The 57,671-nt window shown below is 37.7% G+C and carries 49 protein-coding genes and 1 riboswitch (2 of these 50 cut by a window edge); of the genes, 18 read left to right on the top strand and 31 right to left on the bottom strand.

The window, feature by feature from the left end; genetic code table 11:
* From gyrA to AC6H0V_RS05340, 7 genes are all read right to left on the bottom strand, one after another.
* Positions 1 to 581: the 5' portion of a DNA gyrase subunit A gene (gene gyrA / locus AC6H0V_RS05370; protein WP_497562686.1), read on the bottom strand. The gene continues 2,026 nt to the left of window position 1, outside the view; the window shows 581 of its 2,607 coding nt (coding positions 1-581); its start codon is at positions 579 to 581; the stop codon falls past the left edge of the window.
* Between the two features lie 357 nt (positions 582 to 938).
* The gene (gene dnaE / locus AC6H0V_RS05365; protein ID WP_497562685.1) at positions 939 to 3,926 is read right to left on the bottom strand and encodes a DNA polymerase III subunit alpha; all 2,988 of its coding nucleotides are present in this window, start codon (positions 3,924 to 3,926) and stop codon (positions 939 to 941) included.
* Between the two features lie 396 nt (positions 3,927 to 4,322).
* Complete coding sequence (gene dinB, locus AC6H0V_RS05360) at positions 4,323 to 5,495, bottom strand: DNA polymerase IV (protein ID WP_497562684.1); 1,173 nt, start codon at positions 5,493 to 5,495, stop codon at positions 4,323 to 4,325.
* A 363-nt stretch (positions 5,496 to 5,858) separates the two neighbouring features.
* A complete protein-coding gene (gene hemF / locus AC6H0V_RS05355; protein WP_497562683.1) occupies positions 5,859 to 6,752 on the bottom strand; it encodes an oxygen-dependent coproporphyrinogen oxidase in 894 nt (297 codons plus the stop codon).
* 182 nt (positions 6,753 to 6,934) lie between these two features.
* A complete protein-coding gene (locus AC6H0V_RS05350; protein ID WP_497562682.1) occupies positions 6,935 to 8,158 on the bottom strand; it encodes an MFS transporter in 1,224 nt (407 codons plus the stop codon).
* Between the two features lie 50 nt (positions 8,159 to 8,208).
* Complete coding sequence (locus tag AC6H0V_RS05345; RefSeq protein WP_497562681.1) at positions 8,209 to 8,802, bottom strand: fasciclin domain-containing protein; 594 nt, start codon at positions 8,800 to 8,802, stop codon at positions 8,209 to 8,211.
* A gap of 63 nt (positions 8,803 to 8,865) precedes the next feature.
* Positions 8,866 to 9,177, bottom strand: coding sequence for a phosphoribosylpyrophosphate synthetase (locus AC6H0V_RS05340; RefSeq protein ID WP_497562680.1), 312 nt, complete (start codon positions 9,175 to 9,177; stop codon positions 8,866 to 8,868).
* 118 nt (positions 9,178 to 9,295) lie between these two features.
* On the opposite strand from AC6H0V_RS05340, the gene AC6H0V_RS05335 reads away from it, so the two are divergent.
* The 5 genes from AC6H0V_RS05335 to AC6H0V_RS05315 all read left to right on the top strand — a co-directional run bounded on the left by AC6H0V_RS05335 (position 9,296) and on the right by AC6H0V_RS05315 (position 13,073).
* Positions 9,296 to 9,781: a PaaI family thioesterase gene (locus AC6H0V_RS05335; RefSeq protein WP_497562679.1), complete on the top strand. Its 486-nt coding sequence runs from the start codon at positions 9,296 to 9,298 to the stop codon at positions 9,779 to 9,781.
* 10 nt (positions 9,782 to 9,791) lie between these two features.
* Positions 9,792 to 10,424 (top strand): AlbA family DNA-binding domain-containing protein, encoded by a 633-nt coding sequence (locus AC6H0V_RS05330; protein WP_497562678.1) that lies wholly within the window; start codon positions 9,792 to 9,794, stop codon positions 10,422 to 10,424.
* 44 nt (positions 10,425 to 10,468) lie between these two features.
* Positions 10,469 to 11,830, top strand: coding sequence for an MATE family efflux transporter (locus AC6H0V_RS05325; RefSeq protein ID WP_497562677.1), 1,362 nt, complete (start codon positions 10,469 to 10,471; stop codon positions 11,828 to 11,830).
* Positions 11,831 to 11,977: 147 nt separating this feature from the next.
* Complete coding sequence (locus tag AC6H0V_RS05320) at positions 11,978 to 12,343, top strand: response regulator transcription factor (protein WP_497562676.1); 366 nt, start codon at positions 11,978 to 11,980, stop codon at positions 12,341 to 12,343.
* A 103-nt stretch (positions 12,344 to 12,446) separates the two neighbouring features.
* Positions 12,447 to 13,073, top strand: a complete 627-nt coding sequence (locus tag AC6H0V_RS05315; RefSeq protein ID WP_497562675.1) for an RNA polymerase sigma factor — start codon at positions 12,447 to 12,449, stop codon at positions 13,071 to 13,073.
* A gap of 309 nt (positions 13,074 to 13,382) precedes the next feature.
* On the opposite strand, the gene dinB (AC6H0V_RS05310) is transcribed toward AC6H0V_RS05315, so the two are convergent.
* The 8 genes from dinB (AC6H0V_RS05310) to AC6H0V_RS05275 all read right to left on the bottom strand — a co-directional run bounded on the left by dinB (AC6H0V_RS05310) (position 13,383) and on the right by AC6H0V_RS05275 (position 20,591).
* Positions 13,383 to 14,486, bottom strand: coding sequence for a DNA polymerase IV (gene dinB / locus AC6H0V_RS05310; protein ID WP_497562674.1), 1,104 nt, complete (start codon positions 14,484 to 14,486; stop codon positions 13,383 to 13,385).
* A 3-nt stretch (positions 14,487 to 14,489) separates the two neighbouring features.
* Complete coding sequence (locus AC6H0V_RS05305; RefSeq protein ID WP_497562673.1) at positions 14,490 to 15,440, bottom strand: hypothetical protein; 951 nt, start codon at positions 15,438 to 15,440, stop codon at positions 14,490 to 14,492.
* Positions 15,441 to 15,460: 20 nt separating this feature from the next.
* Positions 15,461 to 16,153 carry a pseudouridine synthase gene (locus AC6H0V_RS05300; RefSeq protein WP_497562672.1) on the bottom strand — a complete coding sequence of 231 codons (693 nt, stop codon included), beginning with the start codon at positions 16,151 to 16,153 and terminating at the stop codon, positions 15,461 to 15,463.
* Positions 16,154 to 16,315: 162 nt separating this feature from the next.
* On the bottom strand, positions 16,316 to 17,218 hold the full coding sequence (locus AC6H0V_RS05295) for a histone deacetylase family protein (RefSeq protein WP_497562671.1): 903 nt from the start codon (positions 17,216 to 17,218) through the stop codon (positions 16,316 to 16,318).
* A gap of 131 nt (positions 17,219 to 17,349) precedes the next feature.
* Positions 17,350 to 18,633: a kynureninase gene (kynU, locus tag AC6H0V_RS05290; protein WP_497562670.1), complete on the bottom strand. Its 1,284-nt coding sequence runs from the start codon at positions 18,631 to 18,633 to the stop codon at positions 17,350 to 17,352.
* 154 nt (positions 18,634 to 18,787) lie between these two features.
* Positions 18,788 to 19,276 (bottom strand): pyridoxamine 5'-phosphate oxidase family protein, encoded by a 489-nt coding sequence (locus AC6H0V_RS05285; RefSeq protein WP_497562669.1) that lies wholly within the window; start codon positions 19,274 to 19,276, stop codon positions 18,788 to 18,790.
* Between the two features lie 237 nt (positions 19,277 to 19,513).
* Positions 19,514 to 20,122, bottom strand: coding sequence for a DNA-3-methyladenine glycosylase (locus AC6H0V_RS05280; RefSeq protein ID WP_497562668.1), 609 nt, complete (start codon positions 20,120 to 20,122; stop codon positions 19,514 to 19,516).
* The gene (locus AC6H0V_RS05275; RefSeq protein WP_497562667.1) at positions 20,115 to 20,591 is read right to left on the bottom strand and encodes a GAF domain-containing protein; all 477 of its coding nucleotides are present in this window, start codon (positions 20,589 to 20,591) and stop codon (positions 20,115 to 20,117) included. The genes AC6H0V_RS05280 and AC6H0V_RS05275 overlap by 8 nt, the downstream gene beginning before the upstream one ends.
* Before the next feature lie 96 nt (positions 20,592 to 20,687).
* Between AC6H0V_RS05275 and AC6H0V_RS05270 the strand changes: the two genes are divergently transcribed.
* Together AC6H0V_RS05270 and AC6H0V_RS05265 are read left to right on the top strand one after the other, a co-directional pair.
* Positions 20,688 to 22,853 (top strand): S46 family peptidase, encoded by a 2,166-nt coding sequence (locus AC6H0V_RS05270; protein ID WP_497562666.1) that lies wholly within the window; start codon positions 20,688 to 20,690, stop codon positions 22,851 to 22,853.
* A 95-nt stretch (positions 22,854 to 22,948) separates the two neighbouring features.
* Complete coding sequence (locus AC6H0V_RS05265) at positions 22,949 to 23,197, top strand: hypothetical protein (protein ID WP_497562665.1); 249 nt, start codon at positions 22,949 to 22,951, stop codon at positions 23,195 to 23,197.
* A 246-nt stretch (positions 23,198 to 23,443) separates the two neighbouring features.
* Here AC6H0V_RS05265 and AC6H0V_RS05260 read toward each other — a convergent pair whose 3' ends face one another.
* The 3 genes from AC6H0V_RS05260 to AC6H0V_RS05250 all read right to left on the bottom strand — a co-directional run bounded on the left by AC6H0V_RS05260 (position 23,444) and on the right by AC6H0V_RS05250 (position 25,509).
* Positions 23,444 to 24,148: a Dph6-related ATP pyrophosphatase gene (locus AC6H0V_RS05260; protein ID WP_497562664.1), complete on the bottom strand. Its 705-nt coding sequence runs from the start codon at positions 24,146 to 24,148 to the stop codon at positions 23,444 to 23,446.
* On the bottom strand, positions 24,141 to 24,833 hold the full coding sequence (locus AC6H0V_RS05255) for a Sir2 family NAD-dependent protein deacetylase (protein WP_497562663.1): 693 nt from the start codon (positions 24,831 to 24,833) through the stop codon (positions 24,141 to 24,143). Before AC6H0V_RS05255 ends, AC6H0V_RS05260 begins: the two co-directional genes overlap by 8 nt.
* A gap of 103 nt (positions 24,834 to 24,936) precedes the next feature.
* Positions 24,937 to 25,509, bottom strand: a complete 573-nt coding sequence (locus AC6H0V_RS05250; RefSeq protein WP_497562662.1) for a DUF6580 family putative transport protein — start codon at positions 25,507 to 25,509, stop codon at positions 24,937 to 24,939.
* A gap of 161 nt (positions 25,510 to 25,670) precedes the next feature.
* Here AC6H0V_RS05250 and AC6H0V_RS05245 point away from each other — a divergent pair, with 161 nt between their 5' ends.
* Complete coding sequence (locus AC6H0V_RS05245) at positions 25,671 to 26,924, top strand: serine hydrolase (RefSeq protein WP_497562661.1); 1,254 nt, start codon at positions 25,671 to 25,673, stop codon at positions 26,922 to 26,924.
* 167 nt (positions 26,925 to 27,091) lie between these two features.
* Here the strand turns inward: AC6H0V_RS05245 and AC6H0V_RS05240 are convergent, their stop codons facing one another.
* On the bottom strand, positions 27,092 to 28,966 hold the full coding sequence (locus tag AC6H0V_RS05240; protein ID WP_497562660.1) for a TonB-dependent receptor plug domain-containing protein: 1,875 nt from the start codon (positions 28,964 to 28,966) through the stop codon (positions 27,092 to 27,094).
* A gap of 162 nt (positions 28,967 to 29,128) precedes the next feature.
* Positions 29,129 to 29,333, bottom strand: a riboswitch (cobalamin riboswitch).
* Between the two features lie 35 nt (positions 29,334 to 29,368).
* Positions 29,369 to 30,250: a polyphosphate kinase 2 family protein gene (locus AC6H0V_RS05235; protein WP_497562659.1), complete on the bottom strand. Its 882-nt coding sequence runs from the start codon at positions 30,248 to 30,250 to the stop codon at positions 29,369 to 29,371.
* A gap of 302 nt (positions 30,251 to 30,552) precedes the next feature.
* On the opposite strand from AC6H0V_RS05235, the gene AC6H0V_RS05230 reads away from it, so the two are divergent.
* From AC6H0V_RS05230 to AC6H0V_RS05205, 6 genes are all read left to right on the top strand, one after another.
* The gene (locus tag AC6H0V_RS05230; RefSeq protein WP_497562658.1) at positions 30,553 to 33,009 is read left to right on the top strand and encodes a transglycosylase domain-containing protein; all 2,457 of its coding nucleotides are present in this window, start codon (positions 30,553 to 30,555) and stop codon (positions 33,007 to 33,009) included.
* Between the two features lie 74 nt (positions 33,010 to 33,083).
* The gene (locus AC6H0V_RS05225; protein WP_497562657.1) at positions 33,084 to 36,203 is read left to right on the top strand and encodes a basic secretory protein-like protein; all 3,120 of its coding nucleotides are present in this window, start codon (positions 33,084 to 33,086) and stop codon (positions 36,201 to 36,203) included.
* A gap of 203 nt (positions 36,204 to 36,406) precedes the next feature.
* Complete coding sequence (locus AC6H0V_RS05220; RefSeq protein ID WP_497562656.1) at positions 36,407 to 36,919, top strand: rhodanese-like domain-containing protein; 513 nt, start codon at positions 36,407 to 36,409, stop codon at positions 36,917 to 36,919.
* A 6-nt stretch (positions 36,920 to 36,925) separates the two neighbouring features.
* Positions 36,926 to 37,435 (top strand): hypothetical protein, encoded by a 510-nt coding sequence (locus AC6H0V_RS05215; protein WP_497562655.1) that lies wholly within the window; start codon positions 36,926 to 36,928, stop codon positions 37,433 to 37,435.
* Between the two features lie 10 nt (positions 37,436 to 37,445).
* Positions 37,446 to 37,826 carry a hypothetical protein gene (locus tag AC6H0V_RS05210; protein ID WP_497562654.1) on the top strand — a complete coding sequence of 127 codons (381 nt, stop codon included), beginning with the start codon at positions 37,446 to 37,448 and terminating at the stop codon, positions 37,824 to 37,826.
* Entirely contained in the window at positions 37,813 to 38,364 is a 552-nt protein-coding gene (locus AC6H0V_RS05205; protein WP_497562653.1) for an acyl carrier protein, read from the top strand. The genes AC6H0V_RS05210 and AC6H0V_RS05205 overlap by 14 nt, the downstream gene beginning before the upstream one ends.
* A 102-nt stretch (positions 38,365 to 38,466) precedes the next feature.
* Here the strand turns inward: AC6H0V_RS05205 and AC6H0V_RS05200 are convergent, their stop codons facing one another.
* Entirely contained in the window at positions 38,467 to 38,817 is a 351-nt protein-coding gene (locus AC6H0V_RS05200; protein ID WP_497562652.1) for a GIY-YIG nuclease family protein, read from the bottom strand.
* Between the two features lie 132 nt (positions 38,818 to 38,949).
* Between AC6H0V_RS05200 and AC6H0V_RS05195 the strand changes: the two genes are divergently transcribed.
* Positions 38,950 to 39,726, top strand: coding sequence for an XRE family transcriptional regulator (locus AC6H0V_RS05195; protein ID WP_497562651.1), 777 nt, complete (start codon positions 38,950 to 38,952; stop codon positions 39,724 to 39,726).
* Between the two features lie 90 nt (positions 39,727 to 39,816).
* Entirely contained in the window at positions 39,817 to 40,272 is a 456-nt protein-coding gene (locus AC6H0V_RS05190) for a DUF4890 domain-containing protein (protein WP_497562650.1), read from the top strand.
* Between the two features lie 127 nt (positions 40,273 to 40,399).
* On the opposite strand, the gene AC6H0V_RS05185 is transcribed toward AC6H0V_RS05190, so the two are convergent.
* The 10 genes from AC6H0V_RS05185 to AC6H0V_RS05140 form a co-directional block, all read right to left on the bottom strand.
* A complete protein-coding gene (locus tag AC6H0V_RS05185; RefSeq protein WP_497562649.1) occupies positions 40,400 to 41,092 on the bottom strand; it encodes a GDSL-type esterase/lipase family protein in 693 nt (230 codons plus the stop codon).
* 9 nt (positions 41,093 to 41,101) lie between these two features.
* A complete protein-coding gene (gene glpT, locus AC6H0V_RS05180) occupies positions 41,102 to 42,460 on the bottom strand; it encodes a glycerol-3-phosphate transporter (RefSeq protein ID WP_497562648.1) in 1,359 nt (452 codons plus the stop codon).
* A 12-nt stretch (positions 42,461 to 42,472) separates the two neighbouring features.
* Positions 42,473 to 44,623 (bottom strand): alpha-galactosidase, encoded by a 2,151-nt coding sequence (locus tag AC6H0V_RS05175; RefSeq protein WP_497562647.1) that lies wholly within the window; start codon positions 44,621 to 44,623, stop codon positions 42,473 to 42,475.
* Positions 44,624 to 44,632: 9 nt separating this feature from the next.
* A complete protein-coding gene (locus AC6H0V_RS05170; RefSeq protein WP_497562646.1) occupies positions 44,633 to 45,529 on the bottom strand; it encodes a glycerophosphodiester phosphodiesterase family protein in 897 nt (298 codons plus the stop codon).
* Between the two features lie 9 nt (positions 45,530 to 45,538).
* The gene (locus tag AC6H0V_RS05165) at positions 45,539 to 46,939 is read right to left on the bottom strand and encodes a calcineurin-like phosphoesterase C-terminal domain-containing protein (protein WP_497562645.1); all 1,401 of its coding nucleotides are present in this window, start codon (positions 46,937 to 46,939) and stop codon (positions 45,539 to 45,541) included.
* Between the two features lie 2 nt (positions 46,940 to 46,941).
* Positions 46,942 to 47,511, bottom strand: coding sequence for a hypothetical protein (locus AC6H0V_RS05160; RefSeq protein WP_497562644.1), 570 nt, complete (start codon positions 47,509 to 47,511; stop codon positions 46,942 to 46,944).
* Positions 47,512 to 47,939: 428 nt separating this feature from the next.
* The gene (locus AC6H0V_RS05155) at positions 47,940 to 49,475 is read right to left on the bottom strand and encodes a DUF5689 domain-containing protein (protein ID WP_497562643.1); all 1,536 of its coding nucleotides are present in this window, start codon (positions 49,473 to 49,475) and stop codon (positions 47,940 to 47,942) included.
* Positions 49,476 to 49,489: 14 nt separating this feature from the next.
* Positions 49,490 to 51,067 carry a SusD/RagB family nutrient-binding outer membrane lipoprotein gene (locus AC6H0V_RS05150; protein WP_497562642.1) on the bottom strand — a complete coding sequence of 526 codons (1,578 nt, stop codon included), beginning with the start codon at positions 51,065 to 51,067 and terminating at the stop codon, positions 49,490 to 49,492.
* Positions 51,068 to 51,103: 36 nt separating this feature from the next.
* Positions 51,104 to 54,448, bottom strand: coding sequence for a SusC/RagA family TonB-linked outer membrane protein (locus AC6H0V_RS05145; RefSeq protein WP_497562641.1), 3,345 nt, complete (start codon positions 54,446 to 54,448; stop codon positions 51,104 to 51,106).
* Positions 54,449 to 54,806: 358 nt separating this feature from the next.
* Positions 54,807 to 55,571: a DeoR/GlpR family DNA-binding transcription regulator gene (locus tag AC6H0V_RS05140; RefSeq protein WP_497563363.1), complete on the bottom strand. Its 765-nt coding sequence runs from the start codon at positions 55,569 to 55,571 to the stop codon at positions 54,807 to 54,809.
* 149 nt (positions 55,572 to 55,720) lie between these two features.
* Between AC6H0V_RS05140 and AC6H0V_RS05135 the strand changes: the two genes are divergently transcribed.
* Both AC6H0V_RS05135 and glpK read left to right on the top strand, forming a co-directional pair.
* Positions 55,721 to 57,316, top strand: a complete 1,596-nt coding sequence (locus AC6H0V_RS05135; RefSeq protein WP_497562640.1) for a glycerol-3-phosphate dehydrogenase/oxidase — start codon at positions 55,721 to 55,723, stop codon at positions 57,314 to 57,316.
* A 237-nt stretch (positions 57,317 to 57,553) separates the two neighbouring features.
* On the top strand, positions 57,554 to 57,671 hold the 5' end (the start) of the coding sequence (gene glpK / locus AC6H0V_RS05130) for a glycerol kinase GlpK (protein ID WP_497562639.1). Its footprint extends 1,373 nt past the window's final position; the window shows 118 of its 1,491 coding nt (coding positions 1-118); it begins with the start codon at positions 57,554 to 57,556; its stop codon lies off the right edge, out of view.

Below are 57,671 nucleotides of genomic sequence, written 5' to 3'. Positions count from 1 at the left end.
TCCGTGATATTGTGCGGTGCCATATTGGTTGCCATACCTACGGCAATACCAGATGAACCGTTGATCAATAGATTTGGCACCTTGGCAGGAAGAACTGTAGGTTCTTGCAATGAATCATCAAAATTCAGTTGGAAATCAACTGTATCTTTATTGATATCAGCCAACATGTCTTCAGCAATTTTCTGGAAACGAGCCTCTGTATAACGCATTGCTGCTGGAGAATCTCCGTCAATTGATCCGTAATTACCTTGTCCTTCTACCATAAGGTAACGTAAGCTCCATTCTTGGGCCATACGTACCATGGTCATATATACAGACGAATCACCATGTGGGTGATACTTACCGAGCACCTCTCCCACGATACGGGCAGATTTTTTATACGGTTTTCCACTTCCTAATCCTAGGTCTAACATGCCGTACAAAACCCGGCGATGCACTGGTTTTAATCCATCACGTACATCAGGCAATGCCCTACTTACAATAACGGACATCGAATAATCGATGTAAGCAGATTTCATCTGCTCGTCTATGTTTATTGAAATGATTTTGTCGTTCTCTTGATTTTCTAAATCTTCTGCCATAAATGTTTGTGTTCTGCGTAGAGCGTTCTGCTTTGTGCGTTTTAAACGCCATCCGCTGAGCGCTTAGCGCATGATAAATAGGTTTTACTATAACCTTGCGAATTTAGTAAAATGTGCACTAATATACACCTTAATGTGGAAAAGTTTTACGCTTGGGGAGAATGGGGATTAATCTTAGGAAAGAGCCTGTTCTAGAGTTCATGGTTCATGGTTGATGGTTGATAGATAAGGTGTTTAGGCATGTCATCAAGAATGCTGTTTTGGGGCTGATGCACATGGTTGATTTTGATGGCCAATGTGTCTATGCATCCAACCCATGAACCACGAACTATGAACCATGAACTATGAACTATCCTGCTAAACCAAAACAGGGTTGTCAATAATTGGTAATTTCGCAAATTTAACCACCTCAATGCTAGGTACGCCAAAGTCGAGAACTACTTTGCCCAAAATGAGGTAACAACCCTTACCGCGAAAAGGATAGATGGGCGAAATTAGTGGAAAATGGGTAGTATCAAAAAAGTGGCCTTCACGATCTATAAATGTGCCGAACCACATTTGCGTGTTTTTAATGGTGCGCACGGTTTTATCACAAACAAAATTACCTAGCATTTTTACGGTTTGACCCTCCAGTTGTTCGAGGTCTTTTGCTAAAACATCTCCTCGATATGTGGTCTTAAGCAGATCGAACATGCTCAAACTCAAGGGAAAACCTAATAGTTCTAGTTCCTGATAGGCATCCTCCACTAGATGATTTTCCAAATCCGGAAGCTGGTAAGGTTTTGTTGGGATATGGAACAATTCCTTATCTGCTATGATTTTGGTCTTGATGCCGAGGTAGTTGTGCACGTCCCATAATAATTCTTTTTTGCTTTTACCAGTAAAGCGCAATGCATTTATTTTGATCAGGATAATTGCTTGTTGTAGTGAAAGATAGGTACGTTTAATTAAATCTTCGAGGTCGATATAATTTCCATTCTGTTTACGTTCCTTAGGGATAGAATCGATTAGTCTGTTTTCAAGTCCCTGGATGCCAATTAGTCCTAAATAAACCTGATCATCTTCAATAGTAACTACGTCATTACTGTTATTTACACAAGGTAGCTGCACTTTTGCACCAGTTTGCTGCAAAGCATGTACATACACCCATCTTTGGTAAAAACCGCCATAATTATTGAGTACCGCTACCATAAATTCCATAGGGTAGTATGTTTTTAGAAACAAACTCTGATAGCTTTCTACGGCAAAACTTGCCGAATGGGCTTTTGAGAAACTATATCCCGCAAAGCTCGAAACCTGTCGCCATACTTCTTTGGTAACCGTTTCATCCCTTCCCATAGCTTTGGCACGATCGAAAAAACGTTGTACCAACTTATCAAACTCTATTTTTGCCCGGTATTTTCCACTCATTCCTCTTCGAAGGATGTCAGCATCTGCCATATCTAAATCAGCATAATGATGGCAGATTTTAATCACATCTTCTTGATACACCATTATACCAAATGTTTCTTCAAGTTGTTCTTTCATTACGGGATGTAAATATTTAACATCTTTTGTATTATGGTAACTTTGGATGTACATTTTCATCATCCCTGAACTTGCCACACCTGGGCGTATGATCGAGCTTGCCGCAACCAAAGTGAGGTAGTTTTCGCATTTTAGTTTTTTAAGTAATTGGCGCATGGCTGGCGATTCGATATAAAAACAGCCAATTGGTGTGCCCGCTCTTAGTTGGGAATTTAGCTTGGGGTCATCTTTAAATGATTTAAAATCATGGATATCTACCCGCTCGTTTTTATTGGATAGCACCAACTGGACAGCCTCTCTGATATGCCCAATTCCACGCTGACTTAGAATATCATATTTATCCAGCCCAATCAATTCAGCTTCATACATATCCCATTGTACGGTGGGCATCCCTTTGGGAGGGAGATCTAAAGCGGTATAATAGGTTAAGGGCTCCTCGCTAATTAAAATACCACCAGCATGTATAGAACGCTGATTTGGCATTCCTCTCATGATATCATTGATAGCCATTATTTTGGTAAAAGTGGGATTATTTTTATGAACATGATCTTTAGCGGGATCCGTAAAATCATCAATCTCACTTTTGGGCAAACCCATCACCTTGCCGATTTCCCTAATTACTGCCCTATCTTTAAATGTACTCATGGTACCTAACAACGCCGTATTTCCGCTTTGATACCGTTTAAATATGTAATCCTGTACATCTTCCCGTTCATCCCAACTAAAATCAATGTCGAAGTCTGGTGGAGAACTGCGTTTATGGTTCAAAAAACGCTCGAAGTACAAATCTAGATCAATGGGGTCTACATCGGTTATTTTTAAGCAATAAGCAACGATGCTATTTGCGCCGGATCCTCTACCTACGTGATAGTAACCTTTGCGCATGGCATAACTAATCACGTCCCAAGTAATTAAGAAATAAGCACAGAAATCAAGTTCTGCAATCACTTTGAGCTCTTTTTTTATTCTTAACAGAGCTTCTTTATTGTTTTTTCCGTAGCGATAAGTGGCCCCTCCTTCTGCTAGTTTTGTTAATAATAAAAGATCATCTGCGGCATTGCCTGTAAAATACCGTTTGTTCTTTTTACCAAAGGTGTACTCGTCCATACAACAGCCGTCCAATAGTATTTCGGTATTTGAAACGATAAACCCATGGGTTTTAAATTTTTCCTTTAACTCTTTTTCTGAAATCAAGACCTCATTCTCTTTACAATAATCCTCATCGGTGAGTTTGCCCAATAATGTACTTAATCCGATAGCCCTTAGGTATTTATGAAAGCGGTGTGAAAGTTTATCTTTAACCGTTACAGGATGCCAAACTAATAGCTTCTCTTTAATTGCTGTTAATGATTTTCCAGCAATTGTGTTCAATTCATCGGCACGAATTCCTAAATATTCATTTTCCCTTAACACCCGTTTGCTTACGTAGGGATATAGTATAAAAGCGTTGCTAAGCAATGGGGGTTCGTCTGGCAAGGGCTGTGCATTTAGATTATGGAAGGTTAAAAAATCATTTAGTTCTTTCATTCCCTCCTTATTTCGGGCAATGCCGACGTATAAGAGTTGATTATTTCTTCTAAATTCTATTCCGATGATAGGTTTAATGTAATAGGCTGTCTTAATGATATTGCCATCATCATCTATTTGGTCTACCCCCTCTGCTCTACAAAGTCTGATAAATTCCATACAGCCGGTAGAATTATTGATGTCGGTAAGCACTAATTGCCTCACGCCCATTGCACGGGCCTGTGCGATAATGGTTTTGATATCCATAGTGCCATAACGGAGACTGTATTGGGAGTGAACGTTGAGAAACATGATAGGCTGTGAGTGTTAGGTGGTTGGCGTGGGCGTTAAGCGTAGGTGTTAAGCGTGGGGCGAGTATTTAACCACAGATAAGAAGGATGAACATGGATTGGAATTAAAAACAACCATATAAGAAATTTAAGAAAATATAAGGTGGTGAGTGAGCATGGGGCATGGAGCCGGAGTATCGAACCAATTTAAAAATCTGTGTCCATCTGTGGTTAAAAACCAGTGAACCAGGGCAACTAACCACAGATAGGAAGGATGAACACGGATCGGAATTAAAAAACAACCATATAAGAAATTAAGAAAATATAAGGTGGTGAGTGAGCACGGGGCATGGAGCATGGGCATCGACCAATATATATTGGAAAAATCGGTTTCCATCTGTGGTTAAAAAACAAAGAACTAATGGACCAATTTATCTCTCGGGGGCATAACTGCGGCCAATCTGATTGTATCCACGCCATATCGGGAGCGCATCTTATCCATACTTTGGTATAGATTATAGATTTTTTCGGAAGGACCGTATAAACCAATCTGCTCATGACCACTAACCAAATGCGATAATTTTACCCCTACTAATCTTAGTAGCATCCGTTTTTGGTACACCCTATCAAATAAATCCTTTGCTTTGGCAATGAGCGTCGAATCTAAAGAAGTATAAGGAATTTTTGCTTGTTGGGTAACGGTTTCGAAATTGGCATAGCGGATGGTTACCGTAATACAGGCCGTAAGCTTATGTTTCTGCCGCAGCTCAAAAGCCAATTTGGTGATCATATCAGTAATGATAATTTTCATCCCAGCAATATCCATGCTATCGCTATCAAAAGTGCTTTGTTTACCAATAGATTTCTGCTCCCGATAAGGCACTACGGGCGAATGGTCTATCCCATTGGCCTTTTGCCATAAACTTAATCCGTTTTGTCCCAAGATCTTAAACATGAGCTCTTGTGGAATTTGGGTGAGTGTGTGGATCTTCCTTACTCCCATTTCACTGAGTTTAATAAAAGTGGAATCGCCAAGTCCGGGAATTTTTTTAATAGAAAGCGGATCCAAAAATGGTTGTACCTGGAACCTCTCTATTTGCATTTCACCATCGGGCTTACACTCGTTGGTTACCATTTTAGACACCGTTTTATTGATCGAAAGACCAAAGGAAATCGGTAAACCAATCTGGTCTAAAACGGATTTGCGCAACTCATGAGCAAACTTCATGCAACCAAAAAACTTATCCATCCCCGTCATATCTATATAATGTTCATCTATACTAGCCTTCTCCAATACAGGGACCTTTTCTTGCAAAAGCTCAGTTATTTCAAGTGATTTTTTGCTATAGTCTTCCATGCTGCCTTTTACGAAAACGGCATGCGGACAAAGCTGACGGGCCATTCTGCTCGGCATGGCCGAATGAATCCCATATTTACGGGCCTCATAACTACAGGATGCCACCACCCCCCTATCGCTCATACCACCAATTATTACCGGCTTGCCCGCTAAAGAAGGATCTTTTTGAATCTCTACAGATACAAAAAAAGCATCCTGATCCATATGTATGATATGTTTGTTGGTTAACTCCATAAATTGATAAGCAAATATAATACTAATATTATTAGTAATTATAAATAAGTTATCAAGAAATTAAACTAAAGATGTTAGTAAAATTTATGAACCTGAGATTGTTGAATTGTTGAATTGTTGTATTGTTGAATTGTTGTATTGGTGTATTGTTAAGATACGTAGTAGATCCCCAAACTGTTAACTGTAAACCGCAAACTGGTAGCTTTTTGGCGATGCAATCGCGGTTCTCGGGCATCCTCGTTGCAAACGAGGACGAGTTGAGGGGATCTTGGAATGGTATAGTGTTGGATTGTTGTATTTTAAAAGTTAAATGCGTAAAGATTGCAAACTGTAAAAGGCCAGCTGCTAACTGTAAACTGGTAATTAAGCCCACTCTACCCCTTTTTTTAGGAGTTTTTGTGTAGTTTCTTCTTCACTATTGGGCAGGATTTGTGGATTATAGCTCCATTTTGCTGTAGGAGGCAAACTCATCAGAATACTTTCAATTCGTCCGTTGGTTTCTAGGCCGAATTTAGTACCAGCATCATATACGAGGTTAAACTCAGCATATCGGCTACGGCGCAAATTTTGCCATTCTTTATGCTGATCGGTGTAGGATTGATCACGATTACGATCGATCAATTCGGTGTAGGCAGGAAGAAAGGTATTACCAACTGCAAGCGAGAAATCCAGAATCTGGTCAAAAGTTAATCCTGCATTTTCTGGTTTTAAACGATCATAAAATATACCGCCTACACCCCTAGTTTCGTCCCGGTGCTTGATAAAAAAGTAATCATCGGCATTTGCCTTAAACTTGAGATAAAAAGAAGGGTCAAATTTATCGCAGGTTTGCTTTAGGCAATGATGAAAAAACCTAGCATCGGTTGGGATTACATAATGTGGCGTTAAATCAATGCCCCCGCCAAACCACCGGGTTTGTTCGTCCATTTCGAAATACCTGATATTCATATGAACAATGGGCACAAAAGGATTCTCTGGGTGCATTACGATTGAAACACCGGTAGCAAAAAACTCGTCACTTTCTACTTTAAATGCTTTTTTAATCGCCTCTGGCAACTTACCATGTACGGCAGAAAAGTTTACCCCTCCTTTTTCGATCACGTTTCCATGCTGCATCACCCGCGTTCTGCCCCCTCCACCACCATCACGCTGCCAAAGTTCTTCCACAAAAGAAGCTTTACCATCCGCCTCGGCTAAACCCTTACAAATGCTATCCTGAATGTACTGATATGCTTTGGCTACTTCGTCTTTGAACATTGGAGTGGAGTTAGCCCGATAGCTATCGGGATTAGTTTACCCCATAAAGGTAAGGCTAAGCAAAGATTTAAGGTGTATGAATGGGTAGAAAGTACATTTTGATGACCGAAACGCGTTAGGCGTTGTGCGTATAGCGTTAGCGGTGTCGGTTTTGTCTCGCTTAGCGCTAAGCGCCATGCGCTCTACTCCTCAACGTAATCCAGATCTTTGGTAAAGGTTTCTTTAAGCTGACTTAAGGCAACCAGTGAAATGACGATACATACAAAACCAACAATCATAGCACTTTGTAAGATACCTATCTGCGGCTTTAACATTTTAAAGAAATAAGTAATCGCTACCAAAGAACCACGAATAAAATTAGGTACAGTTGTAGTAACCGTTGCTCTTAGATTTGTGCCGAACTGCTCTGAGGCAATGGTTACAAAAGTAGCCCAATAACCAGATGCAAAGCCCAAAAACAAACTCAGCCAAATAAAAGTTAATGGGGTTAATCCTTTAGCATACAAATAAACAACGATGGAAACAGCGGTCATCACTAAAAAGATGAGCATTACTTTTTTCCTTGATTTTAATTGTTGGCATAAAAAACCAGCAACAATATCCCCTAAAGATATTCCAATATAACAGTACATAATGCCTTGAACAGCATTTAAGGTGTCTGTTGCTCCAAGCGCAATCCCAAATTCTTTACAAAAAGTAATCAGAATACCAACTACGAACCAAAGCGGCAGCCCAATCAAGATACAACAAATGTATTTCTTAAAGCGTTTACGGTTATTAAATAGCATCCAAATATTGCCGCGTTTAACAGTTGTTTCTTTAATTTCTTTGAACATTCCGGATTCGGCCAGTCCAACACGTAACATTAACAGTAAGAGCCCCATTCCGCCACCGATAAAATAACTGGTTTGCCAGGGCAAACTTCCCCCGATCAATGCCGCGGCTACAGCGCCAAGCAGGCCAATCCCTGCTACGATCATGGTTCCATACCCCCTTTTTTCTTTGCTCATGGTTTCTGACACCAAAGTAATGCCAGCACCTAATTCTCCCGCTAAACCAACACCAGCAACAAACCTTATTAGGGTGTACTGGGTTACGGTGGTTGCAAATCCATTAGCTATATTGGCCAGCGAATACAATATGATCGAGCCAAAGAGCACACTTAAACGTCCTTTTTTATCACCTAAAATTCCCCAAAGAATTCCCCCCAGCAGCATACCGATCATCTGACTGTTGAGAATTTTAAGTCCAACATCAAGTAAATCGCCACTTGCAACACCAATATCTGTAAGACTATTTACCCTTACAATTGAAAAAAGAATAAGGTCGTAAATATCAACAAAGTAGCCTAAGGCGGCAACAATTACTATAAGGGCAATATTTTTTTGGCTGGCAATAGTATTCATATTTGATTGGTGAAAGGATTAAGCTACAAAAGATTGTATAATATAAAATTTTATCTAGAAATTAATACCCCATTAATGGCCTGAATAATCCCATTCTTAGAAAGAATATTCGATGTAATCAGTTCTGCATCGTTAATCATTAACATACCATCCAACATGCTTATTTTAAGTTTAGCCCCGCTTAGGGTTGTTAAGGTTTTGCCTGGTTTTAAATCTTTAGATTTTATAATTCCTTTTACAATGTGGTTTTTAAGAATTTTAATCGCCTCAGCATTCTCTGGATTTTTGGTAAGGATATTTATAATAGCTTCAGATTCAACGGTAAAAGCTGCGTTGTTTGGAGCAAAAACCGTTATCGGACCCATAACATCTAATGTATCCTTTAATCCAGCTAATGTGATTACCTCTAAGAATGTGGTATGGTAAGCAGAACCATAGAGATTTTTGAAGATGCTTTTTGACGGATACATAATTTTGCCACCCAGCTCTACAGTTGTATCTGCTTCTTTACTTTTAAGAACTCTTTTTGGATTATCAATAAACTGTCCGGGCGCAGCTTTAGGAGGATTTCTTGACCCTTGTTGAGCAAATATATAATTTGATAAAAAGGAAAACAGGATTACTATTAAAATTTTTGCTTTCATTGACTTTTCTTTAAAGTCCTTAAACTACTGGTTAATTAGCTTATTTGCAAATTAGTTAATTAGCTAATTATCATGATGAACTTTTAGTTTATCCAATAATTCTGGCGAAATATTCTCGGCATAAGCGCCATAAGCATCAATCAATACTCCTTTTAAATTCCCCACGGGGGATGAGATAGCATAGATAACCGCACTATCCCCAGGGTCAGTCATTCCTTCGAAACGATAAAACTCATCAATTTCAAATTCTTCAGGCATCAGCTGAAGATCGAGTGATTTGCATTCGATGCAGTCCTGAGCTAGGTTAAAATCATATTCATAGCCTCTTTTTTCGAGATCTTTTACAGCCTCGGTAAGTGTATCATATATAAACATGGTTTAAATTTAATCAATTTTAGGTAAATAGCGATAAGCGCAGGGCATCAGCGGGTGCGATGAATTAGCTCATTTGCAAATTTGATAATTAGCTAATTTCTTATGATATTTAACCACCATGATAGTTTCTGAGCGCACCCTTAAATGGGCCCTATGTTTGTACCCTCCTTTGTTATTTCAGCGTATTTGGGTTAAGAAATTCCATCCCGAGTTTAAAGGGGTTGATGTTAAGATCAGTAATAGCTTTTTGAACAGGAACTATAATGGTTCTATTTTTGGAGGATCGATATATGCAGCAACTGATCCCTTTTATGCGATATTATTTGATCAATTAATGCAAAGGAGAGGTTTTAAGGTGCGGGTTTGGCTTAAAAGTGCATCTATCAATTATCTAAAACCCGGATTAACCAATTTATTTTTTACCATTATCGTTTCTGATGAAATGATAACAGAAGCGGAAGCCTCATTAACGGCCACAGGAAAGTTTGTTAAATCTTACCCGATGGAGTTGTTTAATGTACAGGGCGAGCTATGCGCTACGGTAATGAATGAAATTTATGTGCGCACCAAGTTTGCCGGGGAAAAACAAAGAGTGGCGATTTAAGAGCTAAGCTATGAATATCAAAAGATTAATTTTAGAAGGCGAAAATGTTAACGTAGACTTTAAAAAAACGATTAGCAGCACCCAGAAAATAGCCAAAACCTTAGTTGCATTTGCTAATAACCGAGGCGGGAAATTATTAATTGGCGTGGCCGATGATGGCACAATTAAAGGTGTTAAATCTGAGGATGAAGAAAAGTTCATGATCACAAAGGCAGCCCATGTATTTTGCAGGCCTGCCATTGAGCCGAAATTTGAAGAAGTATATGTTGATGATAAGGTAGTTCTAGTGGTGGATATTCCGAAAAGTGATCTAAAGCCCCATTATGCCCTAGATGAGGCCAATAAATGGTGGGTTTATTTTAGGGTTAAGGATAAGAGTATACTGGCCAGTAAGATAATAGTAGATGTGCTTAAGGAAGAAAATCACGAAAACGGGCAGTTAATTTCCTATTCTGAATACGAAAAGAAATTACTGACCTACCTAGAGGAACATGGTAGGATTACCTTGAAGGAATATAGTAAGCTTACACGAAGTGCCTATAAAAAGGCGCAGAAGATTATTGTAGGCCTAATTCTTACTGGCGTTATCCTGCCCCACACTTCAGAAAAAGAAGAGTATTTTACTGCTGCCCACTTCAAATAATAATTTGCTTGCATTATGGATAAAAATGCGATTTTTGTGGTCAAATGCTTCAAGACTTTTTTACCAAATATAAGCCCTACTATAAAGAAAATCTGATTTTAGCTGCACCAATTGTAGTTTCCCAAATTGGACACATGGCTGTTCATTTTGCCGACAGCGCAATTGTGGGCCAATTTGCTGGTAAAACACAATTGGCTGCGGTATCATTGGTAAATAGTTTGTTTACCATTGTAATGGTGGTGGGATTAGGTATTACTTATGGATTAACACCATTAATTGCCAAGCAAAATGGAGGCAGAGATTATACCGAGTGCGGGAAACTTCTATCCAATAGCTTAGTGATTAACATCATTACTGGTATATTTTTATATTGCTTTCTTCATTTTGGTACGCTTTCATTGATTGATCATTTGGGACAATCTCCTGTAGTTGTTGCTTATGCAAAACCATACCTGGTCTTTTTATCGGTCTCTATTATTCCTTTAATGATCTTCCAAACTTTTAAACAATTTGCCGAAGGCTTGGGATTTACGCTGCAAGCCATGTTGATTTCCATTTTCGGGAATATTTTAAACATCATCATCGGAATTATCCTAGTGAAAGGAATGTTTGGTTTCTCCCCTATGGGGGTTAAGGGTGTTGGGATCAGCACCTTAATCGATCGGAGTTTAATGGCTTTGATAATGATGTACTATGTATTGCGATCGCAAAATTTTAAAAAGTATCTCGAAAAATTTAGCCTTTTAGCTATTGATAAAATTAGGAGCATACAGCTTATTAAAATTGGTGCTCCTGTTGCCATGCAATACTTTTTTGAGATCAGTGCCTTTAGTGGGGCGGTTATTTTAATTGGGATTATAGGCATTGCCGAACAAGCGGCACATCAAATTGCAATCACATTGGCTGCCACAACGTATATGATTGCTAGCGGGGTTGCATCTGCAGCTACGATTAAAACTGGAAATAATTTTGGGAGCAGCTCATTCACCGATCTACGTCGCTCTGCAATAGCAAGTTATCACGTGGTTGTTGTGTTTATGTTGTCTACTGCGCTGTTGTTTGTTTTCGCAAGCAATTTACTTCCTCATATTTTTATCAGTGATCCTACAGTAATCGCGATAGCTGCCCAATTACTCGTCATTGCGGGTCTGTTTCAGTTATTTGATGGTACACAAGTTGTTGGGTTGGGTATTTTACGAGGAATTGGCGATGTGAATATACCAACACTCATCACCTTTTTATCTTATTGGATTATCGGAATACCTCTGGGCTATTTTTTAGGGATTTATTTAGGTATAGGTGTTAAAGGCATTTGGTATGGCCTTACCGTAGGTCTGCTAACTGCATCTATTTTATTATTTTTTAGGTTTCAGCACCGCACTAGGATGCTAGCATCGAAAAGCTAAACGACGTGTCTTATTCCCATGATAATAACATTAAAAAATTTGCTAAATTTGTTTTTTTCTTAAAGGAAAATTATTTATATTTAATACCGAGATTCAATTATCAGTTAATTGAGCTGTTACAGGAATCTTTTTTTGATAGTTGATCTAATGAAAAAACGCATCCTAGTTGTGGAGAATGATCAAAGCATTCTCGAAGTAATTACTATGGTATTGGAAGAAGCGGGCTATGAAACCCGTCCATATCGTAATGTAAGCAATTTATTTAAACTTATTATGGATTTTCATCCGGATGCGGTAATTCTAGATATTCTTCAACCTACGTTAGAGGGTACCGAACTTTGCCAGAAGATTAAAAATACAGAAAGCACTTCCCATATTCCCGTGATTGCACTTTCTACTCATTCTAAAATTGAAAAAGTTAAAGAAATATGTGCTGATGATGTTATTTCAAAGCCTTTTGACATTGATGGATTGTTGGAAGTTCTACACGAGCAACTAAGAAGCGCTAGTTAATACTATTTTATTATTAGTCAGCAGGTTAAATCCAATAGCTTTTAAGAATACCACGAACATTAAAACCTATTTGTTGTTAAATATTTAATTAATAACAAAATAGATGGTTTCTTTCGCACTTCCGTTAAATCATTCCAAAGCAAAAGAACGCTACATCAGCCCTATCACATCGGTTGAAGAAACACTTGTGAGGGGAATTAGAGCTGGAAACAAAGCATCTATAGAACAACTGTATAAAATGTACTCTTCTTCGTTGATGGGTATTATCAGTAGGATCGTAAAATTTGATGAAATTGCCGAAGATATCCTTCAAGAGACTTTTATTAAAATTTGGAAATCAATTGGGCAATACGATTCGTCTAAAGGACGCTTATTTACATGGATGGCAAATCTGGCCAAAAACACGGCCATCGATCAGATTAGAAGCAAATACTACATCAACTCGGTAAAAACAGATACCTTAGAAGACCTTCAAGTAGATTATCTAGACAAAAAAAATAATTTCCAGTTAAATTCTGATACGGTTGGTTTAAAACAACTGATGTGCAACCTCAAGCCAGATCAAAAGATAATAATCGATCTCTTTTATTTTGAAGGGTATACCCATGTTGAAGTTGCCGAAATCCTAAATATTCCTCTAGGTACGGTTAAAACTAAAATCCGGCAGGCAATCATTACATTAAGGAAATATTTTAATGAAACCAATGCCTTGATTTCGTTAGGAGCTTAGGGAGTTGCGTCCCGATAGCTGTCTGGATGGGAGTTTGGAGTTAAGTTCGGTCCTTTAAACATGTTCATCCGTACGCGCATATGGTTTTATTTCCTTTTGGTTTAACCCTTTCTCCATTTCTTTCCGATCTTTTCTATTACGTTTAATGATAAAATAGAAGAAAGCCAAAACAGCGACGATTACAATCGCAATAATTATCACATTTATTTTCATGGTAATAAAAATTACTTCTAGTCAATAGTTTTAATTATAAGTTAAAAATAATGGTTAATTGTTGTGTTAAAATTAAGTTGTCGTTAATTTTATTACCTAAGAAAATAGAGTCTGTTGATTACCATTCATCCTTTCCCTGGGTTTATTCTCGCCGAAATTTGAAAACCCTACGCCGATCAATCTAATTTTCTTTTCGTTAAACTCCAGATTTTTTAATAATAGCTGGGCATTTTCTAAAATTTGATCTAGCTCGGTTAGTGGAGCAGGAAAAGAAATGCTTCGGGTAACTTGTTTAAAATCTTCGAATTTAACTTTAAGCGTAAGGGTTCTACCGTAAATATTGTAATGTTGTAGGCGTTTGAAAGCGGTTTTAGCAATTTGAACCAACCAATCATCCAGCTCTTCGCCCCTCCCCAGATCATAGGAAAAGGTATCCTCGGCGCTAATTGATTTTGTATCTTGATGTGGCTGCACTTCACGATGATCGATGCCCCGAACAATTTTATAAAAGAATTTGCCTGTCTTACCAAAAAGTTGAACTAATCTTTCCTCAGTGAGCTTTTTTAGGTCGGCCCCTGTATGTAAGCCTTGACGTTTCATCTTTTCGGCGGTTACCTTTCCCACACCAAAAAATTTTTCGACGGGTAATTTTTCCATGAACCTAATCATTTTGGAAGGACCAATAAAGGTTAAGCCATCCGGTTTGTTCATGTCTGAGGCTATTTTAGCGGCAAACTTATTAATTGAAACTCCTGCGGATGCAGTGAGTTGTAGCTCATCTTTAATGGCCTGTTTGATCTGCTCGGCAATCGCGATGGCTGACCCTATTCCCAACTTGTCTTCGGTTACATCCAAATAGGCCTCATCAAGAGAGAGCGGCTCAATCAAGTCGGTATAACGGCTAAAGATTTCTCTTATTTTTTGCGACACTTCTTTGTATGCTGCAAATCTTGGTCTCACAAATATCGCATATGGGCAAAGTTGCTGGGCTTTTTTTGAGGTCATTGCCGAACGTATCCCAAATTTACGGGCCTCATAACTGGCCGTTGCTACTACTCCTCCCCGTCCATCTGGCGAGCCACCAACTACTAATGGCTTTCCTCTATATGCTGGAAAATCACGTTGTTCTACTGATGCATAGAAAGCATCCATATCAATGTGGATTATCTTACGGACAGGTTGAGTACGCTCATTTTCCATGGTCTATTGCAAAACATAGCTTTGATATGCCCTCTCACCCCAAAATGTATAATTTTTACCCTGATACTTGGTTCCATTAAAAACAAGATCGATAAATCCATTTTTATCTACCAGTACAGTGTGATAAATCTTTGCTTCGGGATTTTTAATGAGTTTTATACTTATCCGATGCCGATAATCATACATTTCTAAACGATCATCTTGTTCTTTACTAAATAATTTAAAAGGATTATGAAGGTCCTTTGCTATCAGTTTACTTCGGTACCATGTTCCGCCTGTTGGCGATACCAGTGGCTTGCCGTTAAAGATCACCACACTATCGTTATACGCAATTACTTGCAGGGAATTTCTCTTGTTAGTTAACCATTTATTAAGCTTCTCACGATGCTTTTCAGTCTCATATCCATAGGTTGCATCCAAAAAACCTATTCTTTCGATATAGTTGGGGATTTGGATGTTACTATTTATGAATCCAAAAATAAAGCTCCCTCCTCCACTATGTGCTGTTAAAGTTAGCTTAGGATGATAGGCAAGGTATTTATCTTCAATTAGTTTAACCATCCCAGCAATCTGAATATCGCTATTTGCTTTCTTCCGCCAAGCGGGCCAGCTTTTCAACTCATTCTCCACGTAAACCACTATGTAATTGGTTTTTTGATCGGCATTTCTGATAAATTCCGTTTGAGCTCCTATGTGTTGTATGTCGTAATGCCAGTCATCGCCCTGCGACAATTTTTTACCAAAGGTTTGTGCAGTGGTATTTCCATTTGGCAGGGCAAAAATGATAATCTTAGTAGGTTTTGTTGCTATGATTTGATGTGGCTCATCAAAAGTTAGCGTAACCCCGCTGTCTAATTTAAGTTGTTGAAGGCTTTTAAAGCGCAGATCAAAATTTTTCTGGGCATTTAAAGCAGCAAAACCAAAACAGCATAAAATTAACAAGTACCACCTCATGTAAACAAATTTACGATTATCTACTGTGTGGCAAAATCAAATTTCATGAGTTCTGCTACGCGCCTAAATTCATCCTGCATGTTTGCGTTTAAAGAAATTTCCTTTCCTGTAACGGGATGATTAAAAACTAATTGTGAGGCATGCAATAACATGGTAGTCATGTTAAATTGCTCTTTAAAAAATCTGTTCTGCTTGTTGCAACCGTGTTTTCTATCCCCAATTATGGGATGAAATATATGGGCAAAGTGTCTGCGTAATTGGTGCATCCTTCCTGTGGTAGGGGAAGCCTCTACAAGAGAATATCTAGAGGTTGTATGTTTTCCAAATGCAACATCAATCTCGGCATGTTGTAGGGTTCTAAAAGTGGTAAATGCTTCTTGCATAGTGCCATTTTCTTTGGCTAAGGGATAATCGATATCCAGTTTTTCGGGCGAAAATCCGCGTAAGATAGCCAAGTATTTTTTTATTACCATTCCCTCCTGAAATTGCTTATGAAGCGCAATCTCAACGTCTTTTTCGAATGCAAACAGTAAAAGCCCACCGGTTTTTCGATCTAAACGGTGCACCGGACTTACGTGTCTGCCTATCTGATCCCGTAACAGCTGTAAAGCAAATTCTGTAGCATCGTTGGCTATTTTAGATCTGTGTACCAACAAACCATGAGGTTTGTTAATAGCAATCAAATGTTCGTCTTGGTAAACAATTTCTAGCATTTAGCAAAGATAAGGAAAGTTGGGTGATAAGCTGGCGGAAGGCGTTGAGCGTTGGGCGATAAGCGATAAGCGTTGGGCGGAAGGCCTTGAGCGATAAGCGTATAGGGGTAAAAGTTGGGCGCTAAGGTTTTCGTCGCTTAATGCCAGTCGCTTATAGCTCAACTAATAAAACAGGTCTTTCGCTATGCGAAATGTGTTACAATGGGCCTCAACAATAATCTTAAGGTCTGCAGAATAACCCCCTCCCATGCTAACTTGTACAGGAAGATGCTGCAACTTACAGGCTTCTAAAACGAGTTGATCTCTTTTTTTACAAGCTGCAGGGGTTAATGACAACTTTCCTAATTTATCGCTTTCAAGTACATCAACTCCAGATAAATAAAACACAAAATCAGGCTGGTGTTGCTTAAAAATTAATTCTAATGCAGCCATTAGTTTCGACAAATAAACTTCATCAGTTGTACCATCAGCTAAAGCAAGATCAAAATCTGACCGTTCTTTTTTAAACGGAAAGTTTTTATCGCCGTGCACGGAAAACGTAAATACCCGAGGATCATCCTTAAAAATAGCTGCGGTACCGTTTCCTTGGTGAACGTCTAAATCAATAATTAAGATCCGATGGGCCAACTTATGGTTCAATAGATAGTTGGCAGCAATTGCCTGATCGTTTAATAAACAGAAGCCTTCGCCCCAATTTCGTCCTGCATGATGCGTTCCTCCAGCTACATTAAAAGCGATATGATTTTTTTGGGCGTAAAGGGCCCCATCTATAGTACCTTGAGCTATCCTAAGTTCTCTTTCTACCAATTGTGCAGTTAATGGGAAACCGATTTTTCGCTGTTCTTTGGGCGATAAGGTTAGATTTTCGAGCTGAAGCCAGTACTCAAGATCATGTGTGGTCAAGAGATTTTCTTCATTTAATATATCTGGAGCGAATAAATCATTTGGCTGGATTGTTCCTTCATGTAAAAGCTGTTCGGGTATCAACTCATATTTCAACATCGGGAAACGATGCCCTTCGGGCAAGGGATGTGCATATAAAGGATGATAAGCTACTTTAAACATTTCTACAAGCTATAATGGTGAAAAGGGATTAAATTGTTAAGGCTTATCTCAGCAACATCTGAGGTGCGCGTTTTAATAATCAGCGTATAACAAATTTTAATAAACAATATCCAATAACAAAGATCTTCTTGTCATATTTTTTTACAGGCAGCTAATAAAATTTCTCCAGTGTGAAATACATCTTCAAAGCTATTATACATGGGTACCGGACTTAACCGAATAACATTCGGTTCGCGCCAATCGCCTAATACGCGATTAGCTACCAAATGATCAAATATTTGCTTCCCATTTTGCTCAGCGATAATAGAAACCTGAGCGCCACGCTCATTAACAGCTAAGGGAGTTATGATCTTAAATTGCTCTTCGCCTATTTTCTTATTTACCTCATTTATAAGGTAAAACAAATAACTGGTTAAAGTTTCACTTTTCATTCTTAGAGGCTCAATAAACCCTGCTTTTTCAAACAACAATAGGGAAGCATGGTACAGTGCCATTGGCATTACCTGGGTACAGCTCACCTGCCAACCATCTGCCCCTAATTCAGGAACAAAACCCTTTTCCATTTTAAAACGTTGTGCTTCTTGATAGCCCCACCATCCGGCAAAGCGATTTAAAGACGCGTCATCAAAGTGTTTTTCGTGAACAAAAATCCCACTTATTCCGCCAGGCCCTGCATTTTGATATTTATATGAACACCAACATGCAAAATCTACTTCCCAGTTATGAAGAGATAACGGCACATTCCCTGCCGCATGTGCGAGATCAAATCCTACTATTGCACCTGCTTTATGGCCCGCATTTGTAATGGCAGGCATATCAAACCATTGTCCAGTAAAGTAATTAATGCCACCAAATAAAACCAGCGCCAAATCATCAGCATGCTCGGCTATTGCCTCTACAATGCCCTCAGTTGTTAACGTATACTCCCCATCTTTAGGCTTAACTTCTACAATTGCTTCCTTTGGATCGTAACCATGAAAACGAACTTGGCTTTCTATTGCATACTGATCAGAGGGAAAAGCTCCAGCTTCCATTATAATTTTAAAGCGTTTACCTTTAGGTTGATAAAAACTAACCATCAATAGATGGAGATTAACCGTTAAGGTATTCATCGGGCATACCTCTGTTGTTTTTGCACCCACTATGGGTGCCATTAGTTTTTTTAGTTCTTTATGGTAAAACATCCATGGAGTATCACCTTCAAACCAACCTTCAACAGCATGGTTTTGCCAATTGGTCAATTGCACTTGGAGCACCTCTTTTGCCACTTTAGGTTGGAGTCCTAAAGAATTACCACACAAGTAAATAAAGGGTTTGCCATTATGTTCTGGAAACAGGTACTCAGTACGCATTTCTTTTAAAGGATCATGTAGATCAAGCGTTCTGGCAAACGCAAGGGTGTTCTCAAAATTCATGGGTCAATATTAACAAAAAAAAGCTTAACCACATGGCTAAGCTTAAATCAGGACACCGAATTTTTAAACTACAAAGACACAAAAGATGTGTGATGTCTATCGGTCGGCGCCTCCACCGGCCATCACTGGCTTATAATATCTTTAAGAACGGGTTCTAAAACTTTATAGTTTCGTTTTTTCCTAAATCCGGGGTTTCACCGGTAACAATAGCTTTCAGCATTTTAAAAGCGACCACCATTTTGCTCGCATTGCTATCCCAATACTCAGCAGAACTTGGGCTAACCTTAATCAAAATTAAGGCAGGATCGGCTAAACCGTCAGGGAACCAAGCCTTAACCGCGGGGTTAAAATAGTCCTTCTTGCGGGCTTGATCGTCAACTAGCTCCGCTTTGCCATTTACCGAAAGATAGGTGTTGCTAGAAGGGTCGCTGTAGGCCAGATTAACTTCGTTCTCCTTAGAAATCTCTTTGGATTTTGGCGAATATTCATTGGTAAAAAACCAGATGCTGCCGTCATCTTCAATGTGCGCGGTACCCATTGGTCTGCTACTTAATTCGCCTTCTGCGCTTAGCGTGGTGAACATGCAAATCCTTACTTTCTCGGCCAATTCTTTTAATATGGCTATATTTTTCTCGTTTTTCATGATTAGGTTTTTGCATTAATAAACGGGAAATGGGTAGAGATGGTTTTATAAATCGGTTAATTGTATAATTGTTTAATCGGTTAGCGATCTGAAGTCAATAGTAGATACTTCACTCACAATGCCAGTCAAACTTTTAATCTGTAACAATCAACAATTCTAATGATTAAAGAGTTAACCTACAAACAATTAACCAGTTTAGCAGCTAACCAATTCAAACAATTAACCAGTTTAATTACCCTAACCCTTATTCGGTTTGCTCACATACTTATTTCCCCGTATATAGAATCTCCAGGGTAATAGGGCGTGATCTTCAGCATAGTCGACCCCAACGCGGGGCGATGAAACAATGTCTTCTGATTTGAAGTTAATTCCGTTGTCTTCAATCCAGATTTCATCACCTAATAAATCTTTCGAATTTAGATTTTTATCAATGCCTAGTGCTGCCGCTAGAGCTCCGGGGCCGGCTGTAATTCTAGGCGCCAGAGCTTGCATTTTTCTTCTTTCCAACATTATTGGTAGACCTATAACAGGTTCTAAACCACGAATTAATACAGCATGAGGGTTGTTTTTGCTTGAAGTAACCACATTAAATAAATGATGGATCCCATAGCAAAGATAAACATAAGAAATGCCACCGTTTTCGTACATGGTTGAAGTACGCGGCGTAAACCGTCCATTGTAAGCATGGGAAGCCTTATCTATCACTCCGTTGTAAGCTTCGGTTTCAACAATTGTTCCACCTGTTAGTTCACCATTAACACAAGTAAATAGCTGCTTTCCCAAGAGCTGAACAGCTAAATCGATCACATCTTCCTGCTCGTAAAAAGAATAAGGTAGTTTAGGCATCTAATAAAACGAGTATCTGATTGAGGTATTTTTGGTCTATTTCATCGAAATGAGCAAGGTGTTCGCTATCAACATCCAATACTCCAATAATGTTTTTGCCTTTATAAAAAGGAAGGACAATCTCAGATCTAGAGGCAGATGCACAGGCAATATGACCTGGAAATTCATCTACATTTGGCACGATTAACGTTTCAGCCCTTTCCCATGAAGCACCACAAACACCTCTACCCTTTTTTATTCTGGTACAGGCTACCGGACCTTGGAATGGACCCAGCACAAGTTCATCGTTCTTAATAAGATAAAACCCTACCCAAAACCAACTGAATTGTTCCTTTAATGCTGCACAAACGTTTGCAAGATTTGCAATCTGATCGGTTTCGCCGTAAAGCAATCCTTGGATCTGAGGAATTAGTGCAAGATATTGCTCTTCTTTTGTACCTGTTTTTGAAATTGTAAGGTCTTCGGCCATAAATAAACTTAAACCACAAATATAACTATTTGGTTGCCGATAGCTGTCAGGATAGTTTATTATTTTAACTTTACCATTCATCACATCTCCAATATCATGACCAAGAAAACCTTAATCATTACTTTATTATCAATTATTGGTTTAGTGCAGTTAGCCGGGCACAGGCCCGAAGAAGGAATGTTTCCATTAAGTGAGATCCACTTATTGGACCTGCAGAAAGCCGGTTTAAAAATTGATCAAAAGGACGTCTATAATCCAAATGGAATTAGTTTGGTGGATGCATTGGTTAATGTTGGTGGCTGTACAGGGTCTTTTGTTTCTGATGAAGGATTGATCATCACTAACCATCACTGTGCTTTTGGCGCAGTACAATTGGCAAGTACTCCGGAACATGATTATTTGAACGATGGATTTGTAGCTAAAACACATGAAGAAGAACTTGAAGGTAAGGGCTTAACTTGTCGTATTACTGATAGTTATGAAGATGTATCTGATCGTGTTTTAGGAGCAGTGGCGCAAATTAACGATCCAGCATCACGTTTACAGATTATCAATAATGTGATGAAAAACCTAGCTCTTGAAGCGGAGAAAAAAGACCCTACCATTAAGGCTGAGGTATCGGAAATGTTTATTGGAAAGAGCTATGTGCTTTTTAGATATAAAACCATTCAAGATGTAAGAATAGTATATATTCCAAATAGAAAGATAGGCGAATATGGTGGAGAAACCGATAACTGGGTTTGGCCACGCCATACGGGCGACTATTCGTTTATGCGAGCATATGTGGCGAAAGATGGATCACCGGCCAAATATGCTAAAGACAATGTGCCCTATAAACCTAAAAAGTTTTTAAAGGTTAATCCAAAGGGCACGAGTGAGGAAGATTTCGTATTCATCCTGGGTTATCCCGGCAAAACATTCCGTCATCGCCCTGCGCAATTTATTGATTATCAGCAAAAATACCTGCTGCCATATGTTTCAGAACTTTACGATTTCCAAAACGCTACCATGGAGAGTATTGGCAAAAGAGATAAGACTACGGAGTTGAAGTTAGCCACCAGGATTAAGAGAAATGCCAATGTGATGAAAAATTACAGAGGAAAGCTAAAAGGCATCAAAGGAATTGATCTAGTTGGGCAAAAACAACAGGAAGACGCAGCGCTGGCACAATTTATTAACAACAATGTTGATGTAAAAGCAAAGTATGGAACATTGATGAAAGATATCGACCAGCTGTACCAACAGATTAATGGTGATGCCTTAAGGGATTTATGGCTTACCCAAATTTACTCTTCAACGAGTTTAGTTAATATCGCTAAACAGCTCAATACATTTAAAACAGCCATAGATAACCAACCTGGCAGCCAAAAAGAAGCCTACTTTAACGCAAACATAGCACAGCTGAAACAGAACTTAACTACAGCTTATGATAGTTACGAAATCGATGTGGATCGTAGAATATTCAAGAAGATGCTTAGTGATGCTGCCGCCTTTAGTTCAAACCAACGTGTTACTACCGTTGATAAAATAACAGGCAGAGGCTCCAACAAGGAAACTATGATAGATGATTTTATTAATGATTCTTTTGGTCTGAGCAAATTGAAGGATAAAGATTACGTAATCAATACCTTGCTAAGGTCGTATCAAACCCTTGCCAATTATAATGATGCCTTGTTGCTATTTGAAAGTGATATTGCCAAACAGATCGCTGAAATTAAACCTGAGAAAGACCGAAGGGATGGAACACTTAACAAATTAATGGGCGATTATGTAAACGTAAAGGAAAAGTTTATGAAAAAAGGCTTTATACCAGACGCTAATAGTACTTTACGATTAACCTATGGACATGTTCGGGGCTATTCTCCTGTTGATGCCAGCTACATGGCTCCATACACTAGCATAGTGGGCATCATTCAAAAAGGAGCTACCGGTAATCCAGATTATGCCTATCCAGCCATCATTAAAACCTTATGGGACGCGAAGGACTTCGGAATGTTCTCTAAAAAAGAACTTAATGATGTACCCGTAGCTTTTTTGTATAATATGGATACTACAGGAGGAAATTCTGGATCTCCCATATTGAATGCATATGGCGAACTGATAGGAGTTAACTTCGATAGGGCTTACGAAGCAACCATTAATGATTATGCATGGAACGAGAGCTATAGCCGTTCAATTGGCGTGGATATCCGTTACGTACTATGGGTAGCTTCAAAGATCGATCATGCAGATGCATTACTAAACGAGATGGGAATAAAATAACGGTTAATCGGTTAACCTATAAACTGGTTAACTGAGATACTATAATATGATGGGCACAATTAACCAATTAACCAATTTAAACAATTAACCAAAAAATGAGAATTATTGCAGAACTCCCCCATCCAGATTGTAAAATAACCTTGTTTAACATGAACCAAAAGTACATCGTAAAATTTGAGCAGGGGCAGTTAGAACAGAGCTATAAATTATCAGAACTCGATCTCACCGGAGGGGGGGCGAATGAAATTTTTCAACTACTTGATGAAGAATTTTTAGCTACAGTGGTTGCCCGGTTTTCTATGATGAGAGCCGATTTTAATGCGGCCTATATCCGTCAACAGTAATCGTTTAAATAAAAAACGTAACTAACTGTAATATAATATCTTAAAATTCAAATCAAAATAATATTTTGTTTTATTAGTGATTTTTGGGCAGTGGCGTTGTTCATATATAATTTAAAACTAGATATAAATACAGGTAAAATATTGATATATAATATTTTAAATATACTCACAAAATAATATATGCTCCTATAATAATGCCAAATATATGGGAGGTTTGAGCCATTTTAAGTTTTACGATAGCTTGAACTAGTTTGATGTTGGGAGGAGATCGATGTACCAAAATCCATCTTTTTTGGTCGCTGAATTTGGACTTGGAAAACTTCTATACTCCTTCTCTCCCAGTACAAAATTTACCGGCCCATTAAATAGCGGGCCATCAAATACGAAAGTGTGGAATTCTCCATTTTCTCCACAAGGATCAATTCCTTTTGGCAGCTCTTTTAAAAAGTGCTTATCTATAACCTGCCCGCAAAAATCTTGCAGACCCTCTTTCGCACAAACCACGATGGTTTGGTAACCTAAATCGATAAACTCGTTAACTAGTTCTGTGGTATCTTTTTTCCATAGTGGAAATATAGCCGTCATTTTGTGTTTGGCCAGTTGGGCCTCACGATACATTCTTAAGTCTTCCAAAAAAATATCTCCATAAATTGAATGAGAAACACCTTCTATTTTCAACTTCGTAAACTGTTCGCTCATTATTCTTTCGTAAATTGGCATATCGGGCATTTCTGGAAGCCCTACACGAAGCAATTTGATCCCAAGTTGATTTACCTGGTTAAGCAATAACTCTTCCCTTATGCCATGCATTGCAACTCGGCTAAAGGAATCGTTCACGGTGGTTAGCAAATAACGGATATTAATTTTGTGTTGTTCTACTACATAATGAAGGGCCAAGGCGCAATCTTTCCCCCCGCTCCAGTTCATTACGGCCGGAATTAAATCAGACATATTTTTTTAATTGGGCAGCTACTTCACTTAAACCCATTGTTGCAGTTGCTTCTATCTTAATCACATTTTTGTAGTGCCCTACAGAGGGGATTTTAGGGTCGACAATAAATTTTGGAACCTGGGCAGGTACAAAATCTATTAGGCTAGCGGCTGGATAAACAGCCAAGGATGTTCCAACCAAGAGAAATAGATCTGCTGCTGCACAAATTTCTGCGGCAATTTCAATCATGGGTACAGCTTCTCCAAACCAAACAACATGCGGACGAAGCGGCGACCCAAGTTCGCAAACCTCGTTCATCTTAATTTCATCGCCGTTAATTGCATAGATTAGGGAAGAGTTGGCACTCGATTGAGCAAAAGTTATGATACCATGCAAATGTGTTATTTGGCTTGATCCTGCCCTTTCATGGAGATCATCTATATTTTGCGTAATAATATGGACATCAAAGTCATTTTCCAAAGCGGCTAAACAGTGGTGTGCCGCGTTTGGCAAGGCTGCTAGCACTTGTTTTCTTCTGTCATTATAAAATGCTTGTACAAGATCAGGGTCTTTGTCCCACGCCTCCGGAGTGGCCACATCCATAATGTTATAACCTTCCCAAAGCCCGTCTGCATCCCGAAAGGTTTTTAACCCGCTTTCGGCACTCATCCCCGCACCTGTTAATACCACCAGTCTTTTCTTCATGCCCGAATTTACCTAAAAAACCCTTCCGATGTTATTTTCGGAAGGGTTTTTTTTGTATATACTCATCGGATGACTTAAAGTCATCCGATGAGTATACGATGAGTTATTTTACTCTAACCTTGGTTAATGTTGGGAATTTAAGGGTCAATCCTTCAAAAACAGCAAACATAATAGCCGAATAAGCGATAGTACCGTATAAGAAATTAAGCTCATATGGAATGGCAGCAACTAAACATGCCCAAAAGCCACTTAGTGTTTGTGGATAAAACGTTGAACCCAACCAAACCCCATAATCTGAAATAATCCAGTGGATAAACACACCTAATAAGCCGGCGCCTAAAACAGTTGGAACACTTACTCTCTGAATGAACAATCTGCCAACCATAACCATTAAAATAAAGGAGATATAAGTATAATACCAACCTTCATAAAAGCCATAATCCTTGCCCATAGCAATTACAAGTCCAACATCACTTAAAAATAGTACAAAAATAGGAAGTAAGAATCCCATTAACCTGTTTTTAACATAAGCACCACCAAATAATGCCACCGCACCTATTCCAGAAAAATTGGCTATCATTTTAAAATCAGGTGAGAGTGGTGCGATAACTCGAATACTAATAATAATCAGCATAAGAAGGACTAAAACGAGTATTCTATAATTTATTTTCTCCATTTTTAAATCTATTGTACGCAAAAATAAGGTTTTATGTGCTGAATAAAAAATTTAGAATCATATCTTTAAAATTCAAACAAGAGGAAAAAAAACGTTGGCTTTTAACGACATGTGGGAGCATTGCTCACCACCAAGTGCTCTTCTCTAAATAAACATAACATATGCGTAAATTAATATTCTTTTTAATCTCTCTAATCAGCATCCAATCGATGGCACAGAAAACCGACACCTCCTTTTTGAAAAAATTAATGGAAGGTAAGCCTGATTTATTTACCGGGATTCTAAATCACCCCACCAAGAATGAGGTTCAGGTTATGTATACCCAAGTGATTAGGGATAAGAACAATAAGCCAAGTTTTAAAACTTTTAGTTATAACCTAAATGCTAAAAGATACTTCTATCCTGCCAGTACAGTTAAGTTAGCTGGGGTCATTTTCGCTTTAGAAAAAATAAATGAACTAAGAAGCAAAGGACTAACCTCTAACCTGACTATGATAACCGATAGCAGTTTCAAGGGCCAAACTAAAGTTCTGAAGGATGAGAGCGCGGCCAATGGAAAGCCTAGTATCGAACATTATATAAAAAAAGTACTGCTAACAAGCGATAATGATGCGTTTAATCGACTTTATGAATTTATCGGCCGCGCAGAAATTAACGCAAAGCTGAAAAAATACAACTTAACGGAGAGCAGAATCTTAAACCGATTGGCCATTGGCGATGGTGGTGAAATGGCAAGGCATACCAATCCTATCGATTTTTATGATGGAGATAAACTAATTTATCACCAGGCGGAGCAGTTTGATGAAAAAGACTACCCATTAGAGCTAACAAATTTAATTGTTGGGAAAGGGTATATTGACAGCAAAGAAAAATTAGTGAACGAGCCATACAGTTTTGCCAATAAGAATGTTTTCACCGTGGCTGATCAGCAGGCATTGATGAAAAGATTAATCATGCCCGAAGCTTTTGCCGAAAAGGAAAGGTTTAACCTCACTCCTGCAGATTACAATCTTATCTATACGTTCATGAGCAAACTTCCTACCGAAAGCGATTATCCTAAATATGATCCCAAAGAATTTTGGCCCACCTATGCAAAAATGCTTTATTACGGTAGAGAAAAAACGGCTATTCTAGATCCTGATATTCGAATCTTCAATAAATATGGCGACAGCTATGGGTTTATCATCGACAATTCATATTTCGTAGATTTTAAAAATAAGATCGAGTATTTTTTAACCGCAGTGGTCCAAAGCAATGAGGATGGGATCTACAACGATAGCAAATACGAATATGAAACGGTATGTTACCCCTTCATGAAAAATCTGGGTAGAACTATTTATGAATATGAATTAACTAGAAAGAAAAAGCATTTACCAGATTTAAGTAAATTTAGGATGGATTATAGTAGCAAGTAATTTCAGCCTAGCTATTTCCATCAAAAAGCAAAGAATTTATAGCCACAGATTAAATGGATTAATCATTCTTAAAATCTGTGGCTATATAATCAGTTTGCAATTAAGAAGTTTTATAGCCCCGGATTAAAACGAATTCATCTTTTTTTAAATCTGTGGCTAATAATTAATTATTTAAAGTTAAAGCTCACCCCAGCATTCATATTAAATCCCATAGTATTGTAACCAATAATCTCTGTATATTTCTCATTGGTTAAGTTTTTAAGATCCGCAAAGATTTTCAGCCGGTTTTTGGTTAGTGCGTATTGTGCATAAAAATCTACTACTTGATAAGAATCTAGCCTTACATTTACAGAAGGATAGGTACTAAAATCACTGTCTGTTCTTTCGCCAGTAAATTTATAGTTTGCGCCGAGATATAATTTTTCTGTAGCATTAATACCCACATTCACACTATATGTGTTTTTTGGCCTACGTAAAAGAAGATCAGAAACCGTTGCCCCGCTTACCTGCTTTCCCTCAACGTAAGCATAATAACCTGCTAGAGAAAGCTTACCAAGTTTCAATGCCGGCTCGATTTCAAATCCTTTATCATTTTGTTGGTCTTGATTGGTATAGCCTAAATTACCGTAGATTATAGCATCTTTCATATTGCGCTTAAAACCAACAATCCTGAGACTTAACTTATTGTTGAAAAAACCAAGGTTAGCCCCGACTTCATAATTGATTGCCTTTTCTGGCTTAAGATATAGATTTGCTCCGTACTGACCAAATAACATTTCTAGCGTTGGTGCCCTAAAGGCCGAAGAAATGGTACCAAAAACTTTTATATCTTGTGTAAGGTTTAAACTTGGAGTTAAATTATAGGTGAAATTTTCTCCATACTTATTGTGTTTATTGTATCGTCCGCCCAACTCTAGGTTAAAAATATTCAAATCATGCAGAAAGATTGATCCGTAAGCACTATATAGATGGGTTGATGGTTCCCTTTCTGCTGAGGAATTAAAATGCGTAACACTCGTTTGTCTATCATCTACTCCAACAAGAATATTAGCTTTTTCACCTAGGTTTTGGTTGTAAAATAAATCTAAGAAATTCATTTTACCCTCATAGTTCCCGCTGAACATACTGATATAATCCCTATTTGTTTTTTCGTAGCTATAATTAACGGTTATTTTACCTTTAGGCAATAAATAGACCGAATTTAACCCGCCATTAAAATGCTTAACTGTAGACTGGTTTGAGGCGTCTGTAAATGCATCGTCATCATAGGCAAATTTACCCGCAAAATACCTCACAAAGGGGTTTATGGTAAAATTCTTATTTAGCTGAATCCCAAAATTAGCATTCAGGGCATCTTGTTTTAAACCATCTAGATCAAATACCGTAGTACTACCTACCGGATTGCTCGCTTCAGAAATACCATGGGTCTTCAAATGCGAATAGCTCAAATTATAGGTAAAAGCGTCGATTTTGCTGCTTAAGCCAATTGTGCCTTTATAGGTTCCATAACTTCCCGCACTTGCCACACCGTAAAAGTTATTCCCATTAACTGCCGATTTTTTAGTGATGATATTTATCACACCCGCTACGGCATCAGAACCATATAGGGTAGATTGTCCTCCCCTAAGGATTTCGATGCGGTCTATTTGATCTATGGCAAACATGCGAAGATCAAAGGCCCCTCCTGTTCCTGAAGGATCTGTTACTAAAATCCCATCCAATAAGATTACAGCGTATGCACTTCCAGCTCCTCTAAAAAATAGACTCTTATCCTTTCCTGCATTACTTCCTGCTCCAACAACGGTAATCCCTGCCTGTTGATTAAGCAATTGTGCTAGGGTTTTTCCGCCACTGCGAGCAAGTTCATCGCTACCAATTACAGTAACAACTTTACCTGTTTGAGACTGTTTTTGTTCATTTTTTGTAGCAGAAATTACTACTTCATTTAGATTTTGGCTTTCTTGAGCCAATGTTTTGCTCCCTAAAAGGGCCAATTGCGCAAATCCTAGACCTACCACAATTAATCTTGTTTTTTTGTTCATTGTTGTGAGTTTTTCACACACAGCAACAGAATCAGAATAGAAATGAGATGGGTAATTTCGAATGATAGAATGAAGGAGAAACGAATACTGGCTTACCATCTCTTCGCTAGTTCTAAAATGCAAAATTAAATGCTCATCCCTAGCTTCAATCCGCGAAAGCTATGAATATTAAACTTCTAGGCAGGTCTTCTGACTTGCTCCCGATTTCCTGTCTTCCCATCCGCAATGCGAACAGTGACTTTAGATCCGATAGCTATCGGATTGAAAACCGTTATAGAGCTTACAGCTGCGGGACAGTTACAGAATTACACTGTATTCCCTTTTAATCCCGATTTTAAATTCGGGAACCACAAAGCGATGCAAATCTAAATAAAAAGACGGAAAGGAAAGATGAAATACGAATTAGGATTGATTCTCGGTTAATAGCTGCTGTTTAATTTTCATTAATTCTTGGATATCTTCCTTTAATACAGGAAATTTTAAGTCGAGCTGAGCTAAACTATCCTCAATAATTTGGCTTACAACCAATCTCGTGTACCATTTTTTATCAGCGGGGATAACGTACCAAGGTGCATTTTCAGTGGAGGTTTCTCGGATGGCAGTTTCATAGGCTTTCATGTACTCTTTCCACAATTCCCGTTCCTTTAAATCTCCAATGGCAAATTTCCAGTTTTTGGTCGGATCTGTAATCCGAGCTATAAAACGTTCTTTCTGCTCATCCCTTGAGAGGTGGAGGAAAAATTTAATAACCATTGTACCACTATCAGTTAATTGTTTTTCGAAATTCCTGATGTTTTCATAACGGTTTTGCCAAAAATTTTTATCCAATTGTTTTACATGCTCAATTCCCGGAAGATTTTCGTTTAGCACATATTCTGGATGAACTTTGCATACAAGCACATTTTCGTAATGAGATCGGTTGTGGATACCAATTTTTCCTTTTTCTGGAAGTGCAGCATAATGACGCCATAAAAAATCATGCCGATATTCATTTTCGGTAGGCCCTTTAAAGCTGTTCACCTCACATCCCTGTGGGTTTATCCCCGACATCACATGGGCGATGGTACTATCTTTACCAGCAGCATCCATAGCCTGAAAAATAATTAATACGGCGTGCTTGCCTGAGGCATACAGTTTTTTTTGTAACTCTACAAGCTCGAGCTTAACCTTTTCTAGCTCCTTTATTCCAGTTGCTTTATCCAGATCCCCATCATAACTCGTGTCGAATTTATTTAATGAGAATTTACTGTTTGCTTTTACTACATATTTTTTGATACTGGACATGTTGGGGATTTGTTTATTTATATAGACGAAAATTTATTAAAATTGTTTGAGAAAATCACCTGAATTATGAGAAAAACCCGCTCAGCAACAATTCAAATCGTAGCTTCATGATAATGTACCAACATAAGTATTACAATTATATCGACAGAAAAAGCCTGTTCATCGATTCATTTTATAAGCTCTAAATGAGTATATTTATTTTAGTATTGACTAAAATTTAAGTAAATTAATTACGTTAATTTGTAGCTCTACATTTAATACAATTTAACTTTAATAATTCACGGTTTTTCCATCTTTATAACATGTTTAAAGAAATAAAAAATAGGTACGTTCGCTATTTCACGCTTTTTATATATTTTATCATTATTTTCTTCTGCGCTCTTCAACTTAACTTTTTATGGTTATTTGGTTATTCTCCATCGTACGCGGACATTAAAAAACCTGCCCAACGGGTTGGGTCTGAGCTCTACACATCAGATGGGGTGTTAATTGGTCGTTATTTTAAGGAGAATAGAACTCCTATAAATTATAACGAAATTTCGCCAAGTCTAATTAATGCCTTGGTAGCAACAGAAGATATCCGCTTTTATAAGCACTCTGGCATCGATATACAAGCAGTTGGAAGAGCAATTGTAGGTATGGGTAAAGATGGAGGTGCAAGTACAATTACGCAACAGTTAGCGAAAAACCTTTATCGTACGAGGTACGTTAAGGCATCGGGACTAACTGCTCGTATCCCGATAGTTAATAAAATAATTCCCAAGTTAAAAGAATGGATGACTGCGTTAAAACTGGAATCTAACTATAGTAAAAACGACATCATCACGATGTACCTTAATACGGTATCCTTTGGTAATAATGCTTATGGCATCAAAACGGCCTCCCGGGTTTATTTTGATAAAGATGCTAAAGAACTTTCTACTACAGAGGGGGCTTTATTGGTTGGGATGCTCAAAGGGACATCCTTTTATAATCCACTAAAATACCCTGAAAGAACACTGGAGAGGAGAAATGTGGTATTAAACCAGATGAATAAGTACAATTACCTGAGCAAGGACAGTTTAAATCTACTCGTTAAGCAGCCTATGCAATTAAAAGAAGGTAAAATAGCTGATGGCAGTGATGGCGATTCGTACCTAAGGGCAGCGGTAGATAAATATTTAGAAAAATGGTGCGAAGAAAATGGCATGAATTTATATGAAGATGGACTGAAAATTTATACGACCATTGATTCTAAGCTTCAAGGTTATGCAGAGGAAGCAGTAAAAGATCAAATGCGGGTTTTGCAGCGTCGTTTTTATAATGTTTGGGGAAATGAAGATCCCTGGGAGGATTCAGAACGTAAAAAGGTCGACTATCCTGATCGCGCTAAACGTAATCTGCCTATTTATGCCATGTTGCAAAAGAAATTTAAGAACAACACTGATTCGATTGATGCCTATTTTAACAAAAAGAAAAAAATGAGGATCTTTTCTTATAAAGGAGAAAAGGACACGTTGTTTTCGACCATCGATTCGATTCGTTATTACGGAAAGATTTTAAACACTGGAATGATGACTATGGAGCCTAAAACCGGGAAAATTAAGGTTTGGGTTGGTGGGATTGATCATAAATTTTTTAAATACGACCATGTAAACCAGTCTAAGAGGCAAGCGGGCTCCACTTTTAAACCTTTCGCTTATTTAGCTGCGCTTGAAAAAGGCATGAGCCCATGCACCACCTTTGTGGATAAACCCGTAAAGATTCCTTATCAAAACCATGGCAGAACAGAATATTGGGAACCTAAAAATGCCGATTGGAGCAATACTTATCAATCAATGTCATTACGTTGGGCAATGGCAAAATCTGTAAATACCATAACTGCACAGGTTACAGAGGCAGTAGGATGGGATAATGTGGTTAAGTGGGCACACGAATGTGGTATAGAAAGCAACCTTCAGTCGGTTCCATCCGTAAGCTTAGGACCGAACGATGTGTCGGTTTATGAAATGGTAAGAGCATATGGTACTTTTCTAAACGAAGGTGTAAGAACAGATCCTATATTGGTAGAAAAGATTCTGGATCAGAACGATAATATTATCGAAGAGTTTACCGCTAAGACCAAACGTGTACTAACGGATGAAATTGCTTGGTTAATGCTCTATATGTTCAGAGGTGGTATGGAAGAGCCCGGAGGTACGTCTCAAGCCTTATGGGAATGGGATCTTTTCCAGAAAAATAATCAGATTGGAGGCAAAACCGGAACATCATCCGATTATGTTGATGCATGGTATATGGGTATTACCAAAGATTTGGTTACTGGTGTTTGGGTAGGCTGTGATGAACGTACAGCACATTTCCAAAATGGTGAACAAGGAGAAGGTTCCCATACTGCATTGCCTATTTTCGCTAAATTTATGGAAAAGGTTTACCATGATCCCAGCAGTGGCTATACGTATGGACCATTTCCCAAATACAAAGGTACCATCTCTGTAAATTATAACTGCCCTACCCCTCGTCAACAGATTGATACTACGTCTATAGATAGTAACCTGGTTGATTCGTTGGATATGGCCGCACCATCCACTGAAGAACAACAGCTTGTCCCAATTCCTGAAACGGAGGGGCAAAAGGTTGAAGAAAAGAAGACTACAGAGGTTCCTATAAAGCAAGCAACACCTGTTGCACCCACTATTCCATTATCTAAAAAAGAAGAAAGAGAACTAAAAAGGAAACAACGACAAGAAGAAAAAGAAAAGAAAAAAAACGAAGGAGGCTAATTGTTTGTATATAAATCCAATGCACTTCTTTTTTCGTATAATTATAGAATCATTTGTTTAGTAAAAATACACCCATGAATAGAACTACCTCACTTAAAAAATCGCTTCCGATTTTATTACTCATTTTGGTATCAGTTATTTCAGTACAAGCCCAGTATTTTGGACAAAATAAGGTTAGATATAAAAATGAAGATTTTAAAGTGTTACAAACACCACACTTCGAAATCTATTATTATATTAAGAACGATAAGCTCTTAAACAAATTTGCACAAGATGCAGAAACTTGGTACAAAATGCACCAAGAAGTTTTTCGCGATACTTTTCTAAAGAAAAATCCGATTATTTTATATAGCAATCATCCCGATTTTCAACAAACGTCGGCCTTAAACGGTGAAATTGGCATTGGAACAGGTGGTGTAACAGAAGCACTCAAAAACAGGGTGATTATGCCTGTACTGGATATCCGTAGTCAAACCAGACACGTTCTTGGTCACGAATTGGTCCATGCTTTTCAATATCATACTTTATTAGAACGCGATTCTATCAGTTTAGAAAATATTGGCAATACTCCTTTATGGATGGTTGAAGGGATGGCGGAATACCTTTCTGTAGGCAAAAAGGATGCATTTACATCAATGTGGATGCGGGATGCCTTATTAAATAGAGATATTCCTTCTTTAAAAGATCTTACTAATTCGAACAAATACTTTCCATATCGTTATGGACAAGCTTTTTGGACTTTTATCGGCTCGCTTTATGGCGATACTACCATTGTTCCTTTGTTTAAATCCACTGCTCGTTTTGGATATGAAGCGGGGATTAGATATACATTTGGATATGATGATCGGACGTTATCGGGATTATGGAAAAATTCAATCGAACAGCATTATCGTCCATTGTTAAAGGCAGATAGCTCACAGATCAAAATTTCGGGAACAAAAATTATCGATAATAAAAATGCAGGTAATATGAACGTTGCCCCTGCTATTAGTCCAGATGGAAAATATCTTTCCTTCCTTTCTGAAAAAGATCTATTTGGCATTGATCTATTTCTTGCAGATGCGAAGTCAGGAAAAATATTAAGAAAACTGAGCAGCCAAGTCTCCAATTCTCATATAGATGATTATAATTTCATCGAATCAGCGGGTGCTTGGTCGCCAGACAGTAGATACTTTGCTTTTAGCATTTTTAGCTCCGGTAAAAACCAGATGCTTATTATTGATGTGTCTAACGGGAATACCATTTCTCAGACACCAATGGGTAGAGTTGAACAATTTGGAAATTTAACCTGGTCGCCAGACGGCAAGGAGGTTGCATTTTCCGGAATGGTTGAGGGGCAGAGTGATATTTTCTCTTATAATCTCAGCACTAAGGTTCTAACCCAAATCACAAATGATGAATTTTCTGATTATGCTCCCAACTTTTCTCCTGACGGACAAAAAATAGTGTTCTCATCTGATAGGGCAGCAATTGCAGCAGGTAGTGTTAATGCCGTTTACCCCATCAATCTTAGTGTGTATGATATTGCGAGCAAAACCGTTTCTGATATCAATGTATTTCCTGGAGCCAACAATTTAAATGCACAGTTCTCTGGAGATAGCAAAAGAATTTTCTTCTTATCAAATCGTGATGGTTTTAGGAACCTATATGAATATAATCTTACGGATCAATCGGTTAATCAATTAACCGATTATTTCACAGGTATTAGCGGGATTACCGAATTCTCTCCCGCCATTAGTGTATCAAGAAACGATGATATTGTTTATAGCTATTACCGTTATCAACGCTATACTTTATATAACTCTGCCTTAAGTAATTTTAAAGCCAAAAAAGTTGATCCTAAAGAGGTAAACTTTGATGCGGCTATTTTACCACCGATGGAAAATGTTGGGGTAAATATCGTTAACTCTAATCTCAGCAATTTTGATCGTTTCGAGAAAACCATCCCTGATTCTTTAAAATCAGTTGCCTACAAACCTAAATTTAAGTTAGACTATTTAGCGAATAGTGGCGTAGGTGTGGCTACGAGTAGATTTGGAACTGGTGTACAAGGTGGTGTTATTGCAATGTTTAGCGACATCTTAGGAAGAAACCAAATTGTTGGTAATATATCAATTAATGGAGAAATCTATGATTTTGGTGGGCTGGTAGGTTATGTAAACCAAGAAAGCAGAATTAATTGGGGTGTAGGATTATCCCATATCCCTTACACTACGGGTTTTAGAACGTTTGGTGCTTATCGACCTAACTCAGGTGCTCAACCTATTGATACCATTAGTACCAATATCTTAAGAACCTTTGAAGATAAGTTAGAAGTATTTGGTTCCTATCCTTTTAGCAAAGTGCACAGGTTTGAGGCAGGTGGTGCGTTTTCTTATTACAGTTATCGTTTAGATCGATTTAATACTTATTATCAGGATCAAAATGGATATCCATTGTATTATCTTGGCTCTGATAGGGAAAAGGTTTCAACAGCTAAAGCAACCTCTACCTTGGGAATTCCTTTAGATCCTTTCTCTATTTGGCAAGCAAATGCTTCATTTATTGGAGATAATTCGATCTCGGGGGTTACCTCGCCGTTAGATGGATTTAGGTATCGAATTGGGGCAGAGCAATATTTCGGAGATTATAATTTCACTGCCATTACTGCAGACCTAAGGAAATACTGGAGAGCAAAACCCGTTACTTTTGCAGTTAGGGCCTTAAATTATATGAGATTGGGTAGAGATGGCGAAAGTTTATATCCTTTATATGTTGGATATCCATATTACATTAGAGGTTACGAAGCAAATTCATTTTATAATAGTAAGAGAGTAAATACAGGAACTTTCAATATTAATCAACTATCTGGAAGTAAAATCGCCGTATTTAACTTTGAGGTAAGGTTGCCTTTCACTGGGCCAAAAAAATTGGCTCAAATTCCGTCGAGATTCCTATTTTCAGACTTGAACCTGTTCTTTGATGCAGGTTTAGCCTGGACAGAAGATTCGAAAGTAGCATGGAAGAGTCAGCCAAGCGCTGCGATATTACCAAATGGAACACCAGCAGAAAGAGTACCTGCGGTAAGTGCGGGTATTTCGTTAAGGGTTAATGTATTTGGTTATTTTATAATAGAGCCTTATTATGCTATTCCTTTCCAACGTAAGGATGTAAATGTTGGCGTATTCGGACTAACATTTGCTCCTGGATGGTAAGATAGTTATGATAATCAAATTTGGCCGCAGATGCGCAGATTACAACAATCTGCGCATCTGCGGCCTTTTTGTTGATTTACGTTAATTTCAGTCACAAATGCAACTCTTGCAGCAGCATGCATGGGGTAGTAAGTATTTTTCGTTGCAATGAACACAGTGGATGGAACAATTTGCATAATACCGTAAACTCGATATATTTGAATATGAAAAATTTCAAATTTTTATTAGTTGTAGTGATCAGTTTTTCCTTTTTTTCGGTAAGCGAAAAGCATGTTGAAAAATACCAGTGCATGCCTTGTGGACTAGAGTGCGACAAGATCATTTTAGATGGATCTGGGAAATGCTCAAAATGCCATATGGATTTAGTGAAATCTTCGACAGTTACTTTTAAAAGCCTCTCTCCTGCTTCAATTTGTAATTATATTAAATCACATCCTCGAACTGTTCTATTAGACGTTCGTACCAAAGAAGAGTTTGAGGGAAAAGCGGAACCTAATTTTGGAACATTAAAAAATGCGATTAATATCCCCATTCAGGAATTAAAAAGCAGGATCGCAGAAATCGACAAGTATAAAAATCAGGAAGTGATCGTCTATTGTTCACATAGTCATAGAAGTCCGCAAGCTTCTTATCTGTTGACGCAAAATGGTTTTAATCACATCATTAACATGAGTGGAGGAATGAGTGTAGTGAAAGGCAAAGACTGTATAAAGTAAAATAAAATGCAGAAAATGATCCTTACCATTTTTTTGTTATTTTCATTTAGCGAAGTTTATTGTCAAGTAACAGATTCTGTGTATCACAAGCCTATCCAAAAAAACTTAAGTTTATTAACAGGTTTATTTTATAATAACCGCGCATTTGTGGATTTGGGGATAGCTATTAACACGAATGGAACTGTTGGACCTCATCCCATGTCTTCAGCCTATTTCATTGCAAACGAATTTCACTTAGTTAACCACAAATTAGTAATCGGTCCAAAGATTGGCGCATGGATCGGCGGCGGTATGTCTGCATTAGCCCTGGGAGTAAATGCCATTTATTATTCTGATTTTGAACAGGGTTCTCTTGTATTTAGACCTGAGATTGGTTTGGGGGCGGGCAACTTTAAATTAACGGTGGGTTACAATTGTCCACTTACCAACAGTTCTTTTAAAAGCATAGCACGAAGTATGGTGGGGTTAACCTATTGTTTTAAGTTAAAAAAAGTACGAATGCGTAAAGAAAAATAATAAAACAACTATGACAAGAAAAATTATAAGCATTATCATCGGATATATCATTTTTGTAGCCACTGCACTTGCATTTTTTAAACTTACAGGGCATGATGCACATGGAGACCCAACCTATAGGTTTATGATGGTTACAGCAGTTTATGGTGTAGTTACCTCAGTTATTGCAGGATTAGTGACCCAATTAATTGCGAATACAAAAAATCTAAAAGTAAATTATATACTTGCCCTTATCATTGCGGGTTTCGCTACATTTTCTTTTTTTAAATCCGATGGTAATCATTACACCCAAATTTTAGCGATTTTTGTATTTGCGCCTGCATCAATTTTTGGAGGATTTTTATTAATTAAAGGAACCCAATCTAACTATAAGAAAAATGGGATTAGATAGCGTTGAGCTGGTTATGGAATGGGAAAAATTCTTCAAAATTAATATTCCTGACAATGAGGCTGAAAAGATGATTACTGTTCAGATGGCTGTTGACTATATTTCATGCCAAGTTACCTATTTCAATAACGGCTACTCGATTAAGGAGAAAGTTTTAAAAGAATTATCAGTGCATCTCCCAATAACAAATAACGATTTAAATCAACACATTGTTAAAATTATCCCTTTGGAGCATAATGCAACATGGAATTTAACAGCCAATGAAACAGGATATGACTTCTCTCCCTTATTAAATGAGAAAATCTCGAAATTCTTTGATCGTATCTTTCCTCAAAAAGATAATATCAATGACACAACAGTTGATCGTTTTGTTGATTTGGTATGTGCCGTTAATTATCAAAAATTAATTAATGGAACACAAATCAGAAACAAATATGAAGTAATGATTGCAGTGATGGGCATAACCATAGACAAAATAGGAATAGATCCATTTGAGATTTTCTTAGAGAGTTCATTCACTAAAGATCTTGGAGTAAATTAAATAATTCTAAATTTATAGAAAGCTCTCTTTAGAGTTTTGATTAAAACCTCCTTAATGGTTGACCAACAATTTAGCAATATAACAATATAACAATTCTTTTTGTTAAGACATTATCCCTAGAGGCAATGCTACCTGTGTATTTAACTTGCGAGTTGATAGAATATTCTCAAAATCTAAACCGATAGTTAAATCAATCCAATCCGGATTACAAGAACGTACAATTCTTTCTTTTTGCAACCTGGTAAACCTGCTTACCAATTTAAAGCGGCCTAGCGCCTGAGCTTCGGTTTTAAACTCTTCAAAGTAAACCAGACGGGTTAATTGCTGGCCACTATCAAAGAATAGGTTTGGCATCTGCTTATAAAAATCTAACGTTTTAATCAAATCAGCGCTCATTCCTACGTGTAAACTGGTGCGATTTCTGTCGGTTACGATGTAAACAAATTTTTTCATGATTTCTCGGCTTTTAAATTAAAACTAAATTAATTAGATTATTACTTGCACTTCAAATAAATATTACTAACTTTATTGGCACAATAATACTAACAATTTTAGTAAAAACAAATTTATTTTAAAATTATTTTTATGTCAAACATTTCATCGAACCTCAAGTACTTGAGAAAGAAAAAAGGGCAAACGCAGCAGCAATTCGCTGATGCTATGGAAATTAAGCGATCATTAATAGGAGCCTATGAAGAAGATAGAGCAGAGCCTAAATATGATTTGCTAAAAAAAATAGCAGAATTTTTTGATTTAACAATTGACGAGTTTATCAATGAAACTATAAATGACAGTTGGAAACCTAAACCCAAAAGCCAAGGTTCTAATTTAAGGGTATTAAGTATATCGGTTGATCATAATGATAAGGAGAATATAGAATTGGTACCCGTAAAAGCTAGTGCCGGTTACCTGAACGGTTTTTCTGATCCTCAATATATCCAAGATCTTCCTAAATTTCAGCTTCCCCTACCCGCTCTTAGGCAGGGAACTTTCAGGGCATTTGAAATTATGGGCGATTCCATGTTGCCTATCCAACCTGGAAGCGTAATTATTGGAGAATACCTGGAGAACTGGGCAGAGGTGAAAACAGGCGAAACCTATGTAGTAATTAGTAAAAACGAAGGTGTAGTATATAAGAGAGCAGGTAATCGTTTTAAAGAAAATAAAGAACTGAAACTCATATCTGATAATAAAGTGTATGATCCCTATTCTATTGATGCGGATGATATTTTAGAGATATGGAGGGCAAAGGCTTATATTTCAACTACCTTACCCGATCCTACCCCAGAACCAACCATAGAAACCTTATCAAGTATGATGGCCCAAATGCAAAAGTCCATTTCACAGCTCAATAAGAATTAACATATTTTAACATGTGTTGATTAAACTCTTTTATGATTTTTTCATCTATCCTATTAAATAAGTAATCAACCAATTTTAAAAGTATAACACATGAAAAAATTAATTTACACCGTAGCATTAGTAGTAATGGGAATTACTGCTAGCTATGCACAAGAAAGAGGGGGTCCACGCAGATCTAATGAAACTCCTGAGCAAAGGGCAGAAAAAATGGCCACTGCTTTGCAAACTAAACTTAGCTTAACTGCTGATCAGAAAGAAAAGGTGCAGGCACTAGAGTTAGAACGCATTAAGAAAAGTGAAGAATGGCGTAAAAGTGATCAAGGCGATATGAAAGGTAAGATGGACGAACGCAAAGCCTATATGAAAGCCAGCAAAGATAAAATGGATGCGATTTTAACTGCCGAACAAAAGACCAAAATGGAAGCTGCCCGTAAAGAGATGAAAGATAAAATGAAAGATGGCAGAGGAAGAGGTCCAAAAGGTGAAAAAGGCCACAAAGGACCAAAAGGTGAAAAATCACCCCCACCTCCTCCTGCTAATAACTAGTTTTCAGTTAACTGTTTTCGGTTAACAAAAAACCCTTAGTTTAATTTAACTAAGGGTTTTTATTTTTTCAATGAGCTTAGGTTAAATGAAACTCCTATCCCGATAGCTATCGGTACCACTAGCCCAACTACTTCAGATATCCGGTGGAATTCAAAAAATCAGCCCAAACTTTGTAACCTTCTGGGATTAAATGCAATCCGTCCTTGGTTAACTCGGCGCGTAAATGTTTGTCGTTATCGGTAAACTGGTTGTATAAATCGATAATAGTCACCTTTTTAGCACCTAGTTTTCTAATCTCGTCATTTATATAAATAATATGACTATCCTTACCATAGTGGTTTTTAAATTTTTCGAACGATGAATTTACTGGCAACAGGGTATTAAAATAAATCTCCGTTTTTTTAGAGCCCTTTCTAATCCTGCTGATCATCTTTTTATAATTTCCAATGATTACACTATCAGGAATATTTCTTGACACATCATTGATCCCAATCAAGATGAATATCTTTTTAGGTTTACCATCAATAATATCCTGCAATCGCTCTAAAACTCCAAAAGTAATATCTCCAGAAATACCTCTATTTATCGCCTGTGGCAAATTTAAAAGCTTTGCCCAATCGGTTCCAGCGGTAATGCTATTGCCCAAAAAGACATAATTTACCTTGGTTATTGGCTCGGTTTTCCATTTAGTTACAATCTCTTTGTACTTGCCAGGGCGGTATAAACTATCCCAACTTACGGTTTGGGCAATTGCATTACTAAAGCTTAAGGCAATAATTAAGCCGAGCGCTAATAAAGATTTATTTAAGAAAGTTTTCATATTGCAAAATTAATGTGATAACGGGGTTCTAACCAGATTTAATTTTTCTCTATTCCACGTAAACGCAGTGAAGAAAATGGCAAAAAGGCAAGAGCAGCTGATAAATATTAAGGCATAATCCCACCCTGTATATTTAACCAAATATCCAACGCCGGTATTGGCTAGTTGATCTCCGATAAAGTAGCCAAATAAACCAGTTAGGCCAGCAGCTGTGCCGGCAGCTTTTTTGGGCACCAAATCAATTGCCTGTACACCAATTAGCATTACTGGTCCATAAATAAAGAATCCAATTGCCCAGAGTGAAACATTTTGTATGGTGTGGTTTTCGCCTGGATTTTTCCAATAAACCAACACAGCAATCAATGTCATTGCCATATAAATGATAGTTACTGGAGCTCTTCTACCTTGAAATAATTTATCGCTAATTACACCACAAAGAATTGTACCAGGAATAGCGGCCAGCTCATAAAAAGAAGATGCCCAAACAGATTGATCTGGTGTATACCCCTTTGTTTCCTGTAAAAATAAAGGTGCCCAACTAACAATACCATTCCTAACTATATACACAAATGCATTTGCAATGGCTATATACCATAACAAACGATTATTGAGTACATATTTAAAGAAAATGTCTTTTGCAGAAAATTCTTTTTCTTGTGTTTTGGCATCGTAACTTTTAGGATAATCATTGTTATATTCTTCAATAGGCGGTAAACCAACTGATTGTGGAGTATCTCTTACTAGAAGTAGCGCAATTAAAGCGAATAAAATGGAAACCAAGCCAGGGAAATATAGTTTCGCATGCCAATTTGAAAATAACTCTATTGCTAAAATAGTTAAAGGGCCCGCAAAAAAACCTCCGGCATTATGTGCCAAATTCCAAATCGACATAATTGTTCCTCGTTCGCGAACGGAATACCAATGGGCTACAACACGACCACAGGCGGGCCAGCCCATACCTTGAAACCATCCGTTAATGAACAACAATATGAACATAATAGCAACCGATGATGTTGCAAATGGAATTAATCCCATAAAAATCATTGTAAAAGCTGATAGCACCAACCCAATTGACAGAAAATACCTTGCATTGCTTCTATCTGAAACGTTCCCCATCAGAAATTTACTAAAACCATAGGCAATAGAAAGTGCCGACGCAATAAGCCCAAGTTGACCTGTATCATAGCCTTGGTTCTTTAGATCAGGAATAGCAAAAGAAAAATTTTTACGCACAAAGTAATACGCAGCGTAACCCACGAATATCCCTACGAAAACCTTGATTCGTTCTATACTGTATATAGACTTAACTTTCTCTTTTGGTAATAATGGTTTATGCGCTGCAGGTGGTGGAAATAGTCTAAATCCCATGTTTTGTTCTTTTTAGTTGGTTGCGGTAATTTCTAGTACCACACTTGTTAATGCTTCTTGATTTGTTTTGCTCACTTCAATTCCAATATTCATCAGATACTCCCCAGAAAAGGTTTTATCATTACTGGCAATAGCCGATTTTACGTTTGGCATTAAATTGATTTCTTTGATCTTGTATTGTTTTGAAGGATCCAGCCCCTGTAAACGTACCGGCGAAAATACTTCTCTATATCGAGAACTCAAATTGTAAGCGAAGAGTATAGCATTCTTTTTACTTTGGTCGCTAAACATTACAACCGCCCTATTTCCTTCGTAAGGAGAGGCCAACCGGTAAATATTTCCTTGGTAAACTATTGGACTAAATCGTTTATAATTAGCAACGGCCTGTTGACTAAATGTGAGTTCGTCTGCAGTAAAATGGGAAATATCAATATCATAGCCTAGTTTACCCATCATCGCCACGTCTGTTCTAAATTTGAGCGATTGTTTGCCCCAACTGGTGATATGGTTAGAGATCGTATTTGCGGGGAAAAAATAAGAATAGCCCCATTGAATGAAAATTCGTTCTACACCATCAGTATCATCACTAGGCCAAAATTCTGTGAAATATTTCATAGCACCATAATCGGCCCTGCCGCCACCGCCAGAGCAAAGCATGATGGGAATATGTGGATATTTTTGCCTAACCCGATCTAGAACCGAATATAGAGCTCTGGTATATTCGATGTACATATGCGATTGATCATGACCTAAGTAGGGCGAATAACCATTGGTAATGGTTCGGTTGCAGTCCCATTTAAGATAAGCTAGGTTTGGATTTTGTGTAAGCAGATCATCAACCACTTTAAAAACATGATCTTGGACCTTAGGATTAATTAAATCTAGCACCAATTGATTGCGCTGATAAACTTCTGCACGATTGGGAAGCTTAAGAACCCACTCTGGGTGCTTTTCATACAAATCACTTTTCGGATTAACCATCTCAGGTTCGATCCAGATACCAAACTTTATGCCTTTTTCTGTTGCAGACTTTACCAAATAGCTAACACCATCAGGTAATTTTTTCTTATCTACCACCCAATCGCCCAAGCTAGTCTTATCATTATCCCGTGGGTATTTCTCGCCAAACCACCCATCGTCTAGAAGGAACATATCCACACCCAAGGTTTTAGCATTATCGAATAGGCTTACCAATTTTTGCTGATTAAAATTAAATCCGGTAGCTTCCCAATTATTTAATAGGGTTAGTCGTCCCTTTTCTCCATCTAAAACGCCAAATTTACGGGCCCAGTCGTGCAAATTTCTACTTGCTAATCCTTTTCCTTTGTTGCTATAGGTAAAAATAAATGCAGGTGTGGTAAAGGTTTCGTTTGGTTTTAAATGGTACTCTGAGGCGTAATTGTTTATTCCAGTGGCCACATGGAGCATATTTCGGTTATCAATTTCAAAAGAAAACTTAAAATTACCCGTCCATGCTAATGTTCCAGCAATCAGCTCGCCACTGTCTTCTGTAGAAGCGTTGCTTCCAATGGTTAAGAAGAAATGCTGAGCTTGGTATTTTCCAGCTCTGGTGCCTAACTTACTGTCGATTATTTTAATCCCACTGGTTAATTCATGCTCCTGCATATTCATTTCTTTGGCCCAATCGCCATGAAATTGTGTAAGCCAATAATGGTCGGCACCAAAATGAAGCATTGAGGATGCGTAATTGGTAAGCATGATATCGCTCTTTTCCGCATTTTTAATACTTACCCAATTCTTGATGACATTCTGCTCAGGATAGCTTAAAAAGTGTAGGGTAACTTCGGTATCATAAACTCCATCTTTTAATATGATATCTGTTTGTATAGCCCCTTCTGTAGTTTTGAGCACCGCATGTTTAACGTATTTAAGCTCAAGAGATGGATTCCCATCAGCATGTACAACCCGAATTGCTGGTTCAAATTCGAAGTCTAAACCTCCACCGGGATAAGCCTCAAAGCGCTTATCTGTATAATTTCCATCGGTTGATTTAGCACCGAAATAGCTCTGGTACAAGCGTTTATTGTTACCGATTTTAAATATAAGTTCGCTGTCTTTTGCAGAAATTTTTATCGTTCCATTATCTTGGGCAAATGCGCTGATTTGGAAAAAGATACCAAGTAGCCAAAGGATTTTTTTCATTTTGAACAATTATAAAAGATTAGGGTAATCAGAAATAAGTCCATCCACACGGAGTGATTTAAATCTGTTAATTTCTTCGGTTGTATTGACGGTCCAAGGAATAACCTTTACTCCATCAGCATGTGCTTTATTTACAAAATTGGCATCAACCATTTTATAATTCGGACTTATTATAAAGGGCTTGTAACCTAGATCCGTGATATTTGCTTCGTAAGATTTTTTATTATCCACTAAAAATGAAGTTTTAACATGTGGATATTTTTTATTGATGATCTGGATAGTTCTTTTATCAAAGGACTGAATAACAACATATGGGGTAATTTTTTTCTTTTCAATTACATCCATCAATAATTTAACAAAAATATCTGGAGTTGGGTTGGTGATGTTGTCTCCTTCCTCATCGCATTTAGTTTCTATGTTGTAGAAGTACTGCTTTTTATTTTTTAGTTTGATTTCCTTTTGTACGCTATCAATCAAATCAGCCAATAAGGGCATGTAAGTTTTAATTTTCTTTTGTTGGGGGAAGTTGGTATAATTTTTTGAACCTACATCAAAGGTTTTGAGCACGTCATAGTCGAGTCCGTAAATCACATACTTTTTGGCATCAGCTTTCGGGATTTCCTTTCCCTCTGGTGTAAGTGCGAAATTTGGATTTAAATAATCATCATGGGCAACAATTACCTGATGATCTTTAGTGATATGGGTATCCATTTCCAATGTGGTGATTTGAGGCAATGACATTGCATTTTTCATGGCTACAATGGTATTTTCGGGCATTAGCCCTCTCCCACCACGATGTGCTTCTGCACTGAAACTCGGAAATTTAAGCTCCATATTTTGTTTAACAGAGTTACATCCTAATAATGATACTACAGCAGCAACTGCCAAAACTAAATATTTTTTCATACAATAAAATTATGCTTCAGCTATAAATTGTTCGCCAAATCTATCTGTGGCAACTACTTTAATTTTCTTAACAGAGGGTTCGAAATGTGCCAAAAAGATATGTTCGGTCTTTTTTGGTTCGGCAAAAGTTCTACCCATGGGAAGCTTATCACCTTTGAACAATTTTACAGATAATGGATCATATCCCTTCTCCTGTGATAAAATACCCATTGGTTTTTCATCCAGATAATATTCGATTTTCCAAGATGGGTCCCAATTCCAAACATTTGCTATCAATCTTTTCTGATCAGTTAATTCATCCACGTAGAGATGGATCTGCTCTTTTCGATCCAATCCGATAGGTTGATAATACCACTTCAGGTTCGTTCCATTTACTTCGTACACTCCATAACCACAAGGCGTTCCATCCTCGCAGATTGGGCCTGTCCACCAAGCTCCGCACACGGTACCATGATTATGCTCATAAACGTTATCTGTGATCACATTGGTATTAAAATGGGTATGACCAGACATGATGTGAACGTTTTTGAAATCTTTTAATAGGTCATATAGATCCGTATTATTTTTAACAGAGTTGTGAACGGGAATGTGGAGACAAATAATTACCAGTGCGTCTTTAGCTACAAATTTCAGGTCCTTTGCAAGCCAATCTAACTGCGGTTGAGAAATAAATCCATCGTAGGTTCTCTCGATACCTAGATACCTTACATCATCCAAAACCACATAGTGAGCTTTTCCCCTATTAAATGAGTAATAGGTGGGCCCATAATGTGAACTAAAAGTAGCATCTGAAGTTTCATCCCCTCCTAGCCTATAATCTTGGTCGTGATTACCTAATGCCTGAAAAAATGGAATGCCCATTTGATCTACGGCATTGTTATAGGTGGCAAAAAGATCATGGTTATCCCATACAATATCTCCAACTGTGATTCCATGAACAGGCACATTACGCATCGATTTGAGTAGATTTTTAACATCAGGTACTGATTCAGTCATCATTTTTTCAACGTCAATTTTGTTTTTAACCTGAGGGTCGGCCCATATAATGAAATTATGCCGATCATCACTCTGTTTCAAAGCTTTTAACTCAAAATTTAGTTTTGGTGAAGTAGCAGGCTCATAGTGTTTTGCCAAATAACTTTCGGTTTTAAATTCATAACCTGAAGGAGTGCTTAACCACACAAATTTGGCTAATTTATCGGTTAGGATAGTGTAGTTACCATCGTTATCAGTTTGTACTACCGAAAAGCCATCAGAAATAATTACTCCAGCAATACCTTTACCCTTACTGCTCACCCTACCAGAGACTTGATTATCAAGGTCAAATATCGAAAACGAGTGAGCTTTTAAGCTTACGAATAAAGTAGTGGTTAATAAACTTGTTTTCTGAATGAAAGACCTTCTATCCATTTTTAGTTTTTGTAAATCGTGATATCATCAATACTTAATCTTCCATTCTTAATTGAGGGATCTGTTTTACCATCTCCAAGTCCGACTTTATTAATTCTGAACCTCACCTTACCTTTAATATCTAAAGGAAACTCGGCAATGCTTAATGTGGGTGAAATAGCAGAAATATCTTTCCCCGTTTGTTGCCATGAGGCACCACTGTCTGTAGAATATTCTAATTTCCAAACACTCGATGCATCTTTGTAATATGTCGCATAGGCAACGGTAACTTTTGAAGCACCTTCTGTAAGGTCGAAATTCATTTCGATAAATTCTGATTTACTTCTATTTTGTTGCATTCGGACACTTTGTTTGCCATTAAAATGGTCATGACCTTCGAGTGCGCCTAAAATTGCATAATCAAAATTCCATTCTCCGCTTTTAAGTGTTACTGAAGCCTTTTTGTAATGTGCTTTTGCCGAGGTATCTGGGCTATCAAAAGTTTCTGGGAAGTTTGCATATAATGCTTTTTGAGCAAAGGATGAGGTGGCGGTGAAAACCAGCATCACCATTAAAACTTTAAATCGTTTCATTGATATTAGTTATAGTTATAATTATTAATTGTTTCAATTTACTGGTTACCACCAAATTTGCTTTCCATTTTCATAGGTAAAAGGTCTTTCTTCGTTTCCTCTTGTTAGATTGTGTAATAGCAGTAGTGGATTTGCTGGTATGTTTTTATAGTTTAAGAATTGATCTGTAGCTAATTTTTTCCTAGAGAAACCCACGGCTGGCCATTCCACGTCATCAATTCGTAGGTTTCGCCAATGAGAATAAAATTGGTATCACTACGTGGACTATATCTAATTAGCGAAATTAAAATAGGTTGCTGGATCAATGTCAAATGCATTTTGACAAGGGTAGGTTTAGTTGAAGGGCCTTAATAAATTTGTTAACGGTATAATTATGCAATTATCGAAAATAAAAAAGGCCAATTATTTCTAATTGGCCTTTCAATTAATTAGTTCGAAAGTGTGGTAACTCCTCCAGTTTCGATTTCTGAGAGTACAGAACTATTAACCAAAGGAACAGTGGTTAAAAGTCTTCCGGTTACCCAACCTCCTTTTAGGGAGTTATAAACACCTCCTAATTTAGAGAATGCAGTAGCAGCAGATGGGAAACCTAATCTCCTTGTATTCGTACCTGCCCCATAGAAATCTTGACTTAATCTCGTAGCAGGATTTACAGTACCATAATAATCTGTAATAGTAATTCTGTAACCAACTTCTGGCGGGCCCGCCGAATAGAAATTACCTCCAGCGCCTCCGAAGAAAATTACGTCTAACGGCGCTGTACTTGGTGTAACATTTGTTCCTTCAAAAATAGCTATACCGGCTACGTTACCACTGTTCGCTAATAAATTAGCGGTAGCTGTACCTATACCATCTGCGCCTGTAGTTGTCGAATAATCTTTACTTCCTATCCAAATTGATGTCGACATACTAGTTGAGGCTGATCCATTAATTTTTTTACCAGTTCCACCTACATAGAAAAATTGGCCTTTTGACACCGTTCCTGATGTCAGGTTAATTTTATATGTTCTGGCTGCTCCTGTATTCCATCCCAAAGTTGGAAAGGTAGTAGCACCCGCATTATTTGTAGTGTATACTGACATTGGTGTTGTTGCGAAATTAATATCTTTGGTTGCCAAAAATTGTATGTATTCATAATTCCCATCACCACCATTTGGATCCACCATATAACCTGCAATTACTGCTGGCGATAGTTTAGCTTTGGGCACATAGAAGAAATCATCTACAATACGCATCCAAAACTGGATCTGTTTAGAGGTACCTGTACCCTTCACGAACGGAATTCCGCTAAAATTACCTGATGGTAAAGCTACGATACCTGCGAATGATGCATTTGCTTCTGTATGTATAGTTGCAACCCCAAAACCATCGTTAATCACGTGATCGCCAGAAAATGTAGTTCCCAAGGCGAGTTCTGGCTCATAGGCCGCATTAGTAAGTGTAACTAAAGTGCTTTCATATCTATCAGGATTTGTTAAAATAGCGCCTGTGCTCACAGCTTGCATTTTTATTGTTCTGTTTGAAGCTAGCTTGCTTACAGAAGTAGCTGAAAGACCAGCAACCTGCAAAATTCCATTTACTCGTTTTAAAACACCACCATCTATGTTGATATGCACAGAATCACCTGGTACATAGGTAGCGGCACTTGCACCAATATTAAATGACATACCTCTTAAAGAATCTATGCCCGTACCTGCCTGTCTGCTATTTTGTATTACCAATAATCCTTGTGGAGAATTGTTTGATCTGAAATCTGAGATTACAATACCTTTAACCATGCTTGCACCAGATAGTACTTCAGAATTAAGGTTGAGATCCGATTCCTTGAATAGTCTTTTTAGATCAAAATTAGTAATGAACCCACTTGTAGAGTAACTAAAATGATAATCATCATCACGTTTACACCCAGTGAAGATACCAACAAGGGCTGTCAGTACCAGAAAATATTTTAATGTCTTTTTCATCTTTGTTGATTTATTTATGGTTTTTGCCACCAAACTAAGGTGTTTACATCATCAGGCCCTTGTGAGGCGATTACGTTCTTGTAACTTGTTGGATTTGTAGATTGGCTCAATACAGTATAAGGTATTCTTGCCGGCATCTTTCCACCATTCAACAAACTTGTACCAGCTGGTAAGAAAGGATGACCTGTTCTTCTATACTCAAACCATTGTTGGAAATCTACCAAAAACAAAGCATAATATTTTTGAAGTTGAATCAATTGTAGTTTACTTTGGGATCCTGGTGTAGTATTATTCAACGGGAAGGCGTCATCCCAATCAAAATCTCCAACAGTAGCATAAGCTCTAACTGCAGCATCGTTACCATTTGGATAAAGTGCTGGTATCCAGTAGTTAAGCTGATCTGCTACGCCTTTATAATAGTAATTCTCTCCCGTTGTAGAAATAAAACCTCTAGCAGCAGCTTCCGCTAGTATAAAGTCAAGCTCTGCCACGTTCATAATGATACCTGTCATAGCATCTGTTTGAAGGGTATATCCAGTATTTGTTCCCTCTGCAAAAAAGTAAGCTTGTTTCACAGGATTAGTTCCTGTAGCAAAACCACTTGGTACACCAACAAACCCCGCAGGTCCTTGTGATATACCCCATCTGTTCACACCATTTTTCGCATACGTTGTATTGCTCAATCTTGGATCATTCCATGTAGTTAGATTACTCATGAAAAAATCAACGATCGCAGATCCTCTGAAATCAGTAGCACGAATATTAACCATAAATGGTGATGAATACACAGCAGTACTACTATTGGTACCATTCCATAAGATTTTTGCAGTATGGGTATTGTTTTGCATAATCGGGTATTTCGTTGGATTAGTATCAACAATCTCCTTCATCTTAGCTCTTACCTGCGCACTTACTTCTGCTTTGCCAGAAACGCGAAGCAACAATCTTAAATATAAGGAATTTCCAAATCTACGCCACTTAGTAACATCACCTCCAAATACTGGATCACTTACTGCGGTAATTGGATCGCCACTTGTAAGCGAAGTATTTGCTTCTTCCAATTTATTGAACAATGATAAATAAATATCTTTCTGTTTATCAAATGCTGGTTCTATAAGGCCATCTTTACCTTTAGCGGCGTCAAAATATGGCACATCACCATACGTATCTGTTAATAGTTGCATAGTCCAAGCTTCTGCAATTAGGGCAATACCTTGATACGATTTATTAACAGAACCTGATTCGCTAGAAATGCGGTAAATATCTCTAAAATTGGTTAATTCCCCATACCACGTATTCCACATTGGATCAGCTAAAGACCTTCTGATATCATATCTGAAAACCTTACCGTCTAAACCATCGTCTAGTGTATGGATTAAAACCTGCATCAATTCATTATTGATACTACGGTTACGAATTAAATTCTGACTTAGCACGTTTGTTAATGCAGGCGCTAATAATTTGTCTGCTGTTACTGCACTTACACCGATTGGATCGGTGTTAATTTCATCGAAATCCTTTTTACAAGAGAATACCGACATCCCAATTGTTATCAAAAGTGAGTAAACGGTTATATTTCTAATCTTTTTCATTATATATTTTTTTCCAGAGTTATAAAATTATCAAAATTAATTAATACCTACTACTAAACGCAGCCCATAAGTTCTGGTTGCAGGTAACTGCCCTGTTTCAAAGCCTTGAACGATATCATTTCCTGCCAAAGTACCAAATTCTGGATCAAATGCCGGCCATGGGGTCCAAACAAATAGGTTACGACCGTAAACTCCTAGAGAAAGTCTGCTCAAGCCCAATCTTGAAACCAATTTTGGTGAAAATGCAAAGTTTAAGTTTGCCTCTCTAAATTTAAGGTAATCCGTTCTAAAGATGCTACCTTCTGCATTAAGTGAACCATAGAGTGCATCATAAAATCCATCTACGTCATTCGCTACAGCAGTATTTGGATATAAATTCTTATCTGCTGCAAGAGGATCTGGATCTTTCATCCAACCTTCACCCACCATGCCACCATATCTTCCTGGAAGAGTAAGTTTAAGTTTACCAAGAGAAGCCATTCTAGTAAATGTTAATGAGTGCCCTACTGCACCAAGTTGTGCATCAAACAATACGTTTACACTAAACTTCTTAATGGTTACACCCGAGCCAAAACTAAACCTGAATTTAGGTGTTGTATTTCCCAAATATTTAAGTGTAGTACCATCGTTAAATGCCAATCCCGTATTCTTATTATAGATCACTTGACCATCAGGAGCGCGCAATACCCCAAAACCATAGATATCACCTAAGCTTCCTCCCACATTTGCTACAATTTGAGCACCAGTGCTAGATAAACCGGCTAAGCGTAAAACTACAGCACTATCGGCTAATTCTTTAATGGTATTTCTATTGGCCGAAAATGTCCCATTTACTGTCCATTTGAAAGATTTAGTCTGTAATGGAGTAGCATTTATAGACATTTCTATACCCTTATTATCAACACGACCAGCATTAAAGATAGCTGTAGCAAAACCACTTGCGCGATCAATAGAACGGGTCAAGATTTGATTTTTTGTATTACCCATATATGCAGCAAAATCTAAATTCACTCTGCTTTTGAATAATTTCAACTCTGCACCAACTTCAACTGTTGTTGTTTTTAGAGGTTTTAAGTCATTGTTAGGAAGTACGCTTGGATTAGTCATTGCATCACCAGGATAAATACCATTAGATGCCAATATGTAATTATAAGCAGTACGATAAGGTGTAGTACCTCCACTACCAACTTGTGCAATTGATCCCCTTAATTTGAAATAATTAATCGCCTTTGGCATTTTCCAAAAATCTGAAGCTATAAATGATAAACTTGCAGATGGATAGAAGAAACCAACATTACTCGTACGTAATGGAGAGGCCAGTGTACTGTTCCAATCCTGACGTCCGGTTAAATCTAAATATAAATAATTTTTAAACGATAGCGTAGCCATACCATATATACTATTGATATTGTATCTAGCGGTATCTGGGACAGAAATTAATGGATTTGCATTATTATCTAAACGGAATACTCCGGGAACAAGTAAACCATCAGCACGAAATTCAGATTTATAATATCTATTTCTTAATTGGCTACCTCCTACTGATGCAGAAAGGTTCAGGTTACTTGTAAGATCTTTTTTGTAAGTTAATAGGAAGTCTGCATTTAGTTCATAAGAATTAATGTTTTGCTCACGATATGATCCCTGTGCAAATTTAAGGCCGGCAGCATCCCATGGGCGACGTGTATCACGGAAATCATGATTATAATCTATTGAAGAACGTACCAATAAGTTTAATTCTTTTGTGAACTTATAATTTGCCTGCACACTTCCCAAAATACCGTTTCTTTTCTGACCATTTATATATTGCTCAGAAATAGCATAAGGGCTTTCTGGATTTGTAGAAGTAATATCCACAAATTTACGTTGCTCTTGCCCAGGAGCCCAGTAATCTCTATACCAATCAATGTTAACATTAGGGTGCGAAAACATGAACCAATACATTAGAGACTGGTTACCATAACCTGTTGCTGGTAAATTATCACTGTTTCTATTATTATAACTAGCCTTAAGTACCAAGTTTAATTTCTTTGTAAGGCTAGTGGTAGCTGATAAAGAAGCTGAAGTACGTTCTAAACCCGTATTTGGTGCAATCCAGTCGTTATTTGCATGACTTGCAGAAAAACGTAAGCCTATATTCTTTACCGTACCATCTAAACTAATTGAATTAGAAGTTTCGAGGCCCGTTTTAAAAAATCCATTTATCGGATTTGCATAAGCAACCCATGGGGTACGGGTAGCAGACTGACCTTTAATCGTTGGATCGAATTGAAAAAATGAACTGTTCGGATCAATTTTAGGGCCCCAAGTAGAACTTGTGCTTCTTGTACTAGCTCCATCTGCAGAAGCATTCCAGGAGAAGAAAGCAGCACCATCAACACCCTGCCCGTACTCGCTTTGGATATCTGGGGTATTGTTATTGATTTGCTCCCATGCAGTATTTGAAGTAAAAGTGACACTTAATCTTTTCTTATTTTTATTTGAAGATTTAGTCGTGATTACAACCGCTCCATTAGCACCTCTTTGTCCATACAGTGCTGATGCTGCCGGACCTTTCAACACCGTAACAGTTTCGATATCATCTGGATTTAAATCATTAAGAGCACTACCATAATCTGTTGGCAAAATATCTCCTGCAGTATTATATGCACCTGCACTTGAAGAACCAGTTCGTTTAGAACTACTACTTGCAACAACACCATCAATTACAATTAATGCTTCGTTATCACCTGTTAAGTTATTTTCTCCACGTAGAATAATCTTATTTGATCCAGAAGGACCACTGTTACGTACAAGGTTCAAGCCTGCCACTTTTCCGGATAATGCATCTGTCCAGTTACTTGATACAGCATTTGTAAAGGACGTACTATCTAATGTAGTTGTTGCGTATCCCAAAGCTCTTTCAGAACGTTTGATTCCCAATGCAGTAGTTACAACAACTTCGTTCAATAAATTAGAACTTTCTTTCATCCGAATTACCAAATTATTTTGGTTATCGGCGGCAATTCTTGTTGCAGTAGTATACCCTATCATCGTAAAATTTAAGGTCGTTCCTTTTGCTGCAGTGATAGAAAAAGCTCCCTTGTCGTTAGTGGTACCATAAACCCTTTTGGTATTGTCCGAAATCGTGATACCTGGAATTCCCATTCCATCGTTGTCATCAACTACAGTTCCTTTTACTACCACGTTTGTTTGAGCTAAAACGTGTTGAACAGCAAATCCTTGGATTAAAATTGCGAATAAAAGGACTTTGCAGCAAAAGATTGCGCCATCAATGAGACTGGAAGTACGTTGTTTTTTGTGATGTTTCTCTGCGTCTTTACTTTCACTACGCAAAGTATGCCAAGGCATTACAACATGTTGAGTAAATGTTTGATTCATAATTATTATATCCGGTTAGTTTATTGCATTTATTTTTAGCTCCGGAAAGCCACAAAACTAGGTGGCTACCGTTAATTTAATATTAACTATATATTAATATCAAAGCTAAGTCATTACGATTTATTTAATTTTTTGTTTTAAAATATTTCGATATAAAAATATAAAAACAAATTGAAACTACTAATAAATTTTATTTTTGAAAAAGAGAGTATAGCTCTAAATGGTTATTTAGCAACAAAAAACCAATTAAACCTTTATACTAAAATGCTGTCTTAATGGATTTATTTAAAGAGAAATTGTTTTTTATTCAGAAATGACAAGCCCCATCCCAAGAGGGCGAAATGATGTAACATTTTTATTACACAATGGTTACTGTTACCCCTAATCCCTCTAAATGATTAACAATCTGCTGAGAAATGCCTTTGTCTGTGATAATATGATCTACGTCTTCAAGGCCACAAATTTTCCCAAAGCCTCGCTTCCCAAACTTGGTTGAATCAGCCAGGACGATGGTTTTTTGAGCTACACTAATCATTTTTCTATTTAAATGGGCTTCCATCGCATTGGTAGTGGTTAATCCATAATCAAGATCAATTCCATCAACCCCTAAAAAAAGCGTATTGAAATAGAAATCCTGTAATACCTGTTCGGCATAAGCCCCCATCACAGAAGAGGAACTTTTCCGCAATAGTCCACCTAACTGGATCACCTCTACGGCGGGTTCCCTCATCAATTCGAGCGCAATATTAAGCGCCGAAGTAACTACAGTTAATGTTAATCCAGAGGGGATATTCCTTACAAAATATAACAATGTTGTACCCGAAGCCACCACAATCGAATCGTTCTCCTTTAACAAGGTAGCGGCAGCAATACCAATTTTATTCTTTTCTGTAGATTGGATTTTTTCCTTTTCATTTACCGGTCTATCTACTGTATAAGGATTATTTACGGTGGCACCACCATGGGTTCTAAAAAGGAGGTTCTTATCTTCAAGCAATTTAAGGTCTTTCCTGATCGTTACAGAGGAGACTTTTAATTCTTTACAAAGCTCAACAACATTGATATATTGATCTTGCTGGATCCTGTTGAGTATAAATTGATGCCTTTCGGCCAAATTCATCATGTTATCTTTGGTCATAGAACGCAAAATAATAAATTAAAAGAAAATTGATTTGATTTCTGTCAAATTAAAATATTTTTGAAACGATTTTTATTATTTCGATTATCATTTCTTATACTTGCTTATTGTTTCGTTTTATTATTTTTAACTAAATGCGCAGAATACATAGTTATAACATCACAGACCAATCAAATTGGGATATAATCATCATTGGTGGTGGGGCTACAGGCTTGGGTACCGCCTTAGATGCGGCAAGTAGAGGGCTGAAGACTTTATTGGTTGAACAAGCTGATTTTGCTAAGGGAACATCAAGCAGAAGTACTAAATTGGTACATGGAGGGGTTCGTTATATGGCACAGGGTGATATTGCCCTCGTTAAACATGCCCTACAAGAAAGGGGCCTCTTAGAGCTTAATGCCTCCCATTTAGTGCGTAAAGAAGAATTTATCATTCCTTGTTATGATTGGTTTTCGGTAGCAAAATACCTAACTGGATTGACGTTATACGATTGGCTTGCTGGGAAATTTAGTTTTGGGAAATCTAAATATTTCTCTAAAAATGAAACACTCGCCTTGATGCCAGGGATCAAAGAAAAAGGGTTAAAAGGCTCTATTCGTTATTTTGATGGAAAGTTTGATGATGCTCGTTTGGCTATCAACATCGCGCAAACCGCTATAGAAAAAGGTGCAACATTAATTAATTACATGAAGGTAACCAACCTGCTCAAAACAGGCGATAACATCGTGGGCATAGAATGCGAGGATGCCATTACCTTACAGAAATATAAGCTTAACGCGAAAGTGGTAATTAATGCTACCGGTGTATTTGTGGATGAAATTTTAAAAATGAGCAATCCCAATGCAAAGAAAATGGTTCGGCCTAGTCAAGGAGTGCATGTAATCTTAAAGAAAGAATTCTTAAACAGTAGCTCAGCATTAATGATCCCTAAGACCGATGATGGACGTGTACTCTTTGCCGTGCCATGGCATGATCATTTATTAGTTGGAACAACTGATACGCCTTTAAACGAACACAGTTTAGAGCCAAGGGCTTTGAAAGAAGAAACCGATTTTATTTTGGCTACAGCAAAATCATATTTTAAAGTGGCGCCTACAGAGAAGGATATTTTAAGTGTATTTTCTGGACTACGCCCACTGGCCGCCCCTACCGATTCTGATGGCAGCAGTACAAAAGAAATTAGCCGCGACCATAAATTAATCGTTTCTGCTAAAGGACTGATTACCATTACGGGTGGTAAATGGACAACCTATCGAAGGATGGCGGAAGAAACCGTTGATTTGGCTATTAGCCACGGGGGATTGCCTCCAGGCCCATGTGTAACCAAAGACCTTCGAATTCATGGATGTACAACATCACTAGACGACAGCTATCTAAACACTTATGGCTCTGATAGAAAAAACATAGAAGCCTTACAAAAACAGGATCCCTCATTAAAAGAGAGATTACATCCTAATTTTCCATACACACTTGCCGAAGTAGTATGGTGTACCAGAAATGAGATGGTAGAAACCGTAGAAGATGTGTTAAGCAGAAGGCTGCGCATATTATTTATCGATGCAAAGGCTGCGATAGAAATGAGTGCTAAAGTAGCCGCTGTGTTGGCAAAAGAATTAGGTGCGGATAAAGATTGGGAAGAAAATCAGATCGAAATATTTAATACATTAGCAACAGGATACATCTATCAGCCGGAAAAAAGAAAAGTGAGAGAAGAAGTGCTGGTAAGTTGATAATTGTCCTAAAGAGAAACTTTGCTGGTGAATTGTTAGATTGTTAGATTGTTTGCATAATTCAAACCGACAATACAACAATGCAACACTATGTGAAGGTTACGGTAATTCAAATAACAATACAACAATAGTTGAAGGTTAACCTCATCCAAGTCAACAATACAACAATATAACAATACAGCAATTTTTAATTGTACCCTAAACCAACTATAAATCCGTCTAATTAGCTAATTCAGTATGAGCAAATTTATTTTAGCGCTCGATCAGGGAACCACAAGTTCGAGAGCTATCGTTTTTAACCATGATGGCGAAATCGTTGCCATTGCCCAAAAAGAATTTACCCAAATTTATCCAA

The organism is Pedobacter sp. NO84, assembly GCF_059703915.1.
Note: the sequence above shows the minus strand (reverse complement) of the source record. Positions and strands in the feature narration are given on the sequence as shown.

Bases quoted from the DNA above. Each gene is read 5' to 3' on its own strand.
- AC6H0V_RS05210 (WP_497562654.1), top strand. From the start codon at position 37,446: ATGACAAGAAAAATTATAAGCATTATCATCGGATATATCATTTTTGTA.
- AC6H0V_RS05345 (WP_497562681.1), bottom strand. From the start codon at position 8,802: ATGAAAGCAAAAATTTTAATAGTAATCCTGTTTTCCTTTTTATCAAAT.
- kynU (WP_497562670.1), bottom strand. From the start codon at position 18,633: ATGAATTTTGAGAACACCCTTGCGTTTGCCAGAACGCTTGATCTACAT.
- AC6H0V_RS05240 (WP_497562660.1), bottom strand. From the start codon at position 28,966: ATGAACAAAAAAACAAGATTAATTGTGGTAGGTCTAGGATTTGCGCAA.
- AC6H0V_RS05270 (WP_497562666.1), top strand. From the start codon at position 20,688: ATGACCAAGAAAACCTTAATCATTACTTTATTATCAATTATTGGTTTA.
- AC6H0V_RS05285 (WP_497562669.1), bottom strand. From the start codon at position 19,276: ATGAAAAACGAGAAAAATATAGCCATATTAAAAGAATTGGCCGAGAAA.
- AC6H0V_RS05325 (WP_497562677.1), top strand. From the start codon at position 10,469: ATGCTTCAAGACTTTTTTACCAAATATAAGCCCTACTATAAAGAAAAT.
- AC6H0V_RS05250 (WP_497562662.1), bottom strand. From the start codon at position 25,509: ATGGAGAAAATAAATTATAGAATACTCGTTTTAGTCCTTCTTATGCTG.
- AC6H0V_RS05335 (WP_497562679.1), top strand. From the start codon at position 9,296: ATGATAGTTTCTGAGCGCACCCTTAAATGGGCCCTATGTTTGTACCCT.
- AC6H0V_RS05230 (WP_497562658.1), top strand. From the start codon at position 30,553: ATGTTTAAAGAAATAAAAAATAGGTACGTTCGCTATTTCACGCTTTTT.
- AC6H0V_RS05185 (WP_497562649.1), bottom strand. From the start codon at position 41,092: ATGAAAACTTTCTTAAATAAATCTTTATTAGCGCTCGGCTTAATTATT.
- AC6H0V_RS05340 (WP_497562680.1), bottom strand. From the start codon at position 9,177: ATGTTTATATATGATACACTTACCGAGGCTGTAAAAGATCTCGAAAAA.
- AC6H0V_RS05190 (WP_497562650.1), top strand. From the start codon at position 39,817: ATGAAAAAATTAATTTACACCGTAGCATTAGTAGTAATGGGAATTACT.
- AC6H0V_RS05300 (WP_497562672.1), bottom strand. From the start codon at position 16,153: ATGCTAGAAATTGTTTACCAAGACGAACATTTGATTGCTATTAACAAA.
- AC6H0V_RS05330 (WP_497562678.1), top strand. From the start codon at position 9,792: ATGAATATCAAAAGATTAATTTTAGAAGGCGAAAATGTTAACGTAGAC.
- AC6H0V_RS05170 (WP_497562646.1), bottom strand. From the start codon at position 45,529: ATGAAAAAATATTTAGTTTTGGCAGTTGCTGCTGTAGTATCATTATTA.
- AC6H0V_RS05265 (WP_497562665.1), top strand. From the start codon at position 22,949: ATGAGAATTATTGCAGAACTCCCCCATCCAGATTGTAAAATAACCTTG.
- AC6H0V_RS05275 (WP_497562667.1), bottom strand. From the start codon at position 20,591: ATGGCCGAAGACCTTACAATTTCAAAAACAGGTACAAAAGAAGAGCAA.
- AC6H0V_RS05350 (WP_497562682.1), bottom strand. From the start codon at position 8,158: ATGAATACTATTGCCAGCCAAAAAAATATTGCCCTTATAGTAATTGTT.
- AC6H0V_RS05245 (WP_497562661.1), top strand. From the start codon at position 25,671: ATGCGTAAATTAATATTCTTTTTAATCTCTCTAATCAGCATCCAATCG.
- AC6H0V_RS05135 (WP_497562640.1), top strand. From the start codon at position 55,721: ATGCGCAGAATACATAGTTATAACATCACAGACCAATCAAATTGGGAT.
- AC6H0V_RS05255 (WP_497562663.1), bottom strand. From the start codon at position 24,833: ATGAAGAAAAGACTGGTGGTATTAACAGGTGCGGGGATGAGTGCCGAA.
- AC6H0V_RS05295 (WP_497562671.1), bottom strand. From the start codon at position 17,218: ATGTTTAAAGTAGCTTATCATCCTTTATATGCACATCCCTTGCCCGAA.
- AC6H0V_RS05200 (WP_497562652.1), bottom strand. From the start codon at position 38,817: ATGAAAAAATTTGTTTACATCGTAACCGACAGAAATCGCACCAGTTTA.
- AC6H0V_RS05220 (WP_497562656.1), top strand. From the start codon at position 36,407: ATGAAAAATTTCAAATTTTTATTAGTTGTAGTGATCAGTTTTTCCTTT.
- AC6H0V_RS05175 (WP_497562647.1), bottom strand. From the start codon at position 44,623: ATGAAAAAAATCCTTTGGCTACTTGGTATCTTTTTCCAAATCAGCGCA.
- hemF (WP_497562683.1), bottom strand. From the start codon at position 6,752: ATGTTCAAAGACGAAGTAGCCAAAGCATATCAGTACATTCAGGATAGC.
- AC6H0V_RS05315 (WP_497562675.1), top strand. From the start codon at position 12,447: ATGGTTTCTTTCGCACTTCCGTTAAATCATTCCAAAGCAAAAGAACGC.
- glpT (WP_497562648.1), bottom strand. From the start codon at position 42,460: ATGGGATTTAGACTATTTCCACCACCTGCAGCGCATAAACCATTATTA.
- dinB (WP_497562684.1), bottom strand. From the start codon at position 5,495: ATGGAGTTAACCAACAAACATATCATACATATGGATCAGGATGCTTTT.
- AC6H0V_RS05225 (WP_497562657.1), top strand. From the start codon at position 33,084: ATGAATAGAACTACCTCACTTAAAAAATCGCTTCCGATTTTATTACTC.
- AC6H0V_RS05195 (WP_497562651.1), top strand. From the start codon at position 38,950: ATGTCAAACATTTCATCGAACCTCAAGTACTTGAGAAAGAAAAAAGGG.
- AC6H0V_RS05155 (WP_497562643.1), bottom strand. From the start codon at position 49,475: ATGAAAAAGACATTAAAATATTTTCTGGTACTGACAGCCCTTGTTGGT.
- AC6H0V_RS05165 (WP_497562645.1), bottom strand. From the start codon at position 46,939: ATGGATAGAAGGTCTTTCATTCAGAAAACAAGTTTATTAACCACTACT.
- AC6H0V_RS05145 (WP_497562641.1), bottom strand. From the start codon at position 54,448: ATGAATCAAACATTTACTCAACATGTTGTAATGCCTTGGCATACTTTG.
- AC6H0V_RS05215 (WP_497562655.1), top strand. From the start codon at position 36,926: ATGCAGAAAATGATCCTTACCATTTTTTTGTTATTTTCATTTAGCGAA.
- dnaE (WP_497562685.1), bottom strand. From the start codon at position 3,926: ATGTTTCTCAACGTTCACTCCCAATACAGTCTCCGTTATGGCACTATG.
- AC6H0V_RS05260 (WP_497562664.1), bottom strand. From the start codon at position 24,148: ATGTCTGATTTAATTCCGGCCGTAATGAACTGGAGCGGGGGGAAAGAT.
- AC6H0V_RS05205 (WP_497562653.1), top strand. From the start codon at position 37,813: ATGGGATTAGATAGCGTTGAGCTGGTTATGGAATGGGAAAAATTCTTC.
- AC6H0V_RS05305 (WP_497562673.1), bottom strand. From the start codon at position 15,440: ATGAGGTGGTACTTGTTAATTTTATGCTGTTTTGGTTTTGCTGCTTTA.
- AC6H0V_RS05140 (WP_497563363.1), bottom strand. From the start codon at position 55,571: ATGATGAATTTGGCCGAAAGGCATCAATTTATACTCAACAGGATCCAG.
- AC6H0V_RS05150 (WP_497562642.1), bottom strand. From the start codon at position 51,067: ATGAAAAAGATTAGAAATATAACCGTTTACTCACTTTTGATAACAATT.
- AC6H0V_RS05280 (WP_497562668.1), bottom strand. From the start codon at position 20,122: ATGCCTAAACTACCTTATTCTTTTTACGAGCAGGAAGATGTGATCGAT.
- AC6H0V_RS05235 (WP_497562659.1), bottom strand. From the start codon at position 30,250: ATGTCCAGTATCAAAAAATATGTAGTAAAAGCAAACAGTAAATTCTCA.
- AC6H0V_RS05160 (WP_497562644.1), bottom strand. From the start codon at position 47,511: ATGAAACGATTTAAAGTTTTAATGGTGATGCTGGTTTTCACCGCCACC.
- AC6H0V_RS05320 (WP_497562676.1), top strand. From the start codon at position 11,978: ATGAAAAAACGCATCCTAGTTGTGGAGAATGATCAAAGCATTCTCGAA.
- dinB (WP_497562674.1), bottom strand. From the start codon at position 14,486: ATGGAAAATGAGCGTACTCAACCTGTCCGTAAGATAATCCACATTGAT.